Below are 56,415 nucleotides of genomic sequence, written 5' to 3'. Positions count from 1 at the left end.
TTTATGATTTTGTTCCTGAAGAATATAATGACGAATATTATCCTTTCCAGAAACCTTTTTATTTTCTCCTGAACATGGCTGTTGGCGGAAATTTTGGTGGACCGGAAGTTGACGATTCCATCTTTCCGAAGAAATTTTACATTGATTATATAAAAGTCACCGAACTGCCAAAATAAATCCAGTTTGACAGGTTCAAAAAGAGCGTATTAAACCTGTTATCCAGCTTTTATAATAAAGGGTTTCAAAAATGTTATTTTTGAAACCCTTTATTTTTTAGTACCAGCATTTCCAATGTTTATGAAAACCCTGAAATTATTATCTTTACCTCAAAATGCAGTAAAATTTCTTCCTATGAAAAAGAATATCTCTCTTAATACCACTGTTTTAGCGCTTTGCCTAACAACAAGTTTATTTCTTACTTCCTGCAAGGATAAATCGGAAAATGCAGCTACAGAACCAACGCCTACCGCCGCTGAAACCATGATGGAAAATAATGGCGAAGCACAAACCGCGCAGGTAAATCCCGCGCATGGATTGCCGGGACACCGTTGTGACCTTCCGGTGGGAGCGCCATTAAATTCGGCTGCAAAAGTGCAGGAAACCCCTGCTCCTGCTCAATCCACTACTATTTCTCCAATTAGGGTAGACCAGACGCCAAAGGTGAATCCGCCGCATGGGGAGCCGGGACATGATTGTGCAGTACCGGTTGGTGCAGCATTAAAGCAATCGTAACATAAAAAGAGTTTCCTTCAGAAGGATAAGTAGTTTTTCAAAGTCTACTTAACATCAACCTGAACTTTTTTCAGGTTATAGTACTTGAAGATCAAAAATTATTTTACTTCTGAAAAAGTTCAGAATAAGAGTCAAAAATGGCATTTTTGGAGCTTCTTTCTTTGATGTCCTCTTCACCTGAAAAGTGAGGAAAAGATAATCTTTTATATTTTTTAGAAAAGGATTATTTTATGGGTAAATCTACAGCTATGGAAAAAGAAGCGCTGGAATTTGCCCGTAAGGCGCATGGAGACCAGCAGAGGAAGTACATTGAAGAGCTTTACATAGAACATCCAAAACGCGTGGCAGAACTCGTGCGCACGGTTCCACATTCTTCTGAAATGATATGTGCGGCTTACCTTCACGATGTTGTGGAAGATACTCCTGTTTCCCTTCAGGACATTGAGCGAAAGTTTGGGCGTAAAATAACGACACTGGTAGAAGAACTCACAGATGAGTATACCAAGGAGAACTACCAGCATTTAAACCGGAAAGCACGGAAGAAAAAAGAAGTTGAACGCCTGGCAACAATCAGTCCTGAGGCAAAAACTATTAAACTGGCTGATGTTATCGATAATACCAGGGACATCCTGGTAAACGACCGGAATTTCGCCCGGCGCTACATTCCCGAAATGGAAGCTTTGACTGAAGCCCTGCAGGGCGGAAATTTCAAGCTGCTCATGCGTGCATGTTATGAAGTGCAGCAGGGAATATTGGAACTGAATTTAGAGCGGGAAAAACCTCTTCAGAAATAAAGAAGAGGCTGTCTAAAAGCTTGCTTTTACGTCAACCTGAACTTGTTTCAGGTTCTCATCATTTTTGAATTTCAAATGAGTAAGATTCTGAAATAAATTCAGAATGACATTTTAAAGCTCTTAAACAGCCTCTGCTATAATAGAAAAAGTGAAAGTTTACTAATCCAGACCACCTTTACGGGTTGGGGAACGCGGAGTTGGCCATTCCTGTGGCTCCCCAGTTCTTGGATGGTTTCCAAGCTTAATTTGCTCCCTGGAAGTCCGCTCTGGGTCTTCACTCGCCATATAGGCTAAAACTGCAGTGAGAATGACATTATTTCTCACATCATCAAATACGATCTTATCATAAGTGTCGCGATTGGTGTGCCAGGTGTAATTCCAGTATGACCAATTTAAAGCACTCAGGTTAAAAGCCGGTGCACCTGCCGCTACAAAAGAAGCATAGTCAGATCCTCCACGGCCGGGACTTCCAGGGAAATTGGTTTCAATATGATCTGCAACCGTGTCTGGAACCTTCGAGAGCCAGTCCCCCAGATAATCATAGGCGTGCAAAAAGCCGTTTCCGGAGATGTTTACCACTCTTCCCGTTCCATTATCCTGATTGAAAACCGCCTGCACATTGGCGACTATTTCGGGGTGGTCTTCTACAAAAGCACGAGAACCGTTCAAGCCCTGCTCTTCACTACCCCAAAGCCCAACAAGAATCGTTCTTTTTGGGTTAGGATATACTTCTTTTAAGATACGTGCAGCTTCCATCATGACAATAGTTCCTGTTCCATTATCGGTAGCACCGGTGGCACCATCCCAGGAATCGAAATGAGCTGAAAGAATTATATATTCTTCAGGCTTTTCTGTTCCTTTTATTTCTGCAATTGTATTAAAAGTTGGAACTGTCCCAAGATCTTTGGATTGAGCTTCTACTTTTATTTGAGGTTTGTTTCCGCTTTCTGCCAGTCGATATAGCATTCCGTAGTCTTCGAGAGAAAGATCAAGCGTTGGCACCTTTTTACTATAGGCTCCAAATACTTTATTCACACCAAAGCCACGTGACCAGTATGAGCTGATGATTCCCACGGCACCGGCATTCTCCAGTGCTGCAGGCAAGGTGCGAGAATTATATCCCATATTTCTAAATTTTTCCCTCCAGGCGTCCTCCTGTGCATCGCGCTCCTTCTTCATTTTCTCAAAAGAAGCTTCAGTTGCAAATTCTTCCCAGTTGTAATCTGGTCTTCCTGTTGGCTGATTCATGGAAATCATTACAAACTTCCCTTTTACATTAGGAAGCCATTTTTGAAAGGACAAAGAATCTGTAACTTCCGGAAGAGTGATAACTTCAGCAGTTACCGGCTTTCTCCCTGTGGAAGGGCTCCAGGCGAGTTGTCTTCCTTCCAGGCTTTGAATCCTTGGATGAACCATGTCTATATGTGTAATACCGCGTTCCCAGCCGCGCCATTCCCCCCACTGCTGTTTTTCCGCAGAGATGTTCCAGCTTTCAAATTTCTGAACTGCCCAGTTGTGAGCACGGTTCATTTGCGGCGTCCCTACAAGACGGGGCCCTACCACATCGAGTAGTTCATGGGCAAGTTCTTCAAGTTGTGAGTTTTCTTCAGCTTCATTGACGATGTTATCAATGACCTGCTCATCTTGCGCAACTACTAAATTTCCTGCCAAGAGAAAGCACAAAAGGAGTTTCTGAAAATGTTTTTTCATAAGTTTTATTTTATTGGATGGATTACTTTTTTCAAATATATCAATAATTCACTTTGAAAAAATGTAGCTGTTCCAGCTTTCTTGAAGAATTCCTGACTAATTTTCATGTATAGGACGGAATGGCGTAAATTTCTTTTTTAAAGAAAATATTATTACTTTACTATTTATCAGGCGTATAGAGGCATTTTCGGGAATATCTGAAGAAATTTTTAATACTGGTATCCCACTGTACGGTCTTTGCACAGATAATCTCAAAATAATATTTAAATTTTGTGTGGGATCTCTAAGTAGATCCGGAGAGAGCAAAAAAAGTAACCGAAAAAACAAAACAATGAAAGTATTAGTTATTGGAGCGGGAAACATGGGCCTTACCTATGCAGAAGGAATGGCATCCTCTGCACTACTCAACAGGAAAAAGCTGATGATCTTTGATGTTTCCCCCGAAAAAATAATTTCATTAAAAGAAATGTCACTTTTCAATGTCTTCGAAAATCTGGAGGATTGTCTTCCAAAAGCGGATATTGTATTTATTGCCGTGAAGCCCTACCATAGTGAGGAGCTTTTTGAGCAAATGAAAGCCATGGTGAACAAAGACCAGATCATTGTATCCCTAATGGCAGGGGTGACCATTGAAACCATACAGGAACAACTGGGAGTACAAAAAGTGGTGCGAACTATGCCAAACTTACCTGCACAGGTAGGAAAAGGAGTGACTTCTTACACCGAATCAAAAGAAGTATCCAGGGTGGAATTGCTCATGATCCGAAATCTGCTGGACACGACGGGAGAATCAATACGTGTCAAAAATGAGAATTTTATCGATGCTTCTACGGGAATATCGGGGAGTGGTCCCGCTTATGTATTCTACTTTATGAATTCAATGCTGGAAGCAGCTCGAAAAATGGGCTTTTCAGAGAATGATTCTAAGGTACTTGTAAGTCAGACGTTTGAAGGCGCTGTTGAATTGTTCAATAAAAATGACCTTTCCCCTACGCTTTGGATGGAACGTGTGGCTTCCAAAGGAGGAACCACCCGTGCAGCTCTTGACTCTATGGATGATAATAATGTAAAGGAATTGATCAAGGAAGCGGCTTATGCGGCCTTTAATCGTGCAGTAGAACTGGGCGAAGAAGATTAGAGGGTTTTGAAATAGAATAAGTACAACCGGCTTTGTTGAAAAACATTGCCGGTTTTTTTATGAAGACCTATTAAAAAATGATCATTTAAACTGGAATTTTTATTTCAACAGTCGCCGGAAGATCTAAAAAGAATTCCGACAGGGTTCTTATCCACCAACCAATCGAATTTTTGAGTCTAGTTTCTTTGGGTTAATAGCACCCCCACAAATACGATTACAATACCCACAACATCTGTTGTTATGATTGAATCACCAAAAGCCATCCACCCCATGAGCATAGTGACGGGTGGCCCCAGATAAAATAAACTTGCAACGCGGGTAGCATCAAGTCTATCAATCAAACTCCACATCAATATATAAGCTCCAAGAGAGACACCTACAATTAACCACAGCATGGCATATACGAATTGAGGTTTCCATTGGGTTTGGAAATTCTCTAAAAAATAAGCCGGAAACAATAAGACCAATACCGTAGCAAAACTTTGATAAAAAAGAGTTTGGTCTAATGGCAATTTTGCACTGTCATTAGTAATTTCCATCCTTCGTTGAATAAGAGTAGCTATTGTAATTCCTATCACCGAGCACAAAGGAATCAAATAACCAAAAATAGATCCTGAATTCCCGTCACCTATGCGGAAGCCTACAGTGACGGCTACACCTACAAATCCGGCTATTAAACCCCACCATTGATATGTTCCAGTTTTTTCACTGGTAACATATCCTGAAAGTGCTCCTGTTGCTAATGGCTGAAGGGCTACCACCAGGGCCACAATTCCTGCAGGAACTTCATTATCTAAGGCAAACAGAACGCAGGTAAGCCACACCCCATGAGCCAAAAAACCAATTAGCATATTTAATGAAGCAGCCCTGAAGCCAATCCATTTCAATCGCTTTCTCAAGATTAGGTATACTGCAATAAGCAGAGTAACGGCGAGGTAACGCCAAAAGATCAAGGTAAAAGGACCGGTATAGGGGAGGCCGTATTCAGCACCTATAAACCCGGAGTTCCATAACAATACAAAACCAATGCTTAGCAGAATTATTTTTTTCTTCATCTCACCTGAAGGTATTCACTGATACCTGTTTTATGTAGAATACAGGTACGGTTAGTAATTCAGAAATAACTTATTTCTGACTTAAGAATACTAATTTAAGGTTCAGAGATTCATTTGATTATTATAGTTCTACCAAAATTTTATTAATAATTCATGAAGAGCCGAGGGCAATTTTAGAAGATAGGTTGCTCCTTAGAGTTTCTATGTACTATTTCAGCCTCTCTTTTAAATCTGATGTCGAACCCGTATAAAAACGATTCAGTTTTTCTGAAAATAAAATGTAAACTGAATACAAAGCCGGACTTTAAAAACAAAAAGGCCAACCTCAATGGCTGGCTTTATTTGCTCCCCCTCTTGGGCTCCCCTCGACTACGCTCGGGATAAACTTCTCGCCCAAAAATAATTCAACAAAAAAGCCGACCTATGGCCGGCTTTTAGAAAGCTCCCCCTCTTGGGCTCGAACCAAGGACCCTCTGATTAACAGTCAGATGCTCTAACCAGCTGAGCTAAGGAGGAATTTCAATATGTCTTTAGTGATTTTAAAAGGCCACTAACAACCTTTAAATTTTGCTCCTCCTCTTGGGCTCGAACCAAGGACCCTCTGATTAACAGTCAGATGCTCTAACCAACTGAGCTAAGGAGGAATGTCGCAACCATTTTTGCGGTTGCAAATATAATGTAATTTTTGATTTCCGCTAAATTTTCAGATAAAAAAGTAAATAAAAATTACTTCTTTTTTTGCCATTTTTGAACCCATAGCACAAACAAAATCACAAACCAAATTATTTACCTGCTGCTGCGTTCACAATTCCCATAATTAATTTCAGACTGGTATTGCTCGAGGTAGTCAATAATATATTCGGCAGTTGTCTTTTCATAGGTTCTAACGGGAGCACCAAAATAAACCGGATAAACATTTGATATGTAATCATTCAGTGCCACGGTAAGGAGCATATCATCTGCCAGTACCTTTCCCGAGGAATCTCGAAAAACAGTATTTCCATTACGCCTTTCCATTTTTACCCCGGAATATGCCAGCGCAGGTGCATCGCCGGAATCAAAGAACGTCTTAAGTTCGCCTACAGTCATTTCAAAGGTATCCAGTCCATTCCCAAACGGGTCTATGGTATAAATATCAAATGGAGTGATGCTTCCGTAATCCAGCCCCGCTCTTATTCCGCCGTAATTCTGAAACACAAGATCTGCACCGGTAATAGTTCTGAGCGCATCAGTATAAAAACAAGCAGTTTCAGCATAAGTATGATCCTGAAGAGAAGTTCCTATCTCCACAAAAAGCTCGGGAATATTGTTATATTCTGAAATTTCTTCCTGTAAAGCTTCATCAAGAATTTCTATTTCATTAAGATCAATCAATTCGTATTCATAGTCAAGAATTTCACCATCTCTTACGTCTAAAGACAATTTGGTAAGATATTTTAGATCAGACCCCGATTGTACCATATACCTTCCGGCTACCTTTTCGCTGTAAACCATGTGATTATGGCCGCCAATTACAAGGTCAATAAAATCATGTTGCTGAAGGATTTGCCGGTCACCGTATTGCCCGTAATGCGTTAAAGCCACCACTAAATCGGCATTTTTGACATCTTCATTATCCTCATACGCTCCCACAGCTTCCACTCCTTCAGAAAATTCAAGTCCGGTGACCTTTTTTGGATGGGTAAGCGGAGTATGATCTGGCGAGCCAGTTTCCACAACTCCAATAAAAGCTATATTAAAACCGTCTTTTTCGATATTCACCTGTCCTTGCGGCATATTCAGTTCTCCGGAACCTTTACTTACATTAGCTAAAAGGAATGGAAAAGAAGCCTGTTCCATCCGATTATTTAGAATTTCCTGGCCGTAATCAAATTCATGGTTCCCTATTACACTTACATCCATCCCTGCTTTTCCCATAAGATCTACAATAGGAGAACCTTTCTCGGGATGATAGTCTACAATTGGATTTCCGGAGAAAATATCTCCTCCACAAACGAAAAACACCTGAGATTCGGTTTCTTTCTCTTTTTCAATAACAGCTTTTATTCGTGCAAAGTTGTTGATCTTGCCATGAGGATCATTTATGGAATAAATTACAATAGATTCTGCAGCAGCTTTTTCAAAAACAGCTGTAATATCTTTGTTCTCATTGAAAATTACTTCGGCAGGATTATCACTTCCCGAAAGATCTCCCTGCCAGGAAACAAACCTGTAACCGTTTGCAGGTTGCGCATGTAATTCCACCTTTGCACCGGACTCATAATTTCCTTCTGAAGGAGAAACAACACCGCCTTCTGCCGGCTGTACTTCTGTAGTTAAAGCAAATTGGTCATTAATCGAAGTCTCATCTTTTGAACATGAAACCAGGAAGAAGAAAATAAAAATGGCTTTAAAATATTTCATAACAGTTCTAATAAAACAAAGCTGAAAACATGCACGTTTTCAGCTTTAATATTATCGGTTTTATTCTCAGATTATTCAAACAACCAGCGGTATAGATCATTTCCGTTTGCAAAAAGCACCAGGGCAATTAGTATGAAAAAGCCTACCATTTGCGCGTATTCCATGAATTTATCATTCGGTTTTCTTCCGGTGATCATTTCATACAGAAGGAAAGTCACATGTCCTCCATCTAAAGCAGGAATAGGAAGTATGTTCATAAATGCTAGGATAATGGATATAAATGCTGTTGTACCCCAAAATGACTGCCAGTTCCAGGAATCAGGGAAAAGGCCACCAATGGCTCCAAAGCCACCCACCTGGGTTGCGCCTTTTTTGGTAAACACATATTTAAATTGTGCCACATAGTCGTGTAAGGTCCAGTACCCATAACTAAAACCTTTTTCTATACTTTCTCCTAAACTGTAAGTTTCGAACTTTGGAGTGATTTCGCGATCTATATAAAAACCTAAATTTCCTTCTTCATTAGGAGTGATATCCATAGTCTGGAATTCGCCTCCTTCGAGGTTTCCTTCAGGATTGACAGGAATGCTCTCAAACTGTCCTTCTCTTCTTATTACCAGTCTAACTGGCCCATCAGTGGTGTTTTGCACTTCTCTGGTAAGTTCGTGCCAATAACCAATTTCAATTTCATTGACAGAAACAACTTCATCTCCTGGTTGTAGTCCTGCAAGTTCGGCGGGGCTTCCCGGCTGTATGGAATCTAAAACAGGTCGTTCAATTGGCACAAAAGGCTGCATCACGCCTTGCTGAAACATTTGTGATCCTATATCTTCAGGAATTGAGATGGTTTCTTCTTCCCCGTTTTGATGTAAAACAGTAATACTCGAAACATCCCTTAAAAAAAGGTGCTTGTTGATATCGAGACTGTTCCTGAATTCTTTATCATTTACCTCAACTATCCGGTCGCCGTCTTCAAAGCCGTATTCTTTAAAAGTATCTGCCACGGCAAAACCGTTGGGCATATCTTCGGCACCTACATAACCGCTACCCCAAACAAATAAGATCATCATGTAAATAACAAATCCCAGCACGATATTAACAGTTACCCCGCCCAACATAACAATTAGACGCTGCCATGCCGGTTTACTTCGAAATTCCCAGGGCTGTGGCGGTTGAGCCATTTGCTCCTTGTCCATACTTTCATCAATCATCCCGGCGATTTTCACATAACCCCCAAGCGGAAGCCAGCCCATGCCGTAAACCGTATCCCCTATCTTCTTCTTAAAAAGAGCAAATTTCACGTCAAAAAAGAGAAAGAATTTCTCTACTTTGATCTTGAATATCTTCGCTGGAATAAAATGCCCCAGCTCGTGAAGTACAATAAGAATTGATAAACTGAGAAAAAGTTGTATTGCTTTTATAAAAAACGGATCCATAGTCATAATTAAAATCGCACAAAAGTAACCTTTTAAAGTCTCCTAAAAAAGTATAAAATCAGCCGGCTATCCAGGAACATATAATTTAAAACGCTCCAAAACTGCATAATTGATTTTTAGAGTGTAATTTTGCTTCAAAATAGTGATTCATGTTGCAATTCTTTGCAAAATATAAATTCTTCGGAATTTTCTTGTTCGTCCTTTCAGCGGTGATCATCACCATTATTTATTCTATTCTATCACCCGAAGAAAGACTTCCCGTCTACCAACCCAGTATGGTAAACGCCGAACTGGTAGATAAAGATGTTCGGGAAGTAAGAAAATATCATACCATTTCAGATTTTAAGCTTGTAAATCAAAACGGTGATACCATAACACAGGATTTTTATAACAATAAGATCTATGTAGCCGATTTTTTCTTCACCACCTGCCAGTCCATCTGCCCTATCATGACAGATCATATGCTTCAGATACAAAAGAAGCTCGAAAATGATTCTGAAGTACTCTTGCTGTCGCATACCGTAATTCCGAAGGCAGACAGCGTTCCGCAGTTAAAGAAATATGCGCTGGAGAAAGGCGTAAATGATGAAAAATGGAATTTGGTGACCGGTGATAAAAAACAAATTTATGATCTTGCGAGAAAATCTTATCTCGCGGCTAAAAGTGAAGGTGACGGTGGCCCTTTTGATATGATCCACACCGAAAATTTTGTTTTGGTAGATAAAGAAAAGAGGATTCGCGGATTTTATGACGGAACCAATTCCGAAGCTATTGAAGATCTTCTTCATGATATCGAACTCTTGAAAAAAGAATAGTCAGAAATGCCATTTTTGGAACCTGCTCCTGATTATCATCAGGTTTCCGGGAAAAATAAGTCCTTTTAACCTTACAATTTTTTCTAATCCTGAATTTTACCTTATTTTTGCCTTGTTTAAAATCAATCTAAATAAACATTGAAAACTACGGTTGCCGATTTAAAGCGAGGTCAGCGAGGAATTATCCAGGAAATTTCCGCAGAAATTATTCCTTTAAAACTCCTGGAAATGGGATGCCTGCCCGGAAACGAAGTGGAACTTGTGCAAACGGCACCATTTCGCGACCCTATATACCTCAACATTAATGGCAGTCACCTGGCGATTCGAAAAGAAACGGCCGCTCAAATAGAAATAGAAATAATCCCCTAATAATATGGGCAAGCAGATTAATGTAGCCTTAATTGGTAACCCTAACACAGGAAAAACTTCAGTATTCAACCAGCTTACCGGTCTCAACCAGCAGGTGGGAAATTATCCCGGGATCACGGTGGAGAAAAAAGAAGGAATCTGCAAACTGCCTTTGGGTGTAAAAGCTCATATTCTCGATCTTCCGGGAACGTACAGTCTTAACGCATCTTCCATCGACGAAAATGTGGTAATAGAGCTGTTGCTCAATAAAAATGATAAAGATTACCCAGACGTCGCTGTTGTTATAAGTGACGTTGAAAATCTAAAAAGAAATCTACTTCTTTTCACACAGATCAAAGATCTTGGCATTCCAACAATTCTTGTGATCAATATGGCAGATCGCATGAAACGCCGCGGAATTTCACTTGATGTGCCGGACCTTGAGGAAAAACTAAAAACCAAGATTGCACTGGTAAGTGCCAGAAAAAAAACAGGTATTGAGGAGCTTAAAGAGCTCATTATAAACTATAAAAAACTTTCTACAGAGCCTTGTTTGAACGCTTCCTCCATGGATCCTGATTATTTTAACAGGCTAAGAAAAGCGTTTCCCAACCAATCACTTTATAAGCTTTGGCTGGTGATCACTCAAGACGTGAATTTTGGAAACCTCAACCGAAGGAACATTGATCAAAGCCAGGATTTTCGTACCAAAGACGAGGGCAGCCTTAAAAGGATGCAACAAAAGGAGACTATATACAGGTACAAATTCATCAATGATGTCCTTAAGAAGGCAATGACAGTAGATGCCAATGCCGCCAAAGGACTCCGCGCCAGTTTAGACCGCATCCTGACACATAAGGTTTGGGGCTATGTAATTTTTCTCAGCATTTTAATGCTCATATTCCAGGCAATATATGACTGGTCTAGTTACCCTATGGATTTTATTGATGCCTCCTTTGTATGGCTAAGTGAATCTCTACAGAATGTTCTCCCCGCCGGTTCGTTTACCAACCTGATAACGGAAGGAATTATTCCCGGGCTAGGCGGAATTGTAATATTTATTCCGCAGATCGCATTTCTCTTCCTGTTTATTTCCATTCTTGAAGAAAGTGGTTACATGAGTCGGGTGGTTTTTCTTATGGATCGCACCATGCGGCGTTTTGGATTGAGCGGAAAAAGTGTAGTGCCGCTGGTTTCAGGCACTGCCTGTGCAATCCCGGCGGTCATGGCTGCTAGGAATATTGAAAATTGGAAAGAACGGCTTATTACAATCCTGGTGGTGCCATTTACCACCTGTTCTGCCCGTCTTCCCGTATATCTTATTATCATTGCCCTGGTCATCCCCGAGCAATCGTTTTTCGGCTTTAATCTTCAGGGAATCACTTTGATGCTACTATACCTTCTGGGCTTTGGTATGGCTATATTTTCGGCCTGGGTGCTACATAAGATCCTAAATATAAAAACTAAGTCCTATTTTGTAGTGGAAATGCCTAATTATAAGTTGCCTATGGCAAAAAATGTGATCTACAATGTGATAGAAAAAACGAAGAGTTTTGTCTTTGGTGCGGGTAAAATAATCCTGGCCATTTCAGTCATTTTATGGGTACTGGCGAGCTATGGGCCGGGAGAAAACTTTGAGAATGCAGAGGAAATTGTGTCTCAAAAATTTAGCGAGACGCATCTACCGGCACAGGAACTTCAGGATAAAATTGCTTCTTATAAACTTCAGCATTCTTACATTGGAAAAATGGGACAGGCCATTGAACCCGTGGTGACGCCGCTGGGGTACGACTGGAAAATTGGAATTGCCATCGTTAGCTCCTTCGCAGCCCGTGAAGTGTTTGTGGGAACACTGGCCACGATCTATAGCGTGGGAAGTGATGAGGAAGAAACCATTAAAAACAGAATGGCTTCAGAAACTAATGAGATCCTTGGCGGACCTCTTTTCACTTTTGCCAGTGGGGTAAGTCTTCTGCTCTTTTATGCCTTTGCTATGCAGTGTATGAGTACCCTGGCAATTGTAAAGAGAGAAACGAATACATGGAAGTGGCCGGCTTTGCAGCTTTTATCTATGACGATCATAGCTTATATAGCCGCTCTGGCAGCATTTCAACTATTGAATTAAATTGTAAGGAAAGAATAAAGTAACGACTCAACGACCATGGAATTACTACAGGAAATATTAGTTTTTATAACCTTTGCCATTGCAGTAGGGTATATGTTCACCAAGTTCGTGTATAAACCCAAGTTTATCTTCGGAACAAAGAAATCATCAAAAGCCTGTGGAGACGGCTGCGGCACTTGTCATTGATCTCCCTTCTTTTCTTCCTTCACTTCCAAAGTAAGCGTGTAATCTGAAGGTTTTAGATTTCTTGATGTTTTTGGATAAGGTTTCAAAACCAATCCCACAAGAGAAAAATCTGCTCCTGAAAAAATTCGGTTTAAAGATGCCGAATCATTCCCTCCTCCTGAAATTATAATAATTTCTTCTCCGCACGATTTTCCTTCCTCAAATACCTCTACCAGAATTTTTGCTTCTCCAGCCCAAATACAGGTGACATCGGCAGGGCATCGGGAATCTGGAATAAGGTTTTTGAATTTAATTGACCTGTCTCCAAACTGCAGTAATTCACCCAATCCCAGAGTGGAAGCATAGCTTTGTACTGGAGTAGCATCCTGCGCCTGTACTAAGGGTGAGAAAGATATTAGTATTAACAAGAACAGGCTTTTCATACAGGAAATTTTATAATTCTTTATGAACAACAACAATTATCTAGCCAAGACCAACATCAAGAGTCATCATAATCATAAAACCTCCTATAAAACCAAGGGTTGCAACATCAGTAAATCTTTCCTGCTGAGATTCAGGAATTACTTCTTCCACCACTACAAAAATCATGGCACCCGCTGCAAAACAAAGAGCGTATGGCAATACCGGCTCAAAAGTCATCACCGCCCATGCGCCAAGTACAGCCGCTACCGGCTCAACAATGGCTGATAACTGACCGTAATTAAAGCTCTTCCATCGGCTTAACCCCTGTCCTCTCAAGGGCATCGCAACGGCAAAACCTTCGGGAAAATTCTGCAGACCAATACCCATCGCCAACGCCACAGCACCACCAATACTGGCACCTTCAAGTCCCATTGCAGCACCACCAAAAAGTACACCTATGGCCAAACCTTCGGGAATATTGTGCATAGTAATGGCCAAGGTTAAAAGAACAGACCTGTGCCAGGGAGTCTTCACCCCTTCTTTGTCACTCATTTTAAAGTTAACATGAAGATGGGGCAATACCTTGTCGAGACCAAAGATGAAAAGCGCACCAAGACCAAAACCAACCACTGCAGGAACCACTTTTTCAAAACCTTCGCCAGGGCTCATTTCTATTCCTGGAGCCAGCAGGCTCCAAAAACTTGCAGCTACCATGACGCCGCCGGTAAAACCCAGCATCCCATCAAAGAGGGCACGGTTCATTTTTTTGAAAAAGAAGACAAGAGATGCACCTGTTGCCGTAAGTAACCAAGTGAATAGTGTCGCCAAGAAAGCTGCTAAAACAGGATCTAATTCTTCGAAATAAGTAATGATATTTTCCACGCTGTATTATTTTAAATGAAGGTTTTCTGAAACCTCTAATGAAATTTTTATTTTCTTTTCGCCCACTTCGATAAGCATAGATTGATCAAATTCTTCTTTTTCAAGGACCAGGATCTTTTGTCCCAAGGAAATTTCGTGCTTGTCCAGGTACTGTAGAAATTCTGCTGAAGAATCTTTCACCCCAACACAAACACCAGCTTCTCCTTTGTCCAGTTCTGCAAGTATCCTTTGGTTGGAAACTGTAAACTTTCCTTCGGCGGTTGGAATGGGGTCCCCATGTGGATCCCTGGACGGGAAGTCTAGGAATCTATCAAGTTCCTGGATAAGCTTATCAGACCGTATATGTTCCAGCTGCTCTGCCACTTCATGAACCTCATCCCAGGAGAAGTTGAGCTTTTCTACCAGGAAAACTTCCCATAATCTATGTTTCCGAATGATTTCAACAGCCGCCTTCTTACCCAGCTCGCTTAATTTCACGCCCTGATACCTCTTATATTTTACAAGGTTTTTATCTGACAGCTTTTTCACCATATCGGTGACCGAAGATGCTTTTGTCTCCATTCCCTCTGCCAATGCATTTGTAGAAACACCTTTTTTATAAGCCTGTTCCAGGTGAAAAATGGCTTTGAGATAATTCTCTTCAGAAAGACTGAACATAAATCACATGATTAATTCCTAACAAGATACGAAGTAACAAAAATAATTTTTAGGTTCATCTAAAAATTCAGTTAAAGCGTAAAAATTATGGTTTCATTTCATTTTTCAATCTAGCTATTCATTGCAATTCTTCAGAAGTAGGGATAAATTTAAAATCCTCTTTCTTTCTGAATCTTTTCATAGGCTTCCTGCACTTTTCTGAATTTCTCTTCTGCTCCTTTAATGTAAGCTTCATCCATATGCTGAATTTTATCTGGATGATATTTTTTAGCCATTGTGCGAAACGCCTTTTTAACTTCAGCGTCGGTAGCAGATTTATCAATTTCCAAAATTTTATAAGCATTATCGGCACTTTTAAAGAACATCGCCATAATACTTTCAAAATCCTTTGCAGTCACTCGAAGATAACCCGCAATCTCCCTAATAGTTTTGGCTTCAGCCTCACTTACTCTACCATCTGCATTAGCTATTCCAAACAGGAAATGGGTCATTTGAAGCCTCGCAGGATATTGTGTACGGGAAGCCAGGTACTGCGCAATTCTCGATGCAGAAAGTTCCCGTTTCTTAATTACATCATTAAAAGTCCTGAAAATGGCATTTGCACGTTCCTTTCCATAAGCCTGCACAAAATAATTACGCACATAATCGAGCTCAGTGCGAGAAACATTACCATCTGCTCTAATTACAATAGCCGAAAGGGAAAGCAGGTGCAGCTCAAAATCGCCGGGTGAAACCTTTGGTTCACCTCCAAGACTACTGTAAGAAACCCGGGAAGAAGTTAAAAGGTCTATAAGACTTCCAATGATAAACCCAATGATAGCACCACGGAAACCCAAAAACATGAAGCCGACAATTGCGGCCATCCATTTAATCATGGCAGAAAATTTTACCCGGCAAAGATAACATTTTATCCCCGCTTTCATAGAGACCTAAAACGCAAATAGTGTGATCCTATAAAGCCATAGTTATAAGCTTTCAGAAATTTATATAGCTGAAGTTTATTTGATATCTTTGTGAATTCAAAGATTTTATAATAAAAAACTTAAAATATGTATCCAGCAGATTTAGTTAAGCCAATGCGTGAGGATCTAACCAGTATTGGATTTGAAGAATTGCACACCGAAGCAGATGTTGATGCCGCAATTGCAAAAAAGGGAACTACCCTTGTAGTGGTGAATTCCGTTTGTGGGTGTGCAGCTGCAAATGCGCGTCCTGGCGCAAGAATTTCACTCCAAAACAGCAAACGTCCAGACAATCTTGTGACCGTATTTGCAGGAGTAGACAAAGAAGCCACAGATAAAGCGCGTGGTTATATGGTGCCTTTCCCTCCTTCTTCACCTTCTATGGCTTTATTTAGAGATGGTGAACTGGTTCATATGCTGGAAAGACATCATATTGAAGGGCGTCCTGCAGAAATGATCGCAGAGAATCTTGCAGACGCATACAATGAATTTTGCTAAAAAATCATTTTTAGCATTTGAAAAAGCCGCTTTTGAAAGCGGCTTTTTTGATGCCCATTTTGGTCCATCATCTTCTATTTTTCCTGAAAGAAGCTCCTGAAATCAATTTCTTTTCTTTGTTGCCGATAAAAAAATAATTCGTGAAATTGCAGACCTGTTTGCAAGAGTACTCTAATGAAAATGATCAAAAAAATTGTTTCCTATCCCTTATCGGTAGTTTTCTATATTTTCTTCTTTTTAACGCTTCTCGTTTTTCATATTATCCAATGGATTAGCCTCAAATTAGGAGGATATGAAGCACATAAAAAAAGTGTAGATGTCTTTAATTTTTTCCTGCTACGCTGCCTTAATGTACTTGGCACTACTTACAGTTTTGAAAACCCTCATAACATTCCGCTTGATAAACCCTGCATTTTTGTGGCAAACCACCAGGGAATGTACGACATCCCGCCAATCATCTGGCACCTGCGAAAGCACCACCCAAAATTTGTAAGTAAAATTGAGTTGGGAAAAGGCATTCCTGGCATTTCATACAACTTACGCCACGGTGGAAATGTGCTTATTGACAGGAAAAATCCGCGGGAATCTTTAATGAAGATGTCAAAATTCGCAGAATACCTTAACAAGCACAATCGCTCTGCCGTTATCTTTCCCGAAGGAACCCGCAGCCGAACCGGTGCTCCTAAAAAATTTGCTGTCCAGGGGTTGCAAATGCTGTTCAAAAAAATGCCCGAAGCAACCATAGTTCCCATCACCATTAACAACAGCTGGAAACTTTTCAGGTATGGCAGCTTTCCCATGGGAATCGGCGTCAGCCTCCATTTCAAAGTACACGAACCGGTAGCAGTCGCTTCCGATGATCCTGCAAGTTTGGTAGCACAGGTAGAGCGCACAATTACTGCGGATATTAAATAAATCTGATAAGAAAATGTCATTTTTGGAGGTTCAGCCTTCAATAGATTACAAAATATGAGCAACTCTCAAATAATAGAAAGCACTATCGTTTTTGTGAAGGAAACCCTGCAAAATGCTGAAGGCGGACACGATTGGTTTCATATTCAGCGGGTTTACAATAATGCCCTGGAGATCGCAAAAGGGGAAAATGCAGACGAATTTGTAGTTGCGCTGGGTGCCTTGCTTCACGATATTGCCGATTCCAAGTTCCACAATGGTGACGAAAGTGTGGGACCGCGTATTGCGGCTGACTTTTTAGAGAAGCAACGGGTAACTTCCGAAGTAAAAGATCATGTCATCAAGATCATTGAAAACATCTCTTTTAAAGGCGGTAATGAAGCTCAAAAATTCACTTCTCCGGAATTAAATATCGTGCAGGACGCCGACCGACTGGACGCCTTGGGGGCTATTGGTATTGCCCGAACCTTCAACTACGGCGGATTTAAAGGACGTCCTTTATATGATCCTGCCATTCGACCTAATCTAAACATGAGCAAGGAAGAATACAAAGCATCTTCTGCTCCAACAGTGAACCATTTTTATGAAAAGTTGTTCCTGCTAAAGGACAGGATGAACACCAAAACCGGAAAACAAATGGCTGAAGAAAGACATGAGTTCATGGAGAAATTTCTGGAACAATTCTTTAAGGAATGGGGAAGTTAGAAAGTTCTCTTAGTCTGTTGCTTCAAAAATGAGGTTTTTACTGCCATTTCTTAAGGTCAAGATTGAACCTTCTATAACCATCCGGAACTTTGAACGCTCCTCTCTTTCATCAAAAGCCATTCTCAGGCTTTCATAAAATTTTTGTCCCCACTCGGTCTCTGTGACTTCTGTAGTATAGGAGTTACTTAAGAAAAGACTATCTCTTGCTACCGTGTAATCGCCACCAAACTCATTCGCTTCTGTTCTTCCCGTATAAACGTCATTTTCAAAGCTTATGGTGATTTCCTCATCGTTCGGCGAATTTTCTATAAACCCATCTTCAATACGTTCCAGTTTCCAACTACCGTTAAGAACCGTTGCTGTATCATCTTCTTTTGAACAAGCGCAAAGAATAACCAATAATAAAGTAAACAGCTGCAATTTTTTCATTTCTGGCAGTTTTACCTATAATATAACATCTTTAAGTTAACTAACTGTTGGTAAACCTCTTGCGGCTGTCCCCTAGAACAATTTCATTTGTCCGTCTTTATATTGTTCATGAAGACCACGATTAAGCGAAGGCCTATCCTCATTATTCAAATATTTCTTTCTTGCAATTGCGAACTGCTGCGCTACCTGGTTGGCGAAATTCCCATCTCCTTTCATGCGGGTCCCAAATCTGCTATCATTTAGGCTTCCGCCATGACATTCCGAAATTTGATGAAGCACTTTGTCGGCACGATCTGGCATGGCTTTTCTTATCCAGTTGGAAAAGATTTCTCCAATAGCACCATTCAGTCTAACCACCGTGTAACCCACACTACAGGCACCTCTTTCAGAAATTGCCTTGACCAGTGGCAAAATTTCATGGCTATTAATCGCCGGAATAATGGGTGCCATCATTACATTCACTGGCACACCTCTTTCACTTAGCTTTTCGACCGTTTCCAGGCGCTTTTTTATTGTTGCGGTTCTTGGCTCCAGAAGCCTTCGAATATTTTCATCTAAGGAAGTAATGGAGAGATTTACCCGTACAAGATTATCTTTAGCCAGCTCCTGAAGGATGTCTAAATCTCTCTGGATAAGCGCATTTTTGGTGATGATACCAACGGGATGTTTATATTTTAGGAACAGTTCTAGCAGCTTTCGAGTGATCTTCAGCTTCTTTTCAACCGGCTGGTAACAATCTGTGTTTCCCGAAAGTACAATAGGTGCTGCCTTCCAGCTTTTGCTGCGAAGTTTCTGCTCAAGCAGCTCCACCGCATTTCGCTTTACAAGGATCTTCTGTTCAAAATCAAGGCCTGCGCCATAACCCCAGTATTCATGAGAATTACGAGCGTAGCAGTACACGCAACCATGTTCGCATCCCTGATAAGGATTAAGGGAAAACTCCATTCCTACATCAGGGCTGGTAACTTTATTAACGATAGTCTTAGGGAAAGTATCAATAAAACTGGTTTTTGTGTCCACAGCCTCCTCTTCTTCCAAGGCGCAATGGTTACGGAAATCATCCCGCAACTCATGAGAATGCTCAAAAAAACGGTTTGATACCTGCTGCTGCGCTCCTCTTCCTTTGATATAGTTATCCCTCTCCATACTACAAAAATAAGGAATATTTCCGATTTATAGGATTTAATCCTATCTTAGTGTGAAGCAAAAAAAATCCGGAGCACTTTGAGTGCTACGGATTCACTTATTCATCTGAATATCCACTCTTATCTCCCGGGAAAATCTGCTTTTCGCTTATTCAGGAAAGCCGATGTTCCTTCCGAGAAATCTTCTGTTCCAAAAGCATTTCCGAATTCTTCGATCTCCACTTCAAATCCATTCACACCGGTTTCGTAAGCGGCGTTTACGGCTCTAATTGCCGCAGAAACGGCCACCAGCGAATTTTTGGCAATCTTCCCCGCTAGCTTTTCAGCAAAGGGCAAGAGTTCTTCCTGCGTCACTACATGATTCACCAAATCATAGCGCAGTGCCTGGTTGGCATCGATCATACCGGCGGTCATGATCATCTCCATTGCGCGGCCTTTTCCTACCAGCTGTGGCAAACGCTGCGTCCCGCCGTAACCGGGAATGACTCCCAGGGAAACTTCCGGAAGCCCCATTTTCGCATTTTCACTGGCGATACGAAAATGTGCAGCCATCGCCAGTTCCAGTCCGCCGCCAAGAGCAAAACCATTCACAGCAGCAATTACCGGTTTCGGGAAGTTTGCCACATAATTAAAAAGCAGTTCATGGCCACGGGCGGCAAGCTCCTTACCTTCTTCCACAGAATATTCTGAAAATTCACTAATATCTGCACCCGCAACAAAGGCTTTTTCTCCCGTTCCCGTAAGGATAATAACCTTCACTTTATCATCATCTTCGGCAGCTGTAAAAGCTTCATGCAATTCTTGTATTGTCGCCTTGTTGAGCGCATTTAATTTTGAAGGACGGTTCACTGTAATGCGGCCCAACCCGTTTTCAATTTCAAATAAAATATTTTTGTAATTCATAAAGTGTCTATTTTGGAAAATGTACTTTAAAGATAGTGCCTTTATTTAATTTAGACGTAAAAGTGATGGTCCCATTGTAGTTTTCAACAATATTCTTGACCATGGCCAAGCCAAGACCCATTCCGCTAGATTTCGTCGTGAATTTGGGCTCAAAGATCTTCTCTTTATTCTCTTCAGAAATTCCCCCGCCATTGTCTGAAACATGAATACATACCTCTTCCTCCTCTTCGGTTACAGATACCAGCACGGCAGGATTTTCAACCCCATCTGTAGCATGAATGGCATTTTTTACAAGATTTGTCACCACTCTTATAAGTTGGGTTCTATCAAATTTTGCCATGATTTCCTCATTTTCCGAAGAAAAAACGATGTACTCTTCATTAAAAATATCCAGCGCCAGTTTTACTATTTTAGGAACATTCAAGGTTTCATTCTGCTGTGCCGGCATTTTTGCGAAATTTGAAAAAGCCGAGGCTATGGAACTCATGGTATCAATCTGGTTGATAAGCGTATTGCTATACTCATCTACCTTCTTCTGAATATCGGGATCATTGGGATCAAACTTCCTCTGAAAGCTTTGTACACTAAGACGCATTGGCGTAAGCGGATTCTTGATCTCATGCGCCACCTGCTTTGCCATTTCACGCCAGGCCTGCTCTCTTTCACTGGTAGCGAGTTTGACGGCGCTTTCCTCCAGTTCATCTATCATGCTGTTATAAGCTTCTACAAGAGTATAAATTTCTTCACTGGCATTGCCTATTTCAATACGCTTGTTTTGTTTGTCTAAACGGGTTTCGGTGATCTTTTCCGAAATGGTTTTTAGCGATCGTGTAATATATTTTGAAAGGAAATAAGCCATGACAATGGCAATCACCAACATAAAAAGATATACTTCGCTGAGTTTTATGAGGAAGTTCTTAAGATCACGGGTGATAAAGTAATCATCTTCCAAATATGGAAGGTTCAGAATCCCCAGCGGCTTGAATTGATTATCGGTTATGTAAGTGTAAGAAGATTGGAATTTTTTACCATTTTTGACTGTGTGGCGAATCACCCTTTTGTGTGGCGACATACGCATGTCCTCAAGGATATCAAGCTCCAGAAAAAGATCTGTAGTATCTCTAAAAAACGACTGATTGGACTTTAAAATAAGGTTACCTTCTGGGCTGTAGACATTCAGCGGCATGTTATGAACCTGGGCAATCTCGTGTATCTTGTTGCGCTCCTTAAGGATGAGCCGTAAATTCTCCTCGTTCACCTCGTAAGTGGTACTTTCAATAACAAATTTGATGTTTTCCCTAATAGCTTCCTCTTTTCGCTCCAGGCGCTCGCGGTGATAATCCTGCGCTTCTTTTTTATACTGGATGACGGTAATTCCTGCGATCAAAATCGACGCCAGAAGAACCAGCAGGATCATAGAAAAGAAAATTCTTGTGCGTAAGGAAAATTTTAGAAGCCTCATGAAATCTAATTACCTGGTAAAGATATCAATTATCAAACCATTATTAAAGATCAGGATTTTTGAAACGTAAGCGTTTATAAATTTTCACTCCCAGCATAAGCATTCCAGCCAAAAGGAAAATCCCAATTACGCCATAGATCCAATTTACAGCATCCCGAACAATTACCAGGAAAATAACCGCAAAAAGAATAAGGGTAGAAACTTCATTCCATAAACGCATTTGTGTGGACGTCCAGGATATGGAATCCTTCTGAAGCTGTTTAAATAGATGATGACACTTAAAATGGTATAAAAAGAGCAACAATACAAAAGCAAGTTTTACATGCATCCATCCCTGTTGAAGCCATTCAGGAATCAAAATCAAAAGCCAAACGGCAAAAAAAGTCGCAAGAACAGCTGAAGGCCAGGTAATGATGTACCATAGCCGCTTTGTCATCATCTTTAGCTGGGAAGATAGAATCTCCTTTTCGGGAGAAGGTTTTTGCAGCGCTTCAATGTGATATATAAACAACCTGGGAATATAAAACAACCCGGCAAACCAGGTAATCACGAAAATAAGATGTAAGGCTTTGATATAATTGTAATATTCCAAAACAGGTCAGGGTTTTTTAGTGGGGTTTTGATAGGTGTTGAAAACAGCAAAGACTGTTATTTTTCTGTTTTCAAGAGTATAAATGATTGAATAGGGAAATTCTTTTAATGGTGCCTCGCGAAAATTATCTTTTTTTAAAGCATAAACTTCCGGAAACTTTAAAACAAATTCAAATTGATCTTCAACCTCTGAGACAAACCTTCTACCTAACCCTTTTTGCTTGTTTTCATACCAGAAACCTGCATCTATTATCTCTCTTTGGGCTTCTTCCCTTACCAAAAGCTTAAAAACCATGTTCCTCCCGGATATTTTTTTTCACCTCATCCCATGGAATAGATTTACCCCTTCCTTCAAGATGATTCCTGTATCTGCGCATTAGCTCCTCTTCCTGTTCTTCGCTTATACTAAAAGATTGAAACTCCTCATCATTGGAAATTCTATTCACTGAACCTGAATTCTCTTTAAAAAAATATTTTTCCCCGTCTTCTCTTACTCCGGAAGGATTCTCATCAAGAATCTGCTCAATTTCCCGTAAAATAATTTCATTTTCGCAGGAAATAATATTCTGTATAAGCTCAACTTTCAACTGATTAAGATCCATAATCTTAGCTTTTCAACAAAGATAACCAATTGCAGTTTCTTCATTAGATTTTTCGGAAGCAAACCTAACGATTTCAGAAATGATTTTTCCGAAGGAATAAATTACGCATTCACAGGCTCAGAAAGGGCCCATTCATCTACCCATCTCGCAAGCACTTTCACCCAATCTTCCCGATCGTTTAGACAGGGCACCACAGTGAATTCCTCGCCGCCTACTTCGTGAAAGATTTCCTCTCCTTCCATAGCAATTTCCTCAAGCGTTTCAAGACAATCTGAAACAAATGCCGGAGTGACTACCGCAAGATTTTTAGTTCCGTTTAGACCCATTCTTTCAATTGTCCTGTCGGTATATGGTTTTAACCATGGATCAAAACCAAGTCGGGACTGAAAAGATACAGAAAAAGCACCTTTTTTGAGCTCCAGGTATTCGGCAACCAGGCGCGTGGTTTCAAAGCATTGGTGACGGTAACAGAACTGATGTGCGGCAGAGGGCGTCTGGCAACAGCTACCATCAATTTTGCAATGAGATTTTGTAATATCGCTCTTCCTGATGTGCCTTTCGGGTACGCCATGGTATGAGAATAATAAATGTTCGAAGTCCACTCCCTTCAATTTTTCAGAAATGCTGTTTGCTAGCACCCGAATGTAATCTGGGTGATTATAAAATGCGGGAACTGAGGTAAATTGCATCTTCGGAAAATGCTTTTTCCGAAGCTCTTCTGCCAACACCAAAATAGTCTCGGTTGTAGCCATGGCAAACTGGGGGTAAAGCGGAAAAATAAGAACCTCATCCACACCTTTGTCATGCAATTCCTGCAACCCGTTTTTGATACTCGGATTTCCGTACCGCATTGCCAGCGCAATTGGCACCGATGTAATTTCGTCTATTTTCTCCTGAAGCCTTTCTGAAAGAACAATTAAAGGCGAGCCTTCCTCCCACCAGATTCGCTGATATGCTTCAGCAGATTTTTTTGGCCTTGTATTGAGGATTATTCCCCGTACTATGAGCGAACGTGCCCAAAAAGGAACGTCTATGACGCGTTCATCCATTAAAAATTCATCCAGGTATTTTTTAACGTCTTTAGGATCTGTGCTCTCAGGAGAACCAAGATTAACAAGCAATACGCCTTTACTCATAGTTTTAATTTTACAATGCAAAAATATAATTTATCGACGGCGATAAAAGTGCGTTCTTATTATACTTCTTTATAGCAGGATAAGTACAACGATTTAATCCTGTATTGCGAAAAATATACTTTTTAGAAGATGTTCTTTAAAATCTTCTTCATCATAGGATTCATTGGTATGTCCGCCGCCGGTGTAAATCGCTTTCCCGCCACCATCCAACTCGCGGTACCAGGCAATAGGATGATAATCCTGGTTTTCTCCTCCTTCATAAGAAGCTTCGTTTAACAGCATGAGCACTTCAATATCGGGGTTGATCTCTTTATAGTTATACCATTCATCTGTCCTTTTCCAGCTTTCGGGCAAATGAGCTACCATGGGATGATCTTTATTTACCACCTGCACCTCTGCCTCCTGCACTGCAGGATGGTTGACAAAATATGCGCCCAGAAGTTTACCATACCAGGGCCAGTCATATTCGGTATCTGCTGCGGAATGTATTCCGAAGAAATTCCCGCCCTTGTTCATATAATTCTCAAATACTTTTTGCTGCTCCTCATTCAGTACATCTCCCGTCGTGTTAAGAAAAACAACCAGATCAAACTTTTCGAGCCCGGCTTCGGAAAACTGCTGCGCATCATTTGTCGCGGTGACAGAAAAGCCATGCTCTTCCCCAAGATCCTTGAATGTTTCCACGCCTTTTGGAATAGATTCATGGTACCAACCGTTAGTTTTATGAAATACCAGCACTTCAGGTTCCTGAGCTGACAGAACAGTAAGATTTAGAAAGAAAAAGAAGAATAGATAACGCATAACTTAATATTGATTTGACGGCAATGACATGATATATTTCTTGGGTGTAGTGCCAAATTTCTTTTTAAAAGCCGAAATAAAGTGACTGGAAGTACTGTATCCCACCTTCAGCCCTACTTCATTGACATTATACTCACCAGTGTCGAGCAGTTTGCGAGCAAATTCCATTTTATAATCAAACAGAAAACTGTAGACAGAATCACCGTAAATTTGCTTAAACCCCTCTTTTAACTTTTTTAAACTCAAACCAATCTCTCCAGATAACTCCTGCAGAGAGGGCGGTTCGGCCATGTTTGCGATGACAATATCCTTTGCTTTTCTTATTTTCAGCACGTTTTCTTCATCTACAAGAAAAGGACACTGCTCCACATTAGCATCTTCTGTCCGGTTAAAAAATAAACTCAACAGCTCATAAGCTTTTCCTTTGTAATACAGGTTTTTAATAGAGGGTGCAATGTTATAATTCAATAACTGGTTCAACACGATTACCATAGAAGGGGAAAGCGGCGCATCTTTGTAATACTGTTTATCCTTGTTTTCCAGACTCAAAAAGCTGATATATCCCGCCTCTTCTGAAAAAAGTGAGTGAAATTTATCAATGGAAATTACCAAAGAAATAATCCAGGAAGATGGTTGTAAGGCAATATCTATAGGTAGATCACGCTTTGGGTTGTAAAGCAAGAGTGAAGTTTCTTCCTGCAGTGAAAGTTTATAATTTCCATTGTTGAAAGAGAACAAATTCTCCCCTTTACCTCCAAAATGGAACTGGATATAACTACTGCCTACATAGCGTCTTACGTTTTCTGTTTCACGTCCATCATTCCTGAACTTAAGAATATAAAATCCTTCTTCGACCTTTGTCTCCTCCAGAACCCTTCCAGCGATATTTTTTTCGGGTGTCGCCATAAATTTATTGATTTACTATTTAGAACAGTTCTAAACAAACCATTCGAAAGCAGCCATTCTCACTACAAAATTAGCTTAATTATATGATTAATATCAGTTTTAGCCTCAAAATCACGTGCAGCGTTAAAAATTACCCTTTGAGCGTTGTTTTTTAGATTTTCTTAGTATTAATTTTGCTGGTTGAATTCCTAATCAGGTACATGGAGGATTATAACATTTCGAGAGGAAAGCATTTTTATACCATTGGCCTTAGTTATAAAAAGGCAGATGCAGAGGTAAGAGGACATTTTAGTCTGGATGAAGAAAGGAAAGAAAATCTTCTTCGGCAGGCCAAAGTTGAAGGTATTGATGGTATTATTGTTACCTCGACCTGCAACCGAACTGAAATTTATGGCTTTGCACAACACCCTTTTCAGTTAATTAAATTATTATGCGAACATACCCACGGGACTGTAGAAGAGTTTGAAAAAGTAGCTTACGTCTATAAGAACAAGGAAGCTATTTCACATATGTTTCGAGTGGGGACAGGTCTGGACAGCCAAATCCTGGGAGATTTTGAAATAATAAGTCAGCTTAAAATTGCTTTTGTACGTTCCCGCGAAATAGGAGTTGCAAACCCCTTTTTGGAGAGGTTAGTGAATTCGGTCATCCAGGCGAGTAAGCGTATTAAGAACGAAACTGAAATTTCTTCGGGCGCAACTTCGGTAAGTTTTGCTTCGGTTCAATACATATTGAACAATGTGCAAGCTCCTTCAGAAAAGAATATTCTTCTCTTCGGAACCGGAAAAATTGGCCGCAACACCTGCGAGAATCTTATTAAACACACAGGAAACAACAAGATCACGCTCATTAACAGAACCAAGGACAAAGCCGAAAGAATTGCAGGAAAGTTTGATCTTACCGTAAAGGATTACGCAGATCTTCCGGAGGAAATTCGCAAGGCAGATATTTTAATAGTGGCAACCGGGGCCCAGAATCCTACTGTATGCAGGGAATTGATCTATAACAATAAAGAGCTGTTGATCCTGGATCTTTCAATTCCAAAGAACGTGTCTAGTGATGTAGAAGAGCTGGAAAAAGTTAAACTTATCCACCTGGATCATCTTTCCAAAATGACCGATGAGACTCTGGAACGCAGAAAACAGCAAATCCCCTTTGCCCAAGCAATTAATCGGGAAATTGAAGCTGAATTCAATAACTGGCTTGAAACCAGGAAATTTGCTCCCACCATTAAAGCTTTAAAGAAGAAATTGAAATCCATGAAGGAAGCTGAACTGGATTTTCAGCGTAAGAAAATAGCGGGTTTTAATGAAGAACATGCAGCGGTGGTAAGCGATCGTATCATTCAAAAGATAATGAACCAGTTCGCGAACCATTTCAAAGGAGATTCCAACATGACCGATGAGAGCATTGATCTCATCCAAAGAGTTTTTCAACTGGAAGAGACCACTCAAAAATGACAAAAACCATTCGCATTGGAACCCGCGATAGTGAACTTGCCCTCTGGCAAGCTAACACTGTCAAGAATGCTCTCGAAGCTTTAGGGCACAGCACTGAACTTATTCCGGTAAAATCGCAAGGGGATCTTGTGCTGGATAAACCTCTTTACGAATTCGGGATTACTGGTATTTTTACTAAAACATTAGATGTGGCGATGCTTACCAATGAAATTGACATTGCCGTACATTCCATGAAAGATGTTCCTACCAGCCTGCCCAAGGGAATTGTGGAAGCTGCAGTGCTAAAAAGGGCACATACGCAGGATATTCTAATTCATAAAGGAACAGATTTCCTTAACTCCGAAGGAATCATTGCTACCGGTAGCTTGCGAAGAAAAGCCCAGTGGCTTCATAAATATGCAAATCATGAGGTGGTAGATCTTAGGGGAAATGTGAACACAAGACTTCAAAAACTGGAAGACAGTAATTGGAACGGCGCCATATTCGCCGCTGCCGGTCTTGAACGTATCAATTTAAAACCCGAGTCCCACATAGATCTTAACTGGATGATCCCTGCACCCGCACAAGGCGCGATGTTGGTGGTTGCCAAAGAAGAAGATTCATTTTGCAGAAAGGCTCTTGCTGCTTTGAACCATGAAGAATCTCAAATTTGTGTTCACGTAGAAAGGGAATTTTTGCGCACTCTTGAAGGAGGTTGTACAGCTCCTATAGGCGCTTTAGCTACAATTAAAGAAGATAAATTACACTTTAAAGGAGCGCTTTTCAGCATTGATGGTTCTCAAAAATTTGAAATTGAAAGGGAAATTATAATTTCAGCAAAAGAAGGCTTCGGAAAAGCCTGCGCCCAGGAAATCTTGCAGAATGGCGGAGCAGAAGTGATGAAGGAGATTAAAAGTTCAATGAATAATCAATAAATGGCCGGAATTCTAGCCACCAAAAAACTGGCCCGAAATCAAAAGGAACTGCTCTTAAATGCCGGGCACAGTTTGGTAGAACAAAATTTTATTGCAATTGTCCCTCTTGATTTTAAACTGAAAAAAAGTCCCAAAAATGCCATTTTTACCAGTAAAAATGCAGTGAAATTAGTTTTAAAAAAGATGCCGGGATTTCAGGCTGAAAACATTTTCTGTGTTGGCGATAAAACAGCGGCTTTTCTAGAAGAAAAAGGCTTTGCAATAAAAGAAACGGCAAATTACGGACAGGAATTGGCTGAAAAGATCGTTACCAATTACAATGTGGAAGATTTCACCTTTTTCTGCGGAAAAAAAAGACGCCATGAACTTCCAGATTATTTAAGGAAGCAAAACGTAAGCTTTTCCGAAGTACAGGTTTATGATACAGAATTAATTCAGAAAAGAATAGATCGCACCTTTGATGGCGTGCTTTTCTTTAGCCCCAGCGCTGTAAGAAGTTTTTGTGCTGTAAACGATCTTTCGGGCAGCGTAGCTTTTTGCGTTGGCAAAACCACCGCATCGGAAGCTCAGCATTTTACCTCGCAGGTAAAAATTGCAAAAAAACCCAGTATTGAAAATGTCATTGTTCAGGTAGTGAAACATTTTGGCAAGAACTGAAGTCTTAGTATATTAATAAGAACTTTCCAATCCCGGGTGAACGCCCGACAAAGAAAAAAATATGATCAAGAACGATTTATTTCTTAAAGCTTTAAAAGGTGAGACCGTTGAACGCCCACCTGTTTGGATGATGCGCCAGGCCGGCCGCTACCTGCCTGACTTTATGAAGCTAAAGGAAAAATACGATTTTTTCACTCGTTGCCGTACGCCCGAACTGGCTACGGAAATCACCGTAATGCCTATTCGTCAAATAGGTACAGATGCCGCTATTTTATTCAGTGACATCCTGGTAGTGCCACAGGCAATGAATATTGAAGTACAAATGAAACCCGGCGTAGGGCCATGGTTGCCAAATCCTGTACGATCTATGGAAGACGTGCACAAAGTACACGTCCCCGATGTTCACGAAACCCTGGGTTACGTCATGGATGCCGTTAAAATGACAAAGCAGGAGCTGAATAATGAAGTACCCCTTATAGGTTTTGCCGGTTCTCCCTGGACCATTCTGTGCTATGCTGTACAGGGACAGGGTTCCAAAAATTTTGATATTGCAAAACAATTTTGTTTTACGAATCCGCAGGCTGCGCATTTGTTACTTCAGAAAATTACCGACACGACCATTTCTTATTTAAAGGCCAAAGTCGCAGCAGGTGTAGACGCTGTGCAGATTTTTGACTCATGGGGCGGCATGCTTTCTCCTGTAGATTACAGGGAATTCTCGTGGAAATACATCCAACAGATTATTGATGCCTTAAAACCAGATATTCCTGTTATTGCATTTGGAAAAGGATGCTGGTTCGCACTAGATGAAATGGCAAAAAGCGGCGCCTGTGCCCTTGGGGTAGATTGGACCTGTGCTCCAAAAATCGCGCGACAATTGGCAGGACCCGAAATTACACTACAGGGAAATTTTGATCCTAGCAGACTTTTTTCGCCACCAGATGTAATTAAAGATATGGTGCACGATATGATCAACGAATTCGGAAAAGATAAATATGTGGTGAATCTTGGCCACGGAATTCTTCCGAATATTCCTGTTGAAAACGCACAGGCATTTGTAGACGCTGTAAAAGAATATAAAGTGAAGTAATGAGCATCCTGGCGAGTTTAAAGAACCTCCGTGGAAAACAGCTTTTTTCGCTGGGAAAGGTTCTTATTCTTCAGCCAAAGTTTATTATTCCTACCTGGAATGCTACCAGGGAAACCATTAAAATATGTGATCGCAATTTTGGAAAGGAGCATCATAAAAACACCCCGGCAAACGCATTTAGACATGCGCTTTTGAATTTTTTGATCTGTCAAAAATGTTATGAGGCTTCAGGTTCTTTAAAAAAAGCATTGGAGTGGAGCAAAAGAATTACAGATCTTCACGAAGAGCTTTCACCAAACCGCACACCGGAAAGAAATATGGATCTGCATAATAACAGGATTGGCAGAAAGTTATTTGAAAAGCACATTTTTGAAGCCCTTGATATTCAAATAGTGCTAATTGAAAAAATGAAAAATGCAATGCACCTGGATAAGCTGGAAGATTTCAGCAGCCAGGAAGATACATTGGTTTATTTAGAAAAATAAAAACATTAATGAAGGAGAAATTCTACGCCTACATACAGGAGCTGCAAAATACTATTACGGCAAAGCTGGAAGAAATTGACGGAAAAGCTGTTTTTCGAGAGGATCTCTGGGAACGAAAAGAAGGCGGTGGCGGCAGAACGAGGGTCATAGAGAACGGAGCCATCTTTGAAAAAGGCGGAGTAAATATTTCCCGCGTTTTTGGGCCGCTGGCACCTGCAATGCAGAAGCATTTTGGCGTTGGAGACGTAGATTTTTATGCCTGCGGGCTCAGCCTTGTGTTACATCCTAAAAATCCCATGGTACCAACGGTGCATGCCAATTGGCGCTATTTTGAAATGTATGAAAAAGACGGCACGCTGGTAGATCAATGGTTTGGGGGCGGACAGGATCTCACCCCATACTACCTTTTTGAAGAAGACGCGCAACATTTTCATCACATATGCAAATCGGCCTGTGACCGGCATCAACCGCAACTTTATCCGGAATATAAAAAGAACTGTGATGAATATTTCTGGAATTCTCATCGGGACGAAGCGCGAGGAATTGGAGGTTTATTCTTTGATTACTGCAAACCTTCCGAAGAAATGAGCGTCGAAGACTGGTATAAGTTCGTTACCGATGTGGGAGACAGTTTCTTGAGCGCTTATGTTCCCATTGTAGAAAGCAGAATGAATTTGCCATTTTCAGAAGAAAATCGAAAATGGCAGGAAATACGACGCGGCAGATATGTGGAATTCAATCTCGTTCACGACCGCGGAACGCTCTTCGGATTAAAAACAAACGGGCGAATTGAAAGCATTTTAATGAGCCTGCCGCCACATGTTCAATGGGTGTACGATCATCATCCTGAAGAAGGAAGTGAAGAAGAGAAATTACTGAAGGTTTTAAAAGAACCGAGGGAGTGGGTTTAGCAAATAGCAAAAGGAACAAAATTCGTAGTACAACAGGAAGTCCGGCGACGGGAAACTGTAAGCAAAAAAATAAATTATGTTGATAAGAAACCGAAGACTAAGAACAAGTGAAGCTGTGAGAAGCCTGGTGAGGGAAACCGCCATTACTCCGAATGATTTCCTGGTCCCCCTTTTTGTAGTGGAAGGTAAAGAGGTAAAAGAAGAAATTTCTTCAATGCCCAATTATTTTCGGTTTAGCCTCGATCTGCTTGAAAAAGAAGTAAAAGAACTTTGGAATCTTGGTTTAAAAGCAGTGCTGCTTTTCGTAAAAGTACCCGAAGATCTAAAGGACAATCAGGGCACCGAAGCCCTCAATGCCGATGGTCTCATGCAGCGAGCCGTGAAAGTGGTGAAAAATGCCGTTCCCGAAATGGTGGTAATGACAGATGTTGCCCTTGACCCCTACTCTTCCTACGGCCACGACGGAATTGTGGAGAATGGAGAAATTTTGAACGATCCCACGAAAGAAGTACTCGCAAAAATGTCACTTTCGCATGTGCAGGCAGGCGCAGATTTTGTCGCTCCAAGTGACATGATGGATGGTAGAATTCTCAGCATACGGGAATTGCTGGAAAAAGAAGGTTTTCACAAGGCAGGCATTATGAGTTACAGTGCGAAGTACGCATCTGCTTTTTACGGTCCGTTTCGGGACGCATTAGATTCAGCACCAGGATTTGGTGATAAAAAAACCTACCAGATGGATCCTGCGAACAGAGATGAAGCCGTTAAGGAAACACTTATAGATGTAGAAGAAGGTGCAGATATCGTGATGGTGAAGCCGGGGCTGTGCTATCTCGACATAGTAAGAGATATTAAAAATGCTGTGAATGTTCCTGTGGCGGTTTACCAGGTGAGTGGAGAATATGCCATGATCAAGGCTGCGGCCGAAAAAGGCTGGCTGGATCATGATGCCGTGGTTCTTGAACAACTTACCGCAATTAAACGTGCAGGCGCGCAGCTTATCGCAAGCTATTTTGCCAAAGACGCTGTAAAATTGTTACAGTAATTAATTCACTCAGTTTGTTTTATCACTAAATTTATCGGGTGAAGAAAAGACAACAATTATTAGGTTTTTGTTATGCGCTGCTCTTCGGAATTTTAAATGTTCCAGGAGTATTCGCAGAGGAAAAGCCTTCTTTTATTTCTTCTTCTGAAGACCATTTCGCCACTGGTGATTTCCAGGTTTCTTCAAGAAGTCTTCCGCTTCATTCGCTTGAGGATGCAGTGAGGGAAATAATTCTTCCTGAATATTCCGAAAACAACTTTCACCCCGGAATTTTTTATCATCCTAAAAACAATCTCTTTTCAGAAAAAATTGCTGAAAGACGAGCTACTTCCAAAGGTCCTGAGCGGGATCTAAAACAAATTATTCGTATTCAGCTTTTCCCTTTCCATTTCTTTTTGTGAGAATTTCAGGCGTGTCAAAAATGACATTTTAATGACTAATTCAGTTCTCAACTGAAAAAGAATTTTTCACAAAAAATAATTATATATCATGGATACATCATCCACCCTAATGGGTGTGGGCATGCTGCTCATCTTTATTGCGCCGGTAGCTATTTACCTGATGCGGCAGTCCAGTAACAAAAAAAGCAATAGAAAACACTTGATCCTATTGGCAAAACAGCATAATTTAAAATTAAGTAAAATTGATTTTCTTCCGAATCTTTCTCTTGGGCTCGACGAGGCCTCCGGAAAATTATTGGTTAGGTACTCTGGTAAGGAAAATAAGAATCGGTGCATTGACCTTAATTCTTATTCCTCAAGTGTGATCGCAAAATCCTATTCCTCCAATGGTTCTGAGCCGAATAACTTTGATAATATTTCTCAAATTTCACTCAGATTAAAGCAGAACGGAAAAACTTCAGAGGAAGAAGATTTGATTTTCTTTGAAAAAGATCGCACATCGGTACTTCAAAAAGAAGAAATGATGCACGCAGCCGAAAAATGGAATGATTGGATAGAAAAGCTTCTAAAATAGTATTTGGAAGAATTATTTTTAAAGATAGGCAGGAAATTCGATTTCCTGCCTTTTTAATTTTAGCAGCAGCTTCAACCCCTTTCTTTGCAGAGGGTAAGACAAAAAATCCTTCAATTTCGACACTATCAAAAAACTGCCCAAATTCGCCAAAGCACTAGAAAAATTAGGGGGTTTAAGATAGTTTTAGGTTTGTTTTAATAATATTTCACATGACCCTCTTGTACCTTTGATGATCCAGCAGCTCAATAAAATGAGCTGTTTATTTTTAATCGCGGCTCCAACTTTGGACCCGGAATGGCAAAAACTGATGAGTCAAGAATCTTCAGCCAAAATAGCAATAGTTACCGGTGGCAGTAGTGGCATAGGGAAAGCTATTACCAGAAAGTTAGCTAAAGAAGGCGTGAAGGTTATTGTCGCAGACCTTCATTCCGGAGAAAATATTCCCAATATTCATTTCCAAAGATGTGATGTAAGCAAAGCTCAAGACATAGATGATCTATATGCCTGGGTAAATGAAAATGTGGGGAAACCAGATATTTTGATCTTAAATGCAGGACAGGGAATTCAGAAAAAGCTGGCAGAAGGGGATCCTGAAAAATGGCAAAAAATCATTAATACCAACCTAATGGGGCCGTTACGTACTATACGTTCTTTCGTTCCGGGTATGCTTGAAAAGAAACAAGGTAATGTCGTTTTTATTTCATCAGTTTCGGCAAACCAGCCACATCCCTACGGCGGCATTTACAGTGCCTCAAAAACAGCAGTAGAAGTCATTGCTGAAACTCTTAGACTGGAAACATTGCCATACCTAAACGTTACGGTGGTGAGTCCGGGAATTGTTGATACAGCATTCTTTACCAATCAGTTTTCGGGAAATAGCACTATAGAAGAAATGGGTATGGGCGCCATTTCTCCCGAAGAAATCGCAGAGGATGTATGGTATGCTTTGAGCAAAAAACCGGGAACTGCAATAAATAAGATTATAACCAGACCAATTTTACAAAATTTCTAACCAACCAAAATGTTTTTATAAATGGGAAAAAAAGTTCTAATAACCGGAGGTGCAGGATTTATAGGATCTCACCTCGCCGATGAATTGCTTAACAAAGGCTACAGCGTTCGGGCTTTAGACAACCTTTCTGAGCAGGTTCATGGCGACTCTATGGAAAGACCAGAATACCTCAACCCGCAGGTGGAGCTTCAAATTGGTGACGTTCGGGATAAAAAGGCTGTTGAAAAAGCTTTAGAAGGCATAGATGCAGTTTTTCACCTGGCCGCTATGGTTGGTGTAGGACAAAGCATGTATCAGATAAAAGATTATACAGAAGTTAACAATGTTGGAACGGCAGTTCTTATGGAAGCTCTAATGGACAATCCTGTAGAGAAGCTTGTTGTTGCTTCCAGTATGAGCATCTACGGGGAAGGGCTTTATAAAGATTCCGACGGAAAGAAAAGAATGGAATGCGAACGTAAACTTTTTGACCTGAAACAGGGGAAATGGGAAATGTTTGACGAAAACGGGGAGATTCTTAAACCCGTTCCCACTCCCGAAGACAAGAAACCAAATCTTTCTTCGGTATATGCCCTTTCAAAATATGATCAGGAAAGATTAAGTCTTATAACAGGTAAAGCTTACCAAATACCCACTACTGCATTGCGCTTTTTTAATGTATATGGGACACGGCAAGCGCTCTCTAATCCCTATACGGGAGTGCTTGCCATTTTTGCTTCAAGATTACTCAATAACAATGCTCCCCTCATTTTCGAAGACGGAAAACAAATTCGGGATTTTATTCATGTAAAAGATGTTGCCCGTGCTTTAAGACTGGCCATGGAAGTGCCTGAAGCTGATGGAGAAGTAATAAACGTAGGAAGCGGTAACCAGTACAGCATTCAGCTTATCGCTAACAAACTTGCAAAAGTGATGGGCAAAGAAGAGCTTTCTGCAGAGATTACAGGTAAATATCGCGTAGGCGATGTGCGTCACTGTTTTGCAGACAACACAAAAATGAAAGAGATTTTAGGCTTTGAACCCGAAGTGAAATTTGAAGATGGATTATTTGAACTGGCTGAATGGCTAAAAACCCAAATCGCCACAGATAATGTAAGCAAAGCCAGCAACGAACTTTCTTCCCGAGGATTAACCATATAAACCAAGTAGCTATGAATAGTAGGAAAAGAAACAGCATTTCACACACTCCCACAGTCGGGATATTGGAATGGTTTAGACCGGGCGAATATGAACAGGTTAAGAATGCTATTTCAGATTTTGAGAGGCTGGGAATAAAACACCTTCGCACGGGGATTTCATGGGCAGACTGGTATGTGGAAGGTACCGAGGAATGGTACGACTGGCTTTTTGCCGAATTAGATAAACACGTGGAGATTCTTCCATGCTTCCTATATACACCTCCTTCAATTGGGGAAATGGCCAAGACTTCGGCTCCTCCAAAAGATTTGAAAGCCTACGCCGATTTTATTGATGTAATGATCAATAAATATGGGCAGTATTTTGAATGGGTAGAGCTTTGGAACGAACCTAATAATAAAGTAGAATACGATTTCACATTAGATTATTCCTGGGAGAAATTTTCCACAATGATCAAAATGGCGGCTTACTGGGCGAAGGAAAAAGGCAAAAAAACCCTTCTCGGCGGGATGAGCCCCATTGATCCCAACTGGCTGCAAATGATGATTGAACAGGGCGTTCTTGAACATATTGATGCCGTAGGAATCCATGGTTTCCCCCATGTTTTCGATCAGCAGTGGAAAGGTTGGGAAGTCAATATTAATGCGGTGAAGGAAATCCTTTCCCGCTTTGGTCTTGAAAGAAAAATCTGGATTTCAGAAGTGGGATTCTCCACCTGGCAGAACGACGAAGTAAAGCAATACGAGGAATTTAAGAAAGTTCTGAATTCTGAAGCAGATCGTGTGTATTGGTACAGCTTAAAAGATCTGGACGCGAGTAAATCTACAGTTGGTGGTTTTCACCTAGATGAAAGGGAATACCACTTCGGACTTAAAAAAGTGGATGGCAGTAAAAAACTATTATACAAACTTCTGGAAAAAGAAGGCATAGAAGATATTCAGAAGCACGATTATATTTCAAAACAGTACCAAATCACTTCAGAAGAAAAATATACTCTAATTACCGGTGGTGCCGGTTTCATTGGAACCAACCTCGCCTCCAGACTACTTTCCGAAGGAAAAAAGGTGATGATCTATGACAGCCTTTTCAGGGATGGCGTAGAAGAAAATTTGCAGTGGCTCAAAAGTGAATATGGAGAAAAATTGATCGTACAGATCGCTGATATTAACGAACCTCTCATTCTGCAGCAATGTGTTAAAAATGCTTCGGAAGTTTTTCATTTTTGTGCGCAAGTTGCGGTGACCTCCTCGGTAACCAATCCTATACATGATTTTCAGGTAAACCTGAACGGCACTTTTCAACTGCTGGAAGCAATTCGAAAATCTCCACACCAACCTCCACTTCTGTTCACTTCCACTAATAAGGTGTACGGAAACCTTCAGGATGTGAAAATGGAAGAGAACGAATCAAGATATTATCCTGCAGATGAAAAGATTAAGAAATACGGTATTAACGAAAAAATTCCGTTAGATTTCCATAGCCCCTACGGCTGCTCTAAAGGTGCGGCAGATCAATACATCCTGGATTATTCCAGAACCTATGGTCTCAAAAGTGCGGTTTTCAGGATGAGTTGTATCTATGGACCACATCAATTTGGAACCGAAGACCAGGGTTGGGTAGCTCACTTTTTGATCAGTGCACTTGAAGACCAGCCAATTTCTATCTACGGGAACGGAAAACAGGTGCGGGACATTCTTTTTGTTGATGACCTGATTGATGCATTCCTGCTGGCGCATAAAAATATTGATCAACTTGCGGGGCAGGCCTTCAATATTGGCGGCGGACCCGAAAACACGGTTAGCCTTCTTGAAATCCTGGATATCATCAAGGAAAAAGCCGGAAAAGAAATGGGTATTTCTTTTGATGAATGGCGTACAGGAGATCAATTCTATTATGTTTCCAATACTTCAAAATTTAAAGAAGCCACAGGCTGGGCACCAAAATATAACGTAGAACAAGGTGTGGAAGCACTTGTGAAATGGCTTTGCAAAACTCGCAACATCGAATTACCAGAACAATTAAAATCTTCAAAAGCAGTCGCTATATGAGATCAGCGAGAACATTACAGGAAATGCCGGTAATAACAGAGGAAAAAAAGCTCCGGAAATCGGCAGTACTGGAAGCGCCGAAAAAGGTAATTATTAAAGAAGCTGCTTTACCAGAGCCTAAAGCAGGCGAGGTATGTATAAAGCTGGAAGGATCGGGCGTTTGTGCCTCCAACATTCCTGTTTGGGAAGGCCGCGACTGGTTTGAATATCCTGTAGAACCGGGAAATCCCGGGCACGAAGGCTGGGGCGTCATTGATGCCGTTGGCGAGGGTGTAAAAACTTTAAAAGAAGGAGACAGGGTAACCGCCCTTACCTATAACGCCTATGCCACGCACGATATCGCCAAAGAAGAAAGCGTGGTAAAACTTCCGGAATTTTTGGACGGAAAAGCATTTCCGGGAGAACCTTTGGGATGCGCCATGAACATCTTTTCAAGAAGTGATATTCGAAAAGGGCAAACAGTAGCCATAGTTGGAAGTGGCTTTTTGGGAAGTTTATTAATTCAGCTGGCAAAATCTGAAGGCGCCAGAGTGATCGCTATTTCGAGGAGAGAATTCTCTCTGCAAACCGCCAAAGAAGCGGGAGCTGACGAAATTGTAAAAATGGACGATCATTACCAGATCATCGAAAAAGTAAAAGAACTAACCAACGGAAACTTCTGTGAAAGGGTGATTGAATGCACCGGAAAAGAATGGCCGTTGAACCTTTCCATTGAGCTAACCGGCGAAAGAGGAAAACTAATCGTTGCAGGCTTCCATCAGGACGGGATGCGAAGCCTGAACGTTCAAATGCTCAACTGGCGCGGGATTGATATGATCAGCGCGCACGAAAGGGATCCTCAAAAGTACATTCAGGGAATTAAAGATGCCATTGAGGCTGTAAGAGAGGGAAAAATGGATCCGTTTCCCTTTTTTACCCATACATTTTCGCTTGACCAAATGGAACAAGCCTATCACCACCTTACAGAGAGACCCGACGGATTTATAAAAGCAATTATCACCACCAACTAACCAACCAATGATTGCAACCCAACCAAAAGAAGAAATACAAAAACCACTTTCTTTAGGATTCATCGGCGTAGGATGGATTGGCCGTAACAGGATGGAAGTCCTTTTAAAAGACGCCAAAACCAATGCTGCTGCCATTGCAGAGCCTGTACAGGAAAATGCAGAAGAAGCTAAAAAGAGTGCCAAAAATGCCATTTTTGAAGCATCTCCTGAAAAGCTTTATCAAAACGATAATTTAGATGGAATTGTGATTGCCACGCCCAGTGCGATGCACGCTCAGCAAAGTATTGAAGCATTAAAATCGGGGAAGGCCGTTTTCTGCCAGAAGCCCTTAGGGCGAACTGCTGCAGAAGTAAAAGAAGTGGTAGCCGCTTCAGAAGAAAGTGATAAATATCTAGCAGTAGACCTTTCTTACCGCCATACCAAAGCTTTTAAAGCAATTTACAACCTTATCAAAAGTGGCGAAATTGGAGATATTTATGCGGTTGACCTGGTGTTTCATAATGCTTACGGACCTGACAAGGAATGGTTCTACGACATCAAAAAATCTGGAGGAGGTTGTGTGATGGACCTTGGAATACATTTGGTCGATCTGGTTATGTGGAGCCTCGATTTTCCAGAAATTATTGATGTGCGAAGTCATCTTTTTCACCAAGGAAAAAAACTCACTTCATTTGAAGAACACGTAGAAGATTTTGCCAGCGTTTCTATGACTTCAGAAAAAGATACAGTAATTAATCTGGAATGTTCCTGGCATGTTTCCGTCGGAAAAGATGCCGTGATTGAAGCAAAATTCTACGGAAGCAAAGGAGGCGCTGCCTTTAAAAATGTGAACGGTTCGTTTTACGATTTCACCGCAGAAAAATACAACGGAACCCAAACTGAAACCCTAGTCACCCCTCCCGATGAGTGGAGCGGGCGCGCAGGAGTAGTCTGGGCAGAAAAAGTACTGGCAGGACAAGGCTACGAAGCCGAATCTGCCGAAGAATTTATAAAAACAGCAACAATTATTGATAGGATATATGGAAGGTAAGGGAATGAAAATATTAATGACCACAGACACTGTCGGGGGGGTGTGGGTCTATTCCCTCGAGTTGTGCAAGGCACTTCAGGAATACGAGGTAGAAGTGCATCTGGCTGCCATGGGCGCCTGGCCTTCCGAAGCTCAAATGCAGGAGGTGGAAGCGATCCCGAATGTAACGCTGTACAAAAGTGACTTTAAACTGGAATGGATGGAAGATCCATGGGAAGACGTAGAGAAATCCCGCAAATGGATCAATTCCATTTATCACACGATCTATCCAGATGTGGTGCATTTAAACAACTATGCTCACATTGGCGAAGACTGGACCTGCCCAATCCTTACTGTTTTCCATTCCTGCGTACAAACCTGGTGGCAGGCGGTGAAGGGAACCTCGGCTCCGGAATCATGGGATAGATATACGCAGGTTGTCCAGGAATCCCTTGAAGAATCTGATATGGTGGTGAGCCCCACCAAGGCTATTCTTAAAAAGGCAAAAAGCACACACAATTTTGAAACTGCTACCAAAATGATTTATAACGGTCGTGACATGAATCCTTCGGAAGAAAAAGAAAAGGAAGAATTTATTTTGTGCATTGGGCGGATTTGGGACGAAGCCAAAAATCTAAAGCTGCTTTCACATATTGCCAAAAACCTTCCGTGGCCGGTGTACATCGCCGGAGATCTTAAAAACCCCGGAACCGGTGAAAAATCGGAATTTGAAAATGTGAAATTCCTCGGAAAATTACAGCCTTATGAGGTTCGGGAATGGATGCAACGGGCGAGCATTTTTGTGAGCCCTACAAAGTATGAACCCTTCGGACTTGCGATTCTGGAAGCTGCAAAATCGGGCTGTGCATTGATCCTCAGTGAGCTTGACACTTTAAAGGAAATTTGGGAAGATTCTGCTGCATTTTTTGATCCTGAAGATGAACCGCAGGCACAGGAAAAGATCCTTCAGCTGATCAAAAATGACACCTTAAGGCAAGAATTTTCAGAAAAAGCGAAAAGCAAAGCGAAAGAATATTCTTCAGAAAAAATGGCTTCCGAATATATCAACCTTTATCGAGAAATAATCGAAAGCAAATCAAAACCAAAGCTCGCAACTGTATGAAAATAGTGATGTTTTACCATTCGTTGTATTCGGATTGGAACCATGGAAATGCTCATTTCCTAAGAGGAAGCGTAAAAGAACTTCAGAAAAGAGGACATGATGTAGACGTTTACGAACCCGAAGGCGGATGGAGTTTACAGAATCTCATCAAAGATCATGGTGCCGAAAAGCTGGATGAATTCCGCCAGTACTACCCTTCTTTGAATCCGCAGTTTTACAATCCGCAGAAAAAGATTAATTACGATGGCCTTTTGAAGGATGCAGATTTGGTCATTGTTCACGAATGGAATGAGCCGGAACTAGTTTCGGAAGTTGGTAAAAAGAAAGAAAAATACGGTTATAAATTGCTATTTCACGATACCCATCACCGGGCGGTTTCAGATGAAGAAAGTATGTCAAAGTACGACTTCAGCAATTATGACGGGGCGCTTGTTTTTGGAGATGTGATCAAAAAAATATACGAAGAAAAAAAATGGGTGGATAAAGTCTGGACGTGGCACGAAGCTGCCGATGCTGATTTTTTTACACCCAACCGAGATGAAGAAAAAGAAGGCGACCTGGTGTGGATAGGAAACTGGGGCGATAATGAACGCACCGAGGAATTGATGGAATACCTTATCGAACCGGTGAAGGAGTTGGGCATTAAAGCCAAAGTTTACGGCGTACGTTATCCTGAAAAAGCAAAAAAAGCCCTTGCAGACGCCGGAATTGAATACGGAGGCTGGCTCCCGAATTATAAAGTTCCTGAAGTTTTCGCAAAATACAAAGTGACTGTGCACGTGCCAAGAAGACCATACGTAGAGATGCTTCCGGGTATCCCGACAATCCGACCTTTTGAAGCACTTTCCTGCGGCATCCCGTTGATTTGTTCTCCCTGGGAAGATGCCGAAAATATGTTCACTCCGGGAGAAGATTACCTCATGGTAAACAACGGAAATGACATGGGCTACCGCATTGCAGAAGTATTGAAAAGTGCGCAACTGGCACAAAGCCTCTCTCAAAACGGAAGAAAAACCATCGAAGAAAGACATACCTGCGCGCACCGTATTGACGGTCTGGAATTAATTCTGCAGGAAATGGGAATATCTGAAGAAAAAATCTTTCCAATCCACAACAAATCACAAGAAGGATGAAAACTGATCTAAAAATAGCATTTTTCGGCTCCAGTATTGTTTCAGCGTACTGGAACGGCGCAGCAACCTACTATCGCGGCATCGTAAAGGCGCTGCACCGCATGGGCCACGACGTCACCTTTTACGAACCCGATATTTACGAGCGGCAAAAACACCGTGACATTGAAGATCCCGATTGGTGCAAGGTGGTAGTGTATGAAAAAGATGAAAATACACTTCGGAAGTTATTAAAAGAAGCTTCAACAGCCGATGTGATCATCAAAGCCAGCGGGGTGGGCGCTTTTGACGAGTTTTTGGAAAAAGAAGTCACTGAACTGAAAAGCGAGAAAAACCTCATCATTTTCTGGGATGTGGATGCACCGGCAACACTTGACAGGATTGAAGAAAATAAAGAAGACCAGTTCAACGAATTAATTCCGAAATACGATTTTGTATTGACGTACGGCGGAGGGCAACCGGTGATCGATGCTTACCAACGGAACGGTGCTAAAAAGTGTATTCCGATATATAATGCTTTAGATACCGATACTCATTTCCCGGTGGATGCAGATCAAAAATTTGATGGTACGCTGGCATTCCTCGGAAACAGGCTTCCCGACAGGGAAAAACGAGTGGAGGAATTTTTTATAAAACCTGCAGGAAACCTTCCGGAGAAAAGATTTTTGCTCGGTGGAAGCGGGTGGGGAGACAAACCAATGCCTGATAACATCGATTACCTAGGTCACGTATATACAAAAGAGCACAACGCCTTTAACTGCACCTCAATGGCAGTGTTGAATATTAGTCGGGACAGTATGGCAAAATACGGATTTTCACCTGCAACCCGGGTTTTTGAAGCCGCCGGGGCCGCAGCCTGTATTATCACCGATTACTGGAAAGGAATCGAGACCTTTTTTGAACCCGATGAAGAAATCATTGTGGTAAAAAGCGGTGAAGAAGTGGAAAACGTCCTTGCAGAACTCACGCCTGAGAGAGCTAAGGAAATCGGACAGGCAGCCTACAAAAAGGTACTTTCTGCTCATACTTATGAGCACCGCGCAGAACTGTTAGAATCTGTAATCGCTGAAAAACTGGAGATCGAACCTAAAGCCGTAGAAAACCCAAAAATCTAAAAAATGAAATTTGTAATTATAGGTTTATCTGTTACCTCTTCCTGGGGAAATGGTCACGCCACCACGTACAGGGCTTTATTGAAAGAGCTTAAGGCGCTAGGGCACGACATCCTCTTCCTGGAAAAAGATGTTCCTTATTACGCCGAAAACCGTGATATGCCAAATCCTGAGTTTTGCAAACTCGGATTGTATAAAACCAATGAAGAGTTAAAAGAAGATTATGCTTCGGAAGTTGCTGAAGCAGATGTGGTAATAGTGGGATCATACGTTCAGCAAGGGGTGGAAGTCGGTACCTGGGCTATTGAAACCGCAAAAGGAATCACAGCTTTCTACGACATCGATACTCCGGTTACATTGGCAAAACTGAAACGGAAAGATTTCGAATATATAGACCCGGAATTGATTAGTAAATACGATCTTTTCCTGTCATTTTGCGGCGGACCCACACTTGACCTTCTGGAAAACAAGTACGGCAGCCCTATGGCAAAGCCGCTTTACTGCTCGGTTGATCCCGATCTTTACCATCCTGAAGATAATGAACTGAAATGGCAAATGGGCTACCTGGGAACTTACAGCGATGACCGACAGCCAACGGTCAATGAGCTAATGATAAAATCTGCCAGGGAAATTAAAGATGCCAAATTTGTAGTTGCAGGTCCGCAATATCCGCAGGAAATTGAATGGCCCGAAAATGTGGAAAGAATCGATCATTTGCCCCCGGCAGAACATAGATCTTTTTACAATTCCCAAAAATATACGCTAAATGTCACCCGGGAAGATATGATCAAAGCCGGTTATTCACCCAGCGTTAGATTATTTGAAGCGGCGGCTTGTGGTGTACCAATTATTTCAGATTACTGGGATGGCATTGAAACCATTTTTGAACCTGGAAAAGAGATCCTGATTGCAAAAACCTCTGACGAGGTGCTGGAATATTTCAGTGATATTTCCGAAGAAGAAAGAAAACAAATTGGTGAGAATGCACGACAAAAAGTGCTTAAGCACCACACGGCTGCGGCTAGAGCAAAAGAACTGGAAGGCTATGTAAAAGAGATCCTGCAGCCTTCAGAAAAAGTATAAAACAACTATGTCTACAAAAACAGCAGTAAAAGAATTGTCTCCCTGGTTTCATAACATTCATCTTCCTGATGGTACCGAAACAGCACCCAATCATTTTTTAGGCGATTTCCCCAGCTTTAAATGGGAAAACATAAAAGATTCCATTCCGGAAGACCTTAACGGCTGGAAAGTACTTGATATTGGCTGCAACGCCGGATTTTATTCCATAGAACTTGCCAAAAGAGGCGCCGATGTGTTGGGAATCGACCTTGACGAGCATTACCTGAAACAGGCAAGATGGACTGCAGAACAATTCGGGCTGGATGACAAGATAAGATTCAAACAAATGCAGGTGTACGACCTGGCCCACACCGAGGAACAATTTGACCTCGTGTGGTTTATGGGCGTGTTCTACCATTTGCGTTATCCTTCCCTTGCCATGGACATTCTCACCCAAAAAGTGCGAAAAATGATGGTTTTCCAAACCCTTTCCCTCCCCGGAAAAGAGGAAATGGAGATTCCGGAAGATGTGGAATTTCACAAACGGGAGATCATGAAAAATGATGCCTGGCCAAAAATGGCATTTATTGAACACAAACTGGCGGGTGATCCTACCAATTGGTGGGCGATCAACCATCAGGGAATTCTTTCTCTTCTGCGAAGTTGTGGGTTCAAAGTTACCGATATGCCCGAGGATGAAACTTATATAGCTGAAAAAGATAAAAACCTAAAATCCAGCCTCGATACCTGGAATTATTCAGAGTATCTTTCAGCAGTAGGCAAGGATTGGAAAGAGGAAGTTAAAAAGAAGACCCGAAAATAGCATTTCTGAAACGGGATATTTTCCGCGTTCTCTAATTCGTCTGAATTTCCTTCAGAAAAGTTTCCAAAGATTCAAAAATGGGCTTTCTCTTCCTTATTTTTGTTAGAACCCAAAATTATAGGCATGCTCTGTATTAAACACCACTCGACGGATCCTTATTTTAATATCGCCACAGACGAATTTATATTTAAGCACCTAAAGGAAGATTGTTTTATGCTTTGGCGCAATGACAATGCCATCATTGTAGGCAAACATCAAAATACCCAGGCAGAAATTAATGCAAATTATGTGAAGGAAAAAGGAATTAAGGTGGTGAGAAGATTATCTGGCGGAGGCGCAGTCTACCACGACCTGGGGAACTTGAATTTCTCCTTTACTCGCACCGGCGACAGCTATGAAATGGTAGATTTTGAGCGTTACACCAAACCCATTATTGACGTTTTAAATAGTCTTGGCGTTGACGCGAAATTTGAAGGAAGAAACGACCTCACCATTGAAGGCAAGAAATTTTCGGGCAATGCAGAACATGTCGTAAAAAACAAGATCCTTCACCACGGCACGCTGCTTTTTTCTTCGGAAATGACCGATGTAAGCGGAGCATTAAAAATAAATCCGCTGAAGTACAAAGACAGGAGCGTAAAATCTGTTCCGAAGCGAGTGACGAACATTAGTGATCACCTCAAAGAAAAAATCTCTTTGGAAGAATTCACTAATAAGGTCATGAATCATATCACCTCTACATTCAAAGATGCCAGGATGTATGAGTTCACCGAGGAAGATTTGAAAAAAATCCAGCAGATTCGCGATGAAAAATACAGCACCTGGGAATGGAACTTCGGAAAATCACCCGATTATAATTTCAAGCAAGGTGCACGTACCAAAGGTGGAACCCTGGAAATGAATATGAATGTCTCCCAGGGAATCATAAAAGACGTCAACATCACCGGTGATTTCTTTCACATTAAAGATATTGAACCTGTAGAAAGAGCTTTAGAAAACAGTAAGCACGAAGAACAGGCCATACGAGAGGTGCTTCAAAAATTTGATTTAAAGCAATATTTCAATAACATTTCTGAAGATGACCTGGTAGCGGTGATGTTCTAGTCTTTCAATCATCTTTAACATCTCCCCCACTTTCTGGGAAATTATTAATAGAAAATAACGAGATAATTATTACCTTGGATTTTAGAACTTTAAATTAATGGGATTACTCTTTCTTTATGCCTTTTTATCAATTTTCTTTTCATTCTTGTGCTCAATTCTTGAAGCTGCTTTTTTAAGTCTCACTCCTTCCTTCCTCAAGATCAAAAAACAGGAAGGTAAATCATATGCCCATACTCTTTCCCGGTTTAAAGAGGATGTAGATGAACCACTAATTGCCATTCTTACTATTAATACAGTGGCTCACACGGTGGGAGCTATTTTGGTAGGGGTACAGGCAGAAAAAGTTTACCCTAGTGGCGGAATGGTAGGCGTGGTATCTGCTCTTATGACATTAGCTATTTTAATCCTTTCAGAAATTATCCCTAAGACCATAGGAGCAACCTACTGGCAGTCATTAGGAAATTTCACCGCACAAACACTTAAAATCTTCATTTTCCCGCTTAAATACACCGGCATTCTCTGGTTGTTGCGTCTTACCACACGGCTGATTGGAAAATCGGCACACATGAGCACCATGAGCAGGGAGGAATTTATTGCTATGACCAATGCTGCCGAAGAGGAAGGGGTATTTGAAGAAAATGAATCTACTTTCATAAAGAATATGCTTGCTTTCCGGTCTATACAGGCCAAAAATATCATGACTCCTTTTTCAGTTGCCGTGACCGAAGATGAAGACACCACAATTGAAGATTTTTACCGTCAGCACCGAAACCTTAAATTTTCCCGGATTCCCGTTTACAGGGAGAAATCCAACAATATCACAGGATTTATCCTTAAAGACGATGTGCTCGAAGAGATGATTGATGAAAAAGGGCCTGAGCCGCTAAAGACACTTGTAAGGGATATTCAAGTTACTTCACTAGATACGCCAATTCCAAAGTTGTTTGAAACTTTTGTTGATAAACGCACCCATCTCTCCATCGTCGTTGACGAATATGGAAACACTGTTGGCCTGGTCACTATGGAGGATATTATCGAAACTCTTCTAGGCCTGGAGATCATGGACGAAAGTGACAATATTGAAGACATGCAGGTACTGGCACGTAAAAACTGGGAAAAAAGAGCAAGAAGGCTGGGCATTCTGGAAGATCCTAAGAAAGAAGAAGACAATGGCCCAAACGTATCTTAAAACACCGCTGGGTGCCGCTCTTATTGAAGGTGATAGCAAAGGAATTTCGCGTATTTCTCTTACTTCGGAAGAATTGCCTTCTTCAGAAAAAATACCAGCAGAGTTACAACCAGCGGTTCTTCAGCTCAAGGAATATTTCGCCGGAAGTCTTAACAATTTTGATCTTCAGCTAAATCCGGAAGGAACTCCTTTTCAGAAAAAAGTGTGGCTGGAGCTTCAAAAAGTGCCTTTTGGACGAACAATTTCCTATATGGCCCTCTCTAAAAAATTAGGCGATCCCAAAGCAATTAGGGCAGTTGCAGCAGCAAACGGAAAGAACCCTTTATGGATCGTGGTACCCTGCCACAGGATCATTGGCAGTGACGGATCGTTAACCGGCTATGCCGGCGGATTGTGGCGCAAAAAGTGGCTTCTGGAACATGAAAATCCGGTGAAACAGCAGATTCTTTTCAATTAAAATATTCGAATTTAAAGAGCACATGAAAACTTTTAAAAAGATCATTTTCGGATTTCTGCTTTTTTTGGTGGCCGCCGTACTTGCACTTTACAATTTCGATTATGATTATCTTCTAAAGGGCATAAAAACCACCTATTTATCTGGCCACACCACAGCTTATATTGACGATTATCCTGAATTTGAAAACAGAAAAATTGATGCCGGGCAACCCCAGCCATGGCCACCGCACAGCGAATACAATGAAGCCGAAGCCAGTCCTGTTTTAGAAGAATTAAATGAAGATCTTGGAACGGTTGCTTTCCTTATCATCAAAAGTGACAGTATTTGGTACGAAAAGTACAGGGAAGATTACGGGCCAGATTCCAGGACCAATTCCTTTTCAATGGCTAAAAGTATCGTAAGCGCACTACTGGGCAAAGCGATAAGAGATGGCCATATTAAAGGCCTGGAGCAACCTGTATCAGATTTTTATCCACAGTTTGACAGCAGGTTAACTGTGGGAGATCTTGCATCAATGGCTTCAGGATTGAACTGGGAAGAAAATTATTACAGTCCTTTTTCTATGACGGCAAGAGCCTATTTTGGCAAAGATATAAGGGAGCAGATCCTCAACCTCAAGGTGACTGAGGAGCCCGGGGAAGAATGGGAATATTTGAGCGGTAATACCCAATTGCTAGGAATGGTCATTGAAAAGGCAACAGGAAACACCCTTTCTGAATATTTAAGCCAAAGCTTTTGGGAACCACTCGGCATGAGAAATAATGCTTTGTGGCAGCTGGACAGCGAGGAAAGCGGAATGGAAAAAGCGTATTGCTGCATTGCTTCAAATGCCCGGGATTTCGCCCGCTTCGGAAAATTATATAATGACCTCGGCAACTGGAATGGGAAACAAATCCTGGATTCCACTTTTGTTCGGGCTTCAATAAATCCGCGGTTTGAAGATGCGCCACATTACGGCTACGGCTTTTGGTTGGCCAATCATTTAGGAAAGAAAATCTTCTATATGCGCGGCATTCTGGGCCAATATGTGATCGTGATTCCAGAGGACGATCTCATCATCGTTCGCTTAGGTCACGAGCTCCTTGAAAAGCAGGAAGGAAATAAACACTCCAATGATTTTTACGCGTACATCGAAGAAACCTACCGTATGCTTGAAAAATAGCATTTTTACTCGCTATTCTTGCGTGCAGAATACCTTATGCTAATGATCATTGCAATGATCAGCAAAAGATTTGATATGATTCCGAAGTATTTCCCGTTCGTTAAATTTTCAAAATCCAGCTGAATTATATCGATTCCCAGCAAAAGTATCCCTGCGATCAGCAGGCATATTTTAAGAAAAATTAATTTCATTTTAATGCAATTAGCTTCATTTAAGGTAAAGAATAAATCTGCAAAGTGAGCTGGAATTCAAACTTTTATACAAGATTTTTATTTTATTCTATATCTTGAGCAAGATTAAAAAAAAAGCTGCTGCAATGGTAAAAAAACTGGATATCAAAAACCTGCTGTTCCTGGACATTGAAACCGTTCCCGAATTTGCCACTTTTGACGATTTATCTTCAGAAAAGAAACTTCTTTGGGAAATAAAGTCTCAATACCAGCGCAAAGAAGATTGTTCGCCAGAAGAATTTTATGAACGTGCAGGGATTTGGGCAGAGTTTGGTAAGATCGTATGTATTTCGGTAGGCTATTTTGCTTTTCAGGGTGAGAAGAGAAAGTTCAGGCTTAAATCATTTTCCGGAGACGAGAAAAAATTGCTTTTGGAATTCCGGGAGCTGCTGGGAACACATTTCAACAAACCTCAGCACCTGCTTTGCGCCCACAACGGGAAAGAATTCGATTTTCCGTTCCTGGCCAGGCGCATGCTCATCCATAACATAGAACTTCCTGTCAAGCTGGATCTCTTCGGAAAAAGGCCCTGGGAAGTCCCTCACCTGGACACGCTGGAACTTTGGAAATTTGGTGACCACAAACATTTTACCTCTTTAAAATTACTCACACAGGTGCTGGGAATTCCTTCTCCAAAGGATGATATTGATGGCAGCGAAGTAAGAAACGTCTATTATGAACAAAATGATTTGAAAAGGATCGTTACCTATTGTGAAAAAGACGTGGTGGCAGTTGCCCAGATTCTTCTAAAGTTCAGGCAGGAGCCGCTCCTTCAGGAAGAGGAGATCTTTTCGGTATAAATCTGGAATTACTAAACTAAACTTAACACTCCTGCTGCCTGCCAATAATTTCTTATCTTTATATAAGACAGCTTCGGAAAAACCGTAAATATTTGATATTCTGATTGAAAAGAAGGTGAAAATGCCTTTTTCAGAAGAAAAGAGGGCGGCGTAATTCCGAAGAAATATTAACCAAAACTGAATAATTATGTATTTATATGTGGAATTATGGAACGTAACCCAGGAATGGATGGATCTTTCTAAAGAAGATCGCCGTGCCTATATGTCTAAAGTTAGTGGCGGGATGAAAGAGCTCTCTGCACAAGGTATAGAAAATGTAGGTTGGGCAATGAACGAAGAACATACGCCCTACCGAAGCGATTACAGATATATGGCTGTTTGGAAAATGCCTTCCCTGGATCATGTTGAAAGACTGGAAAAAGCGGTGGAAGAAGCCGGCTGGCACAAGTATTTTTCCCAGGTCAACGCCCGCGGACAGGTAATTCCTTTATCGCAAGCCATGGAAAATCTCATAAATCTTGAGAAACACAGCACTGGCCTGCTAGATTAGGTTTTGATCATCCAAAAAGCATTCTCAGTTTTTAATTCATAAGCTGAATTTGAATAATCTATAAAAATGCCATTTTTGAGACACTTAAGAATATGATATTCCTGATGTTCCAAAAATGGCATTTCCGTTTCACATTTTTAGAGCTGCATTTCAGGAATATCTCCTTCCACCACTAAAGTTCCTTCAGTAGCTGCTTTTATTTCTTCTACGGATACTCCCGGAGCTCTTTCGAGCAGTTTAAAGCCCTTTTCGGTCACTTCAAGCACTGCAAGGTTGGTAACGATCTTTGTGACGCAACCAACGCCTGTTAACGGCAATGAACAGCGCCTAAGCAGTTTTGATTCCCCGGCCCTGTTGGTATGCATCATGGCCACAATGATATTTTCGGCAGAAGCTACAAGATCCATTGCTCCACCCATTCCTTTTACCATTTTCCCCGGAATTTTCCAGTTTGCAATATCACCGTTTTCGGCTACTTCCATGGCTCCTAAAATAGTAAGATCTACGTGCTTCCCACGAATCATCCCAAAACTCATTGCAGAATCAAAAAAACTTGCCCCGGGAAGGGCGGTGATCGTTTGTTTTCCGGCATTAATGAGATCTGCATCTTCTTCCCCCTCAAAAGGGAAAGGTCCCATTCCTAAAATGCCGTTTTCACTTTGAAATTCTACCTGTATATCGTCGCGCACAAAATTCGCTACCAAAGTTGGGATACCAATCCCAAGGTTGACGTAATAGCCATCCTTGACTTCTTTGGCAATGCGCTTTGCTATTCCTTCTTTATCTAACATTCTTTATCTAATTTGAAGATTCGCAGGATTTGAAGATTTGAAAATGCGCCTTCAATTCCATTGATAAATTTATTTTTTACTTGAACTTATGATTTTAGAAATTATCTTAATTATAGATATGCATTCTGTCATAATTCTATGGTCTGGACTGGAAATGTGTGGTGAAGCTTTGCAAAGTTTTAACCAGTAATTTGTCTCATCTGATTCCTTTGCTGCGATTTTGAACTTGTGAATGAAGTCTGCATTACTTTCTGCATTTTGCGCTTCCCGTACATTTGCTCCAATTGAAGTACCACTTCGGAAAAGTTGAGAAGCCATTTCATATTTGTGGTGAGATCGAAGCGCTTCAGTATAATCAATAATTCCCAAGGCAAACTCAAAAGTTTTATTCACTATTAAATTTTCCCTGTCGTCTCTCATACTGTACTTTCTGAAACTATTTTTTACATTTCAAATTTTCAAATCATCACATTTTCAAACCTTCAAATCTATTTCTTCCTCACCGTTCTTTGCTCAATCCTTTTTTCATAATCTTTTCCCTGAAAGATCCTTTGCACAAAGATCCCCGGAATATGGATTTGATTTGGGTCCAGTTCACCCGGTTTTACCAGTTCCTCTACCTCAACCACGGTTGTTTTGGCTGCACCGCACATCACCGGATTAAAATTTCGTGAAGTCCCTTTAAAAATGAGGTTTCCGGCTTCGTCTCCTTTCCAGGCTTTCACAAAAGCAAAATCTGCTTTGTAAGCTTCTTCAAGCACATACATTTTTCCCTCAAATTCGCGGGTTTCTTTTCCCTCTGCCACTTCTGTCCCATAACCTGCGGGCGTATAAATAGCTGGAAAGCCTTGCTGGGCTGCCTGGCATTTGGCTGCAAGCGTTCCCTGCGGAGTGAGTTCCACCTCAAGTTCCCCGCTTAGCATTTGTCTTTCAAATTCTGCGTTCTCACCCACATAAGAAGACACCATTTTATCAATCTGCTTTTTGTGGAGTAGTAGGCCAAGTCCAAAGTCATCCACTCCGGCGTTGTTGGAAATACAGGTAAGATTTTTCAGGTTTAGTCGTACCAGTTCAGAAATGGCATTTTCGGGGATTCCGCAAAGTCCAAAACCACCCAGCATAAAAGTCATGCCGTCATGAACACCTTCAAGTGCCTCCTGAACATTATTCACCGTCTTTTTTATCATTTCGTAATTATTTTACACGAAAATTACGAAATATTTATTCCGGTTACAATGGTTTTTCGATTCTTTGAGTTCTTCGGAAAAGTTTACCGGAACCACGACAATTAAATCAGCTATTTTTCCTCCGGATTTTCATTTTCCGAAGCAGAAAAAAGCTATTCCAAAAAAGCGGGTTTAAGGACGTAGAATCTGCCTTTATAACCTCTTTTTTGAATAGCCTTAAAAATGCTGTTTCAGGAAGAAATTATTTTTTAAAAATCCAATTCATCAGGAATTCCGCCTGCTTCCAGTTCACTACCTCTACCGTAAGCGTCACAATCGGTTTCGATAGAGAGGGTTTCAGGTTTAGGAAAATCTCCTTTTGAAATATTCAAATCTGGATCTGCATAGACATCTTTCATATAGATTCCCCAAATAGGTAATGCCATGGTTGCGCCCTGCCCATAAGTAATCCCGGGGAAGTGAACCGAACGATCTTCAGCTCCAACCCAAACTCCCGTGACCAGGTTAGGCACCATTCCCATAAACCAGCCATCACTTTGGTTTTGTGTCGTTCCCGTTTTCCCGGCTATTGGGTTTTTAAAATCATAAGGATAACCCGTTACTGCCCTTTTATAATGATCGGCTCCTGTAGCCCAGGTTCCTCTAAGTCGTTGCCCCGAGCCATATCTTGTAACCCCTTCCATAAGGTTTATGGTAACGTATGCCGCTTCTTTACTCAACACATCGCGGGTTTCGGGCACGTGCTGATATAAAACAGTTCCATTCTTGTCCTCGATCCTGTTCACGATCACCGGCTTCACGTATACGCCCTCATTCACAAAGGCGCTATAGGCAGAAACCATTTCGAAAACGCTGAGATCTGCTGTACCTAATGCAATTGAAGGAGCTGCCGGAATATTTTTTGTGTTTACGCCCAGCTTATCTACCAATTCAATCACCGGCTCGGGACCGGTCCTGTCGATCAATCGCGCCGTTACCGTATTAATAGATTCCGCCAAACCTTTTTTAAGACTTACCATTCCGGCGTAAGCATCGTCTCCACTTCCACTATTTTTAGGTGTCCAGTCTTGCAGAAGGCCATATCTACCTGCTTCAATGGTATGTAAACTCTTTGGCAGCGTATCACAAGGAGATAAATGTAACTGGTCAATTGCAGTTGCATATACAAAAGGTTTAAAAGTAGAACCTACCTGTCTTTTTCCCTGTTTTACGTGATCATATTTGAAATGCTTGAAATGAATTCCTCCAACCCAGGCTTTTACTTCACCCGTTTGAGGTGTCATAGACATCATTCCCGATTGCAGGAAGGATTTGTAGTACAGTATAGAATCCCGCGGAGTCATAACGGTATCTTTTACCCGGTTTTCTCCTTCCCAGGTGAAAACACTCATCTCAGTTTCCTGATCAAATGAATTACGAATTTCCTCTGCAGATTTTCCCTGACTGACCATTATTCTCCATCTTTCAGAACGGCGCATGGCATCGCTAATAATATCTCTTCTTTCTTCGGAAGTAACATCTCTAAAAGGCGCTGTAGCGTTATTTGCGTTTTGCCTGTTAAATTCCTTCTGAAGATGAGAAATGTGTTCACTCACCGCATTTTCGGCATATTGCTGCATCCTGGAGTCTATGCTGGTGTATATTTTTAACCCGTCGCGGTAAATATTATACTTACCACCGTCAGGTTTCGGATTTTTCTCTATCCAGTCTTTCATGAATCCCTGAAGGTACACCCTAAAATAGGTTGCCATTCCTTCATCATGACCCTGCGGAGTAAAAGTGATCTTCATTGGCGTTTGCTGAAGAGAATCCTCCTGTGCTGCCGTGATGTAATCATTTTTCTCCATTTGGCTTAGCACAGTATTTCTTCGGTCCCTTACCAGCTCTGGCCGCCTCACCGGATTATAATAAGCTGAATTCACCAACATACCCACAAGAACCGCCGACTCTTCAACTTTCAAATCCTTTGGTTCTTTGTTGAAGTAGATCTTGGCCGCCGAACGAATTCCTACTGCCTGGTAAACGAAATCATACTTGTTGAGATACATGGTGATGATCTCTTCTTTGGTATACTGGCGTTCCAATCTTGTAGCGATGATCCACTCCTTAAACTTCTGCAGTACCCGCCCCACAAAGTTTTGAGAAACATCCTGAGTAAAAAGCTGTTTTGCCAGCTGTTGGGAAATAGTACTTGCTCCTCCCCTTGCTCCAAGAAAAACTGCCGCTCTCATGGTGCCGCGGGCGTCAATTCCCGCGTGCTCGTAGTAACGTTCATCCTCGGTAGCGACCAATGCCTGCACCAAATGTTGCGGCAAATCTTCATATTTCACCGGAGTTCGATTCTCGTTGTAATATTTCCCTAAAGTTTCACCGTCTGAAGAGAAAATCTCGGTAGCTAAATTCGTTTCCGGGTTTTCTAACTCTTCGAAGGTGGGCATGGGTCCAAAAACGCCCCAGCTCGCCAGAAGAAAAAGGAATACAATAAATAAAATTCCGGCAGTGAACAAAGACCAAAACCATACTATGTAGCGGTTGTAAGATCTTTTCTTAGCAGCTTTTTCTTTTTTTTCAGTTGATTTGCCCATCGGCTGTATCTTAATTATCTGTTTTTTCTATTCTAAAACCAACTTCAGTAATTCCTTCGAGATCCTGAATTCCATCGGTATCACCGCCCTTTCGCATGGCTTGCTCGATGTTGATTTGGTATTCCCCTTCTTCTGAAAAACGCACATTTTCTTTATACCAGAGTTTGTTCTCCTTTAGCTCACCAAAGCCTGTGCCAAGCCATTTACCAGAAGGTTCGGCCATACGATATTCAAGCGTATCACTTACCACCTTTCCATTGGGAAATGTCATATTAGCCACTAAGAATAAGTTACTGAACCTGTAATCTGAATTATTCCGAAGATTAATAAACAAATTATAAGGCCGAATAGTATCTGGTGGTGTGAAATTAAAACTCACAACAGAATCTTTGTGCCACTGGTTTGGTATACTTTCGTACTTGTCCACAACCCTTTTTTTATCACATGAAAAAAGAAGAAAACAAGTAAAAAGGCTTATCCAAAACGCCTTATGCATCTTTTTGCGGTTTTCTTTTCTTACGTTTATTCTTGCGTTTTTTCTTTCCACCACCACCCTTTTTATCAAAGCGGGTAAGGCTGTCCTGGCCTACAACATTCCCAAAATCAGGCTTTTCTTCCTGCTGAACCTCAACCACGTACTCTTCTAAACTGTTTACAGGCTCCCTTTTGGAATTGGCTTTTATGATCTTATTTACCTGCTCCACAGTGAGTGTATGCCAGTTGCTCCAGTCACCTTCATAGGCATACCACAGCATTCCTTTAAAAATGTCAATTTTTTGACAAACTGCTGTTCCCTTCTTAGTATGAAGTTTAACGTCAGATTTTGGGAAATCTTTTAAAGCATCTAAATAAGTGTCCAGCTCGTAGTTTAAACAACACTTTAATTTTCCGCACTGCCCGGCAAGTTTCTGCGGATTCAATGACAATTGCTGATATCTTGCTGCTGAAGTGTTGACCGATCTAAAATCTGTCAACCAGGTAGAGCAACAAAGTTCTCTTCCGCAGGAGCCAATTCCGCCCAGGCGGGCCGCTTCCTGCCGGAAACCAATTTGTCGCATTTCAATTCTTGTGTTGAATTCCCTTGCAAACTCCTTAATCAACTGCCTAAAATCTACTCTTTCTTCCGCAGTATAGTAAAATGTAGCTTTTGAAGCATCGCCCTGAAATTCAATATCGCTTATCTTCATTTGAAGTTTAAGACGAATGGCTATTTCTCGCGCCCTTACCTTCATTTTTTCTTCACGCTCACGAGCTTCCTGCCAAATATCGATATCCCGCTGCGAAGCTTTCCGATAGATTTTTAGAACTTCACTACTATCCTGCCTTACTTTTTTCTTTTTCATTTGCACCCGTACCAGTTCACCGGTAAGGGAAACGATCCCTACATCATGCCCGGGAGCTGCTTCGGTGGCAACAACGTCACCTATGCTTAAACTTAAATTCTCTGTGTTTTTATAAAAATGTTTTCTTCCGTTCTTAAAACGGACTTCCACGAACTCGAAGGGCGCCATACCATTGGGAAGTTCCATGTTTGACAGCCAGTCGAAGGCAGACAGCTTATTACAACCATCTGTCCCGCAGGTGCCATTATTCTTACATCCCTTTGGCTGACCGCCACCGGT

62 protein-coding genes and 2 tRNA genes (2 of these 64 only partly in view) are annotated in these 56,415 nt (G+C 41.2%); 36 read left to right on the top strand and 28 right to left on the bottom strand.

The window, feature by feature from the left end; genetic code table 11:
- The 3 genes from ACOV1Q_RS02815 to ACOV1Q_RS02805 all read left to right on the top strand — a co-directional run.
- On the top strand, window positions 1-176 hold the 3' portion of the coding sequence (locus ACOV1Q_RS02815; protein ID WP_424492921.1) for a glycoside hydrolase family 16 protein. It extends 601 nt beyond the left edge of the window; 176 of the gene's 777 nt are visible here — the last part of the coding sequence; its start codon lies off the left edge, out of view; it ends in the stop codon at window positions 174-176.
- A gap of 175 nt (window positions 177-351) precedes the next feature.
- Window positions 352-732 (top strand): hypothetical protein, encoded by a 381-nt coding sequence (locus ACOV1Q_RS02810; RefSeq protein ID WP_424492920.1) that lies wholly within the window; start codon window positions 352-354, stop codon window positions 730-732.
- A gap of 230 nt (window positions 733-962) precedes the next feature.
- Window positions 963-1,526: an HD domain-containing protein gene (locus tag ACOV1Q_RS02805; protein ID WP_424492919.1), complete on the top strand. Its 564-nt coding sequence runs from the start codon at window positions 963-965 to the stop codon at window positions 1,524-1,526.
- A gap of 159 nt (window positions 1,527-1,685) precedes the next feature.
- Here ACOV1Q_RS02805 and ACOV1Q_RS02800 read toward each other — a convergent pair whose 3' ends face one another.
- On the bottom strand, window positions 1,686-3,236 hold the full coding sequence (locus ACOV1Q_RS02800; protein ID WP_424492918.1) for a M20/M25/M40 family metallo-hydrolase: 1,551 nt from the start codon (window positions 3,234-3,236) through the stop codon (window positions 1,686-1,688).
- Window positions 3,237-3,510: 274 nt separating this feature from the next.
- Here ACOV1Q_RS02800 and proC point away from each other — a divergent pair, with 274 nt between their 5' ends.
- Window positions 3,511-4,374 carry a pyrroline-5-carboxylate reductase gene (proC, locus tag ACOV1Q_RS02795; RefSeq protein WP_424492917.1) on the top strand — a complete coding sequence of 288 codons (864 nt, stop codon included), beginning with the start codon at window positions 3,511-3,513 and terminating at the stop codon, window positions 4,372-4,374.
- 176 nt (window positions 4,375-4,550) lie between these two features.
- On the opposite strand, the gene ACOV1Q_RS02790 is transcribed toward proC, so the two are convergent.
- The 6 genes from ACOV1Q_RS02790 to rseP form a co-directional block, all read right to left on the bottom strand.
- A complete protein-coding gene (locus ACOV1Q_RS02790) occupies window positions 4,551-5,429 on the bottom strand; it encodes a DMT family transporter (protein WP_424492916.1) in 879 nt (292 codons plus the stop codon).
- 208 nt (window positions 5,430-5,637) lie between these two features.
- Window positions 5,638-5,724 carry a GIY-YIG nuclease family protein gene (locus ACOV1Q_RS02785; protein WP_424493385.1) on the bottom strand — a complete coding sequence of 29 codons (87 nt, stop codon included), beginning with the start codon at window positions 5,722-5,724 and terminating at the stop codon, window positions 5,638-5,640.
- 147 nt (window positions 5,725-5,871) lie between these two features.
- Window positions 5,872-5,945 (bottom strand) — tRNA-Asn (locus ACOV1Q_RS02780).
- 54 nt (window positions 5,946-5,999) lie between these two features.
- A tRNA-Asn gene (locus ACOV1Q_RS02775) sits at window positions 6,000-6,073 on the bottom strand.
- A 142-nt stretch (window positions 6,074-6,215) separates the two neighbouring features.
- On the bottom strand, window positions 6,216-7,832 hold the full coding sequence (locus tag ACOV1Q_RS02770) for an InlB B-repeat-containing protein (RefSeq protein ID WP_424492915.1): 1,617 nt from the start codon (window positions 7,830-7,832) through the stop codon (window positions 6,216-6,218).
- Window positions 7,833-7,903: 71 nt separating this feature from the next.
- Window positions 7,904-9,268 carry an RIP metalloprotease RseP gene (gene rseP / locus ACOV1Q_RS02765; protein ID WP_424492914.1) on the bottom strand — a complete coding sequence of 455 codons (1,365 nt, stop codon included), beginning with the start codon at window positions 9,266-9,268 and terminating at the stop codon, window positions 7,904-7,906.
- Between the two features lie 149 nt (window positions 9,269-9,417).
- Here rseP and ACOV1Q_RS02760 point away from each other — a divergent pair, with 149 nt between their 5' ends.
- The 4 genes from ACOV1Q_RS02760 to ACOV1Q_RS02745 all read left to right on the top strand — a co-directional run bounded on the left by ACOV1Q_RS02760 (window position 9,418) and on the right by ACOV1Q_RS02745 (window position 12,742).
- Window positions 9,418-10,083, top strand: coding sequence for an SCO family protein (locus tag ACOV1Q_RS02760; RefSeq protein WP_424492913.1), 666 nt, complete (start codon window positions 9,418-9,420; stop codon window positions 10,081-10,083).
- 138 nt (window positions 10,084-10,221) lie between these two features.
- Entirely contained in the window at window positions 10,222-10,452 is a 231-nt protein-coding gene (locus ACOV1Q_RS02755) for a FeoA family protein (protein ID WP_424492912.1), read from the top strand.
- A gap of 4 nt (window positions 10,453-10,456) precedes the next feature.
- Window positions 10,457-12,556, top strand: a complete 2,100-nt coding sequence (gene feoB, locus ACOV1Q_RS02750) for a ferrous iron transport protein B (RefSeq protein ID WP_424492911.1) — start codon at window positions 10,457-10,459, stop codon at window positions 12,554-12,556.
- Window positions 12,557-12,592: 36 nt separating this feature from the next.
- On the top strand, window positions 12,593-12,742 hold the full coding sequence (locus ACOV1Q_RS02745) for a hypothetical protein (RefSeq protein ID WP_424492910.1): 150 nt from the start codon (window positions 12,593-12,595) through the stop codon (window positions 12,740-12,742).
- Here ACOV1Q_RS02745 and ACOV1Q_RS02740 read toward each other — a convergent pair.
- The 4 genes from ACOV1Q_RS02740 to ACOV1Q_RS02725 all read right to left on the bottom strand — a co-directional run bounded on the left by ACOV1Q_RS02740 (window position 12,736) and on the right by ACOV1Q_RS02725 (window position 15,558).
- Window positions 12,736-13,149 (bottom strand): hypothetical protein, encoded by a 414-nt coding sequence (locus tag ACOV1Q_RS02740; RefSeq protein ID WP_424492909.1) that lies wholly within the window; start codon window positions 13,147-13,149, stop codon window positions 12,736-12,738. The genes ACOV1Q_RS02745 and ACOV1Q_RS02740 overlap by 7 nt on opposite strands.
- A 55-nt stretch (window positions 13,150-13,204) precedes the next feature.
- Window positions 13,205-14,026, bottom strand: a complete 822-nt coding sequence (locus ACOV1Q_RS02735; protein WP_424492908.1) for a ZIP family metal transporter — start codon at window positions 14,024-14,026, stop codon at window positions 13,205-13,207.
- Window positions 14,027-14,032: 6 nt separating this feature from the next.
- Window positions 14,033-14,683 (bottom strand): metal-dependent transcriptional regulator, encoded by a 651-nt coding sequence (locus tag ACOV1Q_RS02730; RefSeq protein WP_424492907.1) that lies wholly within the window; start codon window positions 14,681-14,683, stop codon window positions 14,033-14,035.
- Between the two features lie 149 nt (window positions 14,684-14,832).
- Window positions 14,833-15,558 (bottom strand): TerB family tellurite resistance protein, encoded by a 726-nt coding sequence (locus ACOV1Q_RS02725; RefSeq protein WP_424492906.1) that lies wholly within the window; start codon window positions 15,556-15,558, stop codon window positions 14,833-14,835.
- A gap of 174 nt (window positions 15,559-15,732) precedes the next feature.
- Here ACOV1Q_RS02725 and ACOV1Q_RS02720 point away from each other — a divergent pair, with 174 nt between their 5' ends.
- The 3 genes from ACOV1Q_RS02720 (at window position 15,733) to ACOV1Q_RS02710 (ending at window position 17,760) form a co-directional block, all read left to right on the top strand.
- The gene (locus ACOV1Q_RS02720) at window positions 15,733-16,143 is read left to right on the top strand and encodes a BrxA/BrxB family bacilliredoxin (RefSeq protein WP_424492905.1); all 411 of its coding nucleotides are present in this window, start codon (window positions 15,733-15,735) and stop codon (window positions 16,141-16,143) included.
- Window positions 16,144-16,326: 183 nt separating this feature from the next.
- Window positions 16,327-17,058 (top strand): lysophospholipid acyltransferase family protein, encoded by a 732-nt coding sequence (locus ACOV1Q_RS02715; protein ID WP_424493384.1) that lies wholly within the window; start codon window positions 16,327-16,329, stop codon window positions 17,056-17,058.
- A 54-nt stretch (window positions 17,059-17,112) separates the two neighbouring features.
- Entirely contained in the window at window positions 17,113-17,760 is a 648-nt protein-coding gene (locus tag ACOV1Q_RS02710; protein WP_424492904.1) for an HD domain-containing protein, read from the top strand.
- Between the two features lie 9 nt (window positions 17,761-17,769).
- Here the strand turns inward: ACOV1Q_RS02710 and ACOV1Q_RS02705 are convergent, their stop codons facing one another.
- The 10 genes from ACOV1Q_RS02705 to ACOV1Q_RS02660 all read right to left on the bottom strand — a co-directional run bounded on the left by ACOV1Q_RS02705 (window position 17,770) and on the right by ACOV1Q_RS02660 (window position 25,735).
- Entirely contained in the window at window positions 17,770-18,189 is a 420-nt protein-coding gene (locus tag ACOV1Q_RS02705; protein ID WP_424492903.1) for a lipocalin-like domain-containing protein, read from the bottom strand.
- Between the two features lie 72 nt (window positions 18,190-18,261).
- Window positions 18,262-19,335 (bottom strand): PA0069 family radical SAM protein, encoded by a 1,074-nt coding sequence (locus ACOV1Q_RS02700; protein ID WP_424492902.1) that lies wholly within the window; start codon window positions 19,333-19,335, stop codon window positions 18,262-18,264.
- Window positions 19,336-19,454: 119 nt separating this feature from the next.
- Window positions 19,455-20,237: an enoyl-CoA hydratase/isomerase family protein gene (locus ACOV1Q_RS02695; RefSeq protein WP_424492901.1), complete on the bottom strand. Its 783-nt coding sequence runs from the start codon at window positions 20,235-20,237 to the stop codon at window positions 19,455-19,457.
- A 7-nt stretch (window positions 20,238-20,244) separates the two neighbouring features.
- A complete protein-coding gene (locus tag ACOV1Q_RS02690) occupies window positions 20,245-21,699 on the bottom strand; it encodes a sensor histidine kinase (RefSeq protein ID WP_424492900.1) in 1,455 nt (484 codons plus the stop codon).
- 43 nt (window positions 21,700-21,742) lie between these two features.
- Entirely contained in the window at window positions 21,743-22,291 is a 549-nt protein-coding gene (locus ACOV1Q_RS02685; RefSeq protein ID WP_424492899.1) for a CopD family protein, read from the bottom strand.
- Between the two features lie 6 nt (window positions 22,292-22,297).
- On the bottom strand, window positions 22,298-22,585 hold the full coding sequence (locus tag ACOV1Q_RS02680; RefSeq protein ID WP_424492898.1) for a type II toxin-antitoxin system RelE/ParE family toxin: 288 nt from the start codon (window positions 22,583-22,585) through the stop codon (window positions 22,298-22,300).
- Window positions 22,575-22,892 carry an addiction module protein gene (locus tag ACOV1Q_RS02675; RefSeq protein WP_424492897.1) on the bottom strand — a complete coding sequence of 106 codons (318 nt, stop codon included), beginning with the start codon at window positions 22,890-22,892 and terminating at the stop codon, window positions 22,575-22,577. Before ACOV1Q_RS02675 ends, ACOV1Q_RS02680 begins: the two co-directional genes overlap by 11 nt.
- A 101-nt stretch (window positions 22,893-22,993) precedes the next feature.
- On the bottom strand, window positions 22,994-24,028 hold the full coding sequence (gene hemH / locus ACOV1Q_RS02670) for a ferrochelatase (protein WP_424492896.1): 1,035 nt from the start codon (window positions 24,026-24,028) through the stop codon (window positions 22,994-22,996).
- 93 nt (window positions 24,029-24,121) lie between these two features.
- Window positions 24,122-24,829, bottom strand: coding sequence for a ThuA domain-containing protein (locus tag ACOV1Q_RS02665; RefSeq protein WP_424492895.1), 708 nt, complete (start codon window positions 24,827-24,829; stop codon window positions 24,122-24,124).
- A gap of 3 nt (window positions 24,830-24,832) precedes the next feature.
- Window positions 24,833-25,735: an AraC family transcriptional regulator gene (locus ACOV1Q_RS02660; protein ID WP_424492894.1), complete on the bottom strand. Its 903-nt coding sequence runs from the start codon at window positions 25,733-25,735 to the stop codon at window positions 24,833-24,835.
- A gap of 200 nt (window positions 25,736-25,935) precedes the next feature.
- Here ACOV1Q_RS02660 and hemA point away from each other — a divergent pair, with 200 nt between their 5' ends.
- The 23 genes from hemA (at window position 25,936) to ACOV1Q_RS02545 (ending at window position 48,650) form a co-directional block, all read left to right on the top strand.
- Window positions 25,936-27,195 carry a glutamyl-tRNA reductase gene (gene hemA / locus ACOV1Q_RS02655; protein WP_424492893.1) on the top strand — a complete coding sequence of 420 codons (1,260 nt, stop codon included), beginning with the start codon at window positions 25,936-25,938 and terminating at the stop codon, window positions 27,193-27,195.
- A complete protein-coding gene (hemC, locus tag ACOV1Q_RS02650) occupies window positions 27,192-28,109 on the top strand; it encodes a hydroxymethylbilane synthase (protein WP_424492892.1) in 918 nt (305 codons plus the stop codon). The genes hemA and hemC overlap by 4 nt, the downstream gene beginning before the upstream one ends.
- Window positions 28,110-28,766 (top strand): uroporphyrinogen-III synthase, encoded by a 657-nt coding sequence (locus ACOV1Q_RS02645; protein ID WP_424492891.1) that lies wholly within the window; start codon window positions 28,110-28,112, stop codon window positions 28,764-28,766.
- A gap of 61 nt (window positions 28,767-28,827) precedes the next feature.
- The gene (gene hemE / locus ACOV1Q_RS02640) at window positions 28,828-29,856 is read left to right on the top strand and encodes a uroporphyrinogen decarboxylase (protein ID WP_424492890.1); all 1,029 of its coding nucleotides are present in this window, start codon (window positions 28,828-28,830) and stop codon (window positions 29,854-29,856) included.
- Window positions 29,856-30,341, top strand: a complete 486-nt coding sequence (locus tag ACOV1Q_RS02635; RefSeq protein ID WP_424492889.1) for a DUF6973 domain-containing protein — start codon at window positions 29,856-29,858, stop codon at window positions 30,339-30,341. Before hemE ends, ACOV1Q_RS02635 begins: the two co-directional genes overlap by 1 nt.
- An 8-nt stretch (window positions 30,342-30,349) precedes the next feature.
- On the top strand, window positions 30,350-31,252 hold the full coding sequence (gene hemF / locus ACOV1Q_RS02630; protein ID WP_424492888.1) for an oxygen-dependent coproporphyrinogen oxidase: 903 nt from the start codon (window positions 30,350-30,352) through the stop codon (window positions 31,250-31,252).
- A gap of 76 nt (window positions 31,253-31,328) precedes the next feature.
- Window positions 31,329-32,297, top strand: coding sequence for a porphobilinogen synthase (gene hemB / locus ACOV1Q_RS02625; RefSeq protein WP_424492887.1), 969 nt, complete (start codon window positions 31,329-31,331; stop codon window positions 32,295-32,297).
- A gap of 38 nt (window positions 32,298-32,335) precedes the next feature.
- On the top strand, window positions 32,336-32,698 hold the full coding sequence (locus ACOV1Q_RS02620) for a hypothetical protein (protein WP_424492886.1): 363 nt from the start codon (window positions 32,336-32,338) through the stop codon (window positions 32,696-32,698).
- Between the two features lie 88 nt (window positions 32,699-32,786).
- Window positions 32,787-33,272: a hypothetical protein gene (locus tag ACOV1Q_RS02615; RefSeq protein WP_424492885.1), complete on the top strand. Its 486-nt coding sequence runs from the start codon at window positions 32,787-32,789 to the stop codon at window positions 33,270-33,272.
- 307 nt (window positions 33,273-33,579) lie between these two features.
- Window positions 33,580-34,284, top strand: a complete 705-nt coding sequence (locus tag ACOV1Q_RS02610; protein WP_424492884.1) for an SDR family oxidoreductase — start codon at window positions 33,580-33,582, stop codon at window positions 34,282-34,284.
- 21 nt (window positions 34,285-34,305) lie between these two features.
- Window positions 34,306-35,424: an SDR family NAD(P)-dependent oxidoreductase gene (locus ACOV1Q_RS02605; protein WP_424492883.1), complete on the top strand. Its 1,119-nt coding sequence runs from the start codon at window positions 34,306-34,308 to the stop codon at window positions 35,422-35,424.
- Window positions 35,425-35,435: 11 nt separating this feature from the next.
- Window positions 35,436-37,469, top strand: coding sequence for a GDP-mannose 4,6-dehydratase (locus tag ACOV1Q_RS02600; RefSeq protein WP_424492882.1), 2,034 nt, complete (start codon window positions 35,436-35,438; stop codon window positions 37,467-37,469).
- Window positions 37,466-38,479, top strand: a complete 1,014-nt coding sequence (locus tag ACOV1Q_RS02595) for an MDR/zinc-dependent alcohol dehydrogenase-like family protein (protein WP_424492881.1) — start codon at window positions 37,466-37,468, stop codon at window positions 38,477-38,479. The genes ACOV1Q_RS02600 and ACOV1Q_RS02595 overlap by 4 nt, the downstream gene beginning before the upstream one ends.
- A 7-nt stretch (window positions 38,480-38,486) precedes the next feature.
- Window positions 38,487-39,509, top strand: coding sequence for a Gfo/Idh/MocA family protein (locus ACOV1Q_RS02590; RefSeq protein WP_424492880.1), 1,023 nt, complete (start codon window positions 38,487-38,489; stop codon window positions 39,507-39,509).
- Window positions 39,510-39,513: 4 nt separating this feature from the next.
- On the top strand, window positions 39,514-40,611 hold the full coding sequence (locus ACOV1Q_RS02585; RefSeq protein WP_424492879.1) for a glycosyltransferase family 4 protein: 1,098 nt from the start codon (window positions 39,514-39,516) through the stop codon (window positions 40,609-40,611).
- Window positions 40,608-41,744 carry a CgeB family protein gene (locus ACOV1Q_RS02580; RefSeq protein WP_424492878.1) on the top strand — a complete coding sequence of 379 codons (1,137 nt, stop codon included), beginning with the start codon at window positions 40,608-40,610 and terminating at the stop codon, window positions 41,742-41,744. The genes ACOV1Q_RS02585 and ACOV1Q_RS02580 overlap by 4 nt, the downstream gene beginning before the upstream one ends.
- Entirely contained in the window at window positions 41,741-42,856 is a 1,116-nt protein-coding gene (locus tag ACOV1Q_RS02575; RefSeq protein WP_424492877.1) for a CgeB family protein, read from the top strand. The genes ACOV1Q_RS02580 and ACOV1Q_RS02575 overlap by 4 nt, the downstream gene beginning before the upstream one ends.
- Before the next feature lie 3 nt (window positions 42,857-42,859).
- Complete coding sequence (locus tag ACOV1Q_RS02570; protein WP_424492876.1) at window positions 42,860-43,936, top strand: CgeB family protein; 1,077 nt, start codon at window positions 42,860-42,862, stop codon at window positions 43,934-43,936.
- Window positions 43,937-43,943: 7 nt separating this feature from the next.
- Complete coding sequence (locus tag ACOV1Q_RS02565) at window positions 43,944-44,738, top strand: TIGR04290 family methyltransferase (protein WP_424492875.1); 795 nt, start codon at window positions 43,944-43,946, stop codon at window positions 44,736-44,738.
- A 123-nt stretch (window positions 44,739-44,861) separates the two neighbouring features.
- Complete coding sequence (lplA, locus tag ACOV1Q_RS02560; RefSeq protein WP_424492874.1) at window positions 44,862-45,842, top strand: lipoate--protein ligase; 981 nt, start codon at window positions 44,862-44,864, stop codon at window positions 45,840-45,842.
- 97 nt (window positions 45,843-45,939) lie between these two features.
- Entirely contained in the window at window positions 45,940-47,031 is a 1,092-nt protein-coding gene (locus tag ACOV1Q_RS02555; protein ID WP_424492873.1) for a CNNM domain-containing protein, read from the top strand.
- Window positions 47,012-47,488, top strand: coding sequence for a methylated-DNA--[protein]-cysteine S-methyltransferase (locus tag ACOV1Q_RS02550; RefSeq protein ID WP_424492872.1), 477 nt, complete (start codon window positions 47,012-47,014; stop codon window positions 47,486-47,488). The genes ACOV1Q_RS02555 and ACOV1Q_RS02550 overlap by 20 nt, the downstream gene beginning before the upstream one ends.
- A 22-nt stretch (window positions 47,489-47,510) precedes the next feature.
- On the top strand, window positions 47,511-48,650 hold the full coding sequence (locus ACOV1Q_RS02545; protein WP_424492871.1) for a serine hydrolase domain-containing protein: 1,140 nt from the start codon (window positions 47,511-47,513) through the stop codon (window positions 48,648-48,650).
- 5 nt (window positions 48,651-48,655) lie between these two features.
- Here ACOV1Q_RS02545 and ACOV1Q_RS02540 read toward each other — a convergent pair whose 3' ends face one another.
- Entirely contained in the window at window positions 48,656-48,841 is a 186-nt protein-coding gene (locus tag ACOV1Q_RS02540; protein WP_424492870.1) for a hypothetical protein, read from the bottom strand.
- 125 nt (window positions 48,842-48,966) lie between these two features.
- Here ACOV1Q_RS02540 and ACOV1Q_RS02535 point away from each other — a divergent pair, with 125 nt between their 5' ends.
- Together ACOV1Q_RS02535 and ACOV1Q_RS02530 are read left to right on the top strand one after the other, a co-directional pair.
- Window positions 48,967-49,680 (top strand): 3'-5' exonuclease, encoded by a 714-nt coding sequence (locus tag ACOV1Q_RS02535; RefSeq protein ID WP_424492869.1) that lies wholly within the window; start codon window positions 48,967-48,969, stop codon window positions 49,678-49,680.
- Window positions 49,681-49,867: 187 nt separating this feature from the next.
- Window positions 49,868-50,230 (top strand): DUF6616 family protein, encoded by a 363-nt coding sequence (locus ACOV1Q_RS02530; RefSeq protein WP_424492868.1) that lies wholly within the window; start codon window positions 49,868-49,870, stop codon window positions 50,228-50,230.
- A 137-nt stretch (window positions 50,231-50,367) separates the two neighbouring features.
- Here ACOV1Q_RS02530 and ACOV1Q_RS02525 read toward each other — a convergent pair whose 3' ends face one another.
- The 6 genes from ACOV1Q_RS02525 to ACOV1Q_RS02500 all read right to left on the bottom strand — a co-directional run.
- The gene (locus ACOV1Q_RS02525; RefSeq protein ID WP_424492867.1) at window positions 50,368-51,021 is read right to left on the bottom strand and encodes a CoA transferase subunit B; all 654 of its coding nucleotides are present in this window, start codon (window positions 51,019-51,021) and stop codon (window positions 50,368-50,370) included.
- Between the two features lie 69 nt (window positions 51,022-51,090).
- On the bottom strand, window positions 51,091-51,441 hold the full coding sequence (locus ACOV1Q_RS02520; protein WP_424492866.1) for a four helix bundle protein: 351 nt from the start codon (window positions 51,439-51,441) through the stop codon (window positions 51,091-51,093).
- A 68-nt stretch (window positions 51,442-51,509) separates the two neighbouring features.
- Window positions 51,510-52,208 carry a CoA transferase subunit A gene (locus ACOV1Q_RS02515; protein ID WP_424492865.1) on the bottom strand — a complete coding sequence of 233 codons (699 nt, stop codon included), beginning with the start codon at window positions 52,206-52,208 and terminating at the stop codon, window positions 51,510-51,512.
- Window positions 52,209-52,456: 248 nt separating this feature from the next.
- Entirely contained in the window at window positions 52,457-54,793 is a 2,337-nt protein-coding gene (locus ACOV1Q_RS02510; protein ID WP_424492864.1) for a penicillin-binding protein 1A, read from the bottom strand.
- A 10-nt stretch (window positions 54,794-54,803) separates the two neighbouring features.
- Entirely contained in the window at window positions 54,804-55,289 is a 486-nt protein-coding gene (locus ACOV1Q_RS02505; protein ID WP_424492863.1) for a gliding motility lipoprotein GldH, read from the bottom strand.
- On the bottom strand, window positions 55,282-56,415 hold the 3' portion of the coding sequence (locus ACOV1Q_RS02500) for a PSP1 domain-containing protein (protein WP_424492862.1). It continues 21 nt past the right edge of the window; the window shows 1,134 of its 1,155 coding nt (coding positions 22-1,155); the start codon falls outside the window, past its right edge; the stop codon is at window positions 55,282-55,284. Before ACOV1Q_RS02500 ends, ACOV1Q_RS02505 begins: the two co-directional genes overlap by 8 nt.

Origin of the sequence: Salinimicrobium maris, from assembly GCF_049680855.1 — a bacterium.
Lineage (GTDB): Bacteria > Bacteroidota > Bacteroidia > Flavobacteriales > Flavobacteriaceae > Salinimicrobium.
The sequence above is the reverse complement of the archived record's forward strand: the minus strand, read 5'-3'. Positions and strand labels throughout refer to the sequence as shown.

Coding starts and splice junctions, on each gene's coding strand:
- ACOV1Q_RS02565 (WP_424492875.1), top strand. CDS start 43,944: ATGTCTACAAAAACAGCAGTAAAAGAATTGTCTCCCTGGTTTCATAAC.
- hemH (WP_424492896.1), bottom strand. CDS start 24,028: ATGAGTAAAGGCGTATTGCTTGTTAATCTTGGTTCTCCTGAGAGCACA.
- ACOV1Q_RS02555 (WP_424492873.1), top strand. CDS start 45,940: ATGGGATTACTCTTTCTTTATGCCTTTTTATCAATTTTCTTTTCATTC.
- ACOV1Q_RS02660 (WP_424492894.1), bottom strand. CDS start 25,735: ATGGCGACACCCGAAAAAAATATCGCTGGAAGGGTTCTGGAGGAGACA.
- ACOV1Q_RS02725 (WP_424492906.1), bottom strand. CDS start 15,558: ATGATTAAATGGATGGCCGCAATTGTCGGCTTCATGTTTTTGGGTTTC.
- ACOV1Q_RS02635 (WP_424492889.1), top strand. CDS start 29,856: ATGAGCATCCTGGCGAGTTTAAAGAACCTCCGTGGAAAACAGCTTTTT.
- ACOV1Q_RS02665 (WP_424492895.1), bottom strand. CDS start 24,829: ATGCGTTATCTATTCTTCTTTTTCTTTCTAAATCTTACTGTTCTGTCA.
- ACOV1Q_RS02540 (WP_424492870.1), bottom strand. CDS start 48,841: ATGAAATTAATTTTTCTTAAAATATGCCTGCTGATCGCAGGGATACTT.
- ACOV1Q_RS02575 (WP_424492877.1), top strand. CDS start 41,741: ATGAAAACTGATCTAAAAATAGCATTTTTCGGCTCCAGTATTGTTTCA.
- ACOV1Q_RS02545 (WP_424492871.1), top strand. CDS start 47,511: ATGAAAACTTTTAAAAAGATCATTTTCGGATTTCTGCTTTTTTTGGTG.
- ACOV1Q_RS02550 (WP_424492872.1), top strand. CDS start 47,012: ATGGCCCAAACGTATCTTAAAACACCGCTGGGTGCCGCTCTTATTGAA.
- ACOV1Q_RS02585 (WP_424492879.1), top strand. CDS start 39,514: ATGAAAATATTAATGACCACAGACACTGTCGGGGGGGTGTGGGTCTAT.
- ACOV1Q_RS02805 (WP_424492919.1), top strand. CDS start 963: ATGGGTAAATCTACAGCTATGGAAAAAGAAGCGCTGGAATTTGCCCGT.
- rseP (WP_424492914.1), bottom strand. CDS start 9,268: ATGGATCCGTTTTTTATAAAAGCAATACAACTTTTTCTCAGTTTATCA.
- ACOV1Q_RS02695 (WP_424492901.1), bottom strand. CDS start 20,237: ATGAATTACAAAAATATTTTATTTGAAATTGAAAACGGGTTGGGCCGC.
- ACOV1Q_RS02645 (WP_424492891.1), top strand. CDS start 28,110: ATGGCCGGAATTCTAGCCACCAAAAAACTGGCCCGAAATCAAAAGGAA.
- ACOV1Q_RS02720 (WP_424492905.1), top strand. CDS start 15,733: ATGTATCCAGCAGATTTAGTTAAGCCAATGCGTGAGGATCTAACCAGT.
- hemB (WP_424492887.1), top strand. CDS start 31,329: ATGTTGATAAGAAACCGAAGACTAAGAACAAGTGAAGCTGTGAGAAGC.
- ACOV1Q_RS02610 (WP_424492884.1), top strand. CDS start 33,580: ATGAGTCAAGAATCTTCAGCCAAAATAGCAATAGTTACCGGTGGCAGT.
- ACOV1Q_RS02605 (WP_424492883.1), top strand. CDS start 34,306: ATGGGAAAAAAAGTTCTAATAACCGGAGGTGCAGGATTTATAGGATCT.
- ACOV1Q_RS02705 (WP_424492903.1), bottom strand. CDS start 18,189: ATGAAAAAATTGCAGCTGTTTACTTTATTATTGGTTATTCTTTGCGCT.
- ACOV1Q_RS02680 (WP_424492898.1), bottom strand. CDS start 22,585: ATGGTTTTTAAGCTTTTGGTAAGGGAAGAAGCCCAAAGAGAGATAATA.
- ACOV1Q_RS02790 (WP_424492916.1), bottom strand. CDS start 5,429: ATGAAGAAAAAAATAATTCTGCTAAGCATTGGTTTTGTATTGTTATGG.
- ACOV1Q_RS02570 (WP_424492876.1), top strand. CDS start 42,860: ATGAAATTTGTAATTATAGGTTTATCTGTTACCTCTTCCTGGGGAAAT.
- ACOV1Q_RS02730 (WP_424492907.1), bottom strand. CDS start 14,683: ATGTTCAGTCTTTCTGAAGAGAATTATCTCAAAGCCATTTTTCACCTG.
- ACOV1Q_RS02745 (WP_424492910.1), top strand. CDS start 12,593: ATGGAATTACTACAGGAAATATTAGTTTTTATAACCTTTGCCATTGCA.
- hemF (WP_424492888.1), top strand. CDS start 30,350: ATGAAGGAGAAATTCTACGCCTACATACAGGAGCTGCAAAATACTATT.
- ACOV1Q_RS02590 (WP_424492880.1), top strand. CDS start 38,487: ATGATTGCAACCCAACCAAAAGAAGAAATACAAAAACCACTTTCTTTA.
- ACOV1Q_RS02520 (WP_424492866.1), bottom strand. CDS start 51,441: ATGAGAGACGACAGGGAAAATTTAATAGTGAATAAAACTTTTGAGTTT.
- ACOV1Q_RS02515 (WP_424492865.1), bottom strand. CDS start 52,208: ATGATAAAAAAGACGGTGAATAATGTTCAGGAGGCACTTGAAGGTGTT.
- ACOV1Q_RS02770 (WP_424492915.1), bottom strand. CDS start 7,832: ATGAAATATTTTAAAGCCATTTTTATTTTCTTCTTCCTGGTTTCATGT.
- ACOV1Q_RS02525 (WP_424492867.1), bottom strand. CDS start 51,021: ATGTTAGATAAAGAAGGAATAGCAAAGCGCATTGCCAAAGAAGTCAAG.
- feoB (WP_424492911.1), top strand. CDS start 10,457: ATGGGCAAGCAGATTAATGTAGCCTTAATTGGTAACCCTAACACAGGA.
- ACOV1Q_RS02760 (WP_424492913.1), top strand. CDS start 9,418: ATGTTGCAATTCTTTGCAAAATATAAATTCTTCGGAATTTTCTTGTTC.
- ACOV1Q_RS02505 (WP_424492863.1), bottom strand. CDS start 55,289: ATGCATAAGGCGTTTTGGATAAGCCTTTTTACTTGTTTTCTTCTTTTT.
- ACOV1Q_RS02615 (WP_424492885.1), top strand. CDS start 32,787: ATGGATACATCATCCACCCTAATGGGTGTGGGCATGCTGCTCATCTTT.
- lplA (WP_424492874.1), top strand. CDS start 44,862: ATGCTCTGTATTAAACACCACTCGACGGATCCTTATTTTAATATCGCC.
- ACOV1Q_RS02595 (WP_424492881.1), top strand. CDS start 37,466: ATGAGATCAGCGAGAACATTACAGGAAATGCCGGTAATAACAGAGGAA.
- hemE (WP_424492890.1), top strand. CDS start 28,828: ATGATCAAGAACGATTTATTTCTTAAAGCTTTAAAAGGTGAGACCGTT.
- ACOV1Q_RS02810 (WP_424492920.1), top strand. CDS start 352: ATGAAAAAGAATATCTCTCTTAATACCACTGTTTTAGCGCTTTGCCTA.
- ACOV1Q_RS02675 (WP_424492897.1), bottom strand. CDS start 22,892: ATGGATCTTAATCAGTTGAAAGTTGAGCTTATACAGAATATTATTTCC.
- hemC (WP_424492892.1), top strand. CDS start 27,192: ATGACAAAAACCATTCGCATTGGAACCCGCGATAGTGAACTTGCCCTC.
- ACOV1Q_RS02535 (WP_424492869.1), top strand. CDS start 48,967: ATGGTAAAAAAACTGGATATCAAAAACCTGCTGTTCCTGGACATTGAA.
- ACOV1Q_RS02530 (WP_424492868.1), top strand. CDS start 49,868: ATGTATTTATATGTGGAATTATGGAACGTAACCCAGGAATGGATGGAT.
- ACOV1Q_RS02510 (WP_424492864.1), bottom strand. CDS start 54,793: ATGGGCAAATCAACTGAAAAAAAAGAAAAAGCTGCTAAGAAAAGATCT.
- ACOV1Q_RS02580 (WP_424492878.1), top strand. CDS start 40,608: ATGAAAATAGTGATGTTTTACCATTCGTTGTATTCGGATTGGAACCAT.
- hemA (WP_424492893.1), top strand. CDS start 25,936: ATGGAGGATTATAACATTTCGAGAGGAAAGCATTTTTATACCATTGGC.
- ACOV1Q_RS02600 (WP_424492882.1), top strand. CDS start 35,436: ATGAATAGTAGGAAAAGAAACAGCATTTCACACACTCCCACAGTCGGG.
- ACOV1Q_RS02800 (WP_424492918.1), bottom strand. CDS start 3,236: ATGAAAAAACATTTTCAGAAACTCCTTTTGTGCTTTCTCTTGGCAGGA.
- ACOV1Q_RS02690 (WP_424492900.1), bottom strand. CDS start 21,699: ATGAGGCTTCTAAAATTTTCCTTACGCACAAGAATTTTCTTTTCTATG.
- ACOV1Q_RS02700 (WP_424492902.1), bottom strand. CDS start 19,335: ATGGAGAGGGATAACTATATCAAAGGAAGAGGAGCGCAGCAGCAGGTA.
- ACOV1Q_RS02710 (WP_424492904.1), top strand. CDS start 17,113: ATGAGCAACTCTCAAATAATAGAAAGCACTATCGTTTTTGTGAAGGAA.